The following is a 54,904-nucleotide window of genomic DNA, read 5'->3' as shown; positions in this document are numbered from 1 at the left end:
GTGAGCGCGGCGGCGGGTTTGATTGCCGGCACCGTGCCGACGATCGGTACTGCAAGCACATCGCGGACCATGCCCAGCGCGATGGTGGAGGCGGTGTTGCAGGCGATGCAGATCAGGCGCGGGCGATAGCGCTCGCTCATCCGCCCCAGCAGCCCGCAGACCCGCGCTGCCACCTCGGCCTCGCTTTTGGGGCCATAGGGCAGACCGCCGTTGTCTGCGGCATAGATCACCGGCGCTGCGGGCAGGGCCGCGCGCAGTGCGGCCAGCACCGACAGCCCGCCAACGCCGGAATCGAACAGCAGCAGCGGTGCCGATGCGTCCATTTGCGTGCCAATCCCCCACTAGGCGCTTGTTTTGCCGGCCCCCTTGTAGCTACGGTTGCGGGCGAAAGGGAAGGTGGCACGGATGGAAAGCTTTTATGCGCTGGCCTTGGGGTATCTGCTGGGCTCGATTCCGTTTGGGCTAATCCTGACCAACCTGTTCGGCGAAGGCAACCTGCGCCAGATCGGCTCGGGCAATATCGGCGCCACCAACGTACTGCGCACGGGCAACAAGGGGCTGGCGGCGGCGACGCTGCTGCTCGATGCGGGCAAAGGTTTCCTGGCGGTCCTGATTGTCCGGGGGTTCGTCGATGGTTGCCGGATCCAGGACTTTCTGGCCTGCTGGATTGGCAACCAGCTCTATTCCGCGCTGCCAAATTCCGTTCTGCACAGCTTGCAGCATGGGCCGACGTCCTTTTACGTTCCCTTGGCGATCATTGGGGTTCCGCTGGGACACTGCTTTCCCGTCTGGCTTAAATTTCGCGGTGGTAAGGGCGTCGCGACCATGCTTGGTGTTGGGTTCGGTCTGGATTGGCGCATCGGGCTGATTCAGGTGGCGGTCTGGCTCATCGCAGCGCGGATCACCCGCGTCTCCTCAGTCGGCGGAATGGCCAGCGCGTTTTCCGCTCCTGTTGCGGCAGCGGTACTGCTGTCAACCATGGGTGACGGATTGGACGTGATGATCTGGCTGCTGCTCTACATCCCGGCGCTACTGACCGCAGCGTTGTTGGTGGTTTGGCAGCATCGCGAAAACCTCGCCCGGCTGCGCGCCGGGACTGAGCCTAGGATCGGCCAGAAAAGCAAATGACCGCGCTGTCGCAGGAGGAAGCCTTTGCGCGGATCCGCCTGCTGCGCTCGCCCAATGTCGGGCCGGTCAGTTACCGGCAGCTGTTGCGGCGGTTTGGCACGGCACAGGCCGCGCTGGTTGCCTTGCCTGATCTGGCAGGGCGCAGCGGCGCCTACCGCGTGGCCGACGAAGGCCGCGTTGCCAACGAGGTTGCTGCTGTGCGCGGCGCAGGCGCACGCTATCTGTTCCATGATGCCGCCGAATACCCTGTGCTGCTGGCCGAACTGGACAGCGCCCCGCCGATCCTGACCTGCCGCGGCGATACCACTCTTGCGGCAAAGCCCTGTGTGGCGATTGTTGGTGCGCGCAATGCCTCGGCTGCGGCGGTCAAGCTGGCACGGCAGTTCGCCGGTGATCTCGCCGATGCCGGGTTCGTGGTGGTTTCGGGGTTGGCACGCGGGATCGATGGCGCGGCGCATCAGGCCAGCTTGAACGGCGGGACCATCGGCGTGATCGCCAGCGGGATCGACATCGCCTACCCACCCGAACATGCCGACCTGCAGGAACAAGTCGCCAGTCAGGGCCTGCTGCTGGCCGAACAACCCCCCGGGACCGAACCGCTGGCGCGCCATTTTCCCTCGCGCAACCGGATCATCGCTGGCCTTGCGGCGGGCACCGTGGTGGTTGAAGCGGCGCCCAAATCAGGCTCGCTGATCACCGCGCGGCTGGCGGGCGAGGCCGGGCGTGAGGTGATGGCGGTGCCCGGTTCCCCGCTCGATGCCCGCGCGCAGGGCTGCAACCAGCTGATCCGCGATGGCGCGATACTGGTGCAGTCAGCTGACGATGTGATCGAACTGATCAGCGCGTTCAGCGGCGCGCCGCGTTCCACCTTCCGCGAAAGCGTGGCCAGCTTCGATTACGGCAGCGATGAACTGGCCGATACCCCCGCCGACGTCGCGGGCCTGCTCACCGTGGCACCGATCGGAGTGGACGAATTGATCCGCCAATCGGGCGAATCTGCGGCGGCGGTGCAATTGGCGTTGCTCGAACTGGAACTATCGGGCCGGTTGGTGCGCCACGCGGCGGGGCGTGTCAGCTTGACGCTATGATATAGTATTACATTCATCGCGCATTCACCTCGCGCGGCGCAGCGTTCCCGCAGTCATTGACAAAGGGGAAAGCGATGCGCCGGGGTGTTTCATTGATCGCAGTTCTGGCCGTGCTGGTGCAGGGGCCGGCGGTCGCTTCCAAATCGGTGCAAGGCTCGCAGAACGGGCAGGTCGGCCGAACGGGCCTGTGCCGCCAGCCCGATGCCTTGCCCCAGCTAGCGGCAGAACGTTGGAACCAGCAGCAGCCCCCGCGCCCGGTGCCGATGGCTGCGCCGACAAGCCGATCGGACGAAGGCCTGTCAGCCATCGACGTTGCCGCGCCCATTGCGCCGCCGCCACCTCCACCAAGTGCAACCGGCAAAGCCGAAAGCGCCGACATGGTGGTCACCGGCTCGGAATCGCGCCGCGCGTCGATGGATGCTGCAAGCCCCATCAGCGTGGCGGGCAGTGAAGATGGCGGTGCCAGCAGCATCCGCCCGATGCCCGAGCCGCCCCGGCCCGACTTGTCCGTCCCGCCGCCGCGCCCGCGCTATGTGCCCCAAGCCGGGATCCTCACCGCGGGCGAGCATGACGATCTGCTCAATCCCGAACTCTACGCGCTCTACCAGCGCCGTTCGAACCTGGGGCAGGAGGTGCAGGGGCTGCCCGCGCTCGATACCGCCCGCGTGCTGACGGTTACCGTCAAGGACGGCAAGGGCCGCCCGGTCCCGTTCGCGCCGGTCGAGGTGGCCTGCAGCGATGGCGGCAGCTTGCGGCTTGCCACCACCGCCGACGGCACCGTCAGTCTGTTCCCCGATGTCGATCGGCTGGGCAAGAAAGTCCGCCTGCGCGCTGCCGGGGCCGCTTGGCGCGAAGTCTCCATCGCCCGCGATGCCGGCGGCCAGCGGATCGATTTCACCGCACGCGGTGAAGCCGGCCGGGCGAACAAGCTCGATCTGATGCTGGTGATCGATACCACCGGATCGATGGGCGATGAAATCCGCTACCTTCAGGCCGAACTGGGCTCGATCCTGACCGGACTGCGCGCGCGCCACCCCGGCGTCGATATCCGCGTCGGGTTCGTTTTCTACCGCGATCTGGGCGATGACTATGTCACCCAGACCGTGCCGCTGACGCGCGACTTTGCCGCCGCGCAGGGCGCATTGGCCCAGCAAGGCGCGAACGGCGGGGGCGACTATCCCGAGGCGATGGAGCAAGCGCTGATCCGCGCCGCCGGGCAGGATTGGCGCGATGATGCGGTCAAGACCATGCTGCTGGTCGCCGATGCTCCGCCGCACGATGACAAGTTCGGCCTTGCCTGGCAGGCCAGCGAAGTGCTGCGGCACCGGCGCGTCCAGATCGTCCCGGTCGCCGCCTCGGGCGTGGCCGACAAGGCCGAATACGCGATGCGGGCGATGGCCGCACTCACGCAGAGCCGCTACACCTTCCTCACCGACGATAGCGGCGTCGGCAACGCGCATGCTGCCCCGGCGATCGATTGCTACCTCGTCACCCGGCTGGGTGCCTTGCTGGCGCGCGTGATCGACAGCCAGCTTTCGGGCCGCCGGATCGAACCGGGCGAGCAGGAGGTCATCCGCACGGTGGGCCAGTACGATCACGGCAAATGCTTGATCCCGTCCGGGGGCTTGCTGCAGCAATAGCATTGTTGCAACCTGGTCCTCTTCGTTCGATGCAGGGGATCAGGCATGGACAAATTCCCGTCGCGCATGTTCCGCTGGGCCGCGATCTATGGCGGACTTGTGCTGCTGCCGCTCTACTTCACCCCGTTGCCGGTGCTCGGTGCAGAAGTGTTCCTCGGCTTCACCGGCCTCGCGCTGGTGTTCCAGGGGGTATTCTGGACGATCGGCGGCGATCCGGCGAAGTACCGCGCGCTGATGCCATTCGCGGTGCTGGAAAAGCTGGTGTTCGGGGTGCCGGCGGTTTCGCTCTACTTGCAAGGCTATCCGGTGCCGCCGCCGGTCGCGCTGTTTGCCGCGATTGATCTGGTGCTGGGACTGGGCTTCTTTATCGCCTGGCGCAGGACGCCCTTGACGGGGCCTTGAAACACCCCCCACCCTCGCGCGTGTACACATACGCGTAGAGGGCGACCCAAAACACCATGCAACTTGTCATCGTTGAATCCCCCGCCAAAGCCAAAACCAACGAAAAGTATCTGGGCAAGGACTACAAGGTTCTGGCGAGCTACGGCCACGTTCGCGATCTGCCGCCCAAGGACGGATCGGTGCGGCCCGATGAAGAGTTCGCGATGGACTGGGAGCTCTATGGCGACAAGGCGCGGCAGGTGAAGGCGATCACCGATGCCGCCAAGCTGGCTGACCGCCTGATCCTGGCGACTGACCCTGACCGCGAGGGCGAGGCGATCAGCTGGCACGTGCGCGAACTGCTGGCCAAGAAGAAGGCGCTGCCACGCGAGGTTGAGCGGGTGACCTTCAACGCGATTACCAAGGACGTGATCCTGGCCGCGATGAAGGCGCCGCGCGAACTCGATCAGGATCTGATCGATGCCTACCTCGCCCGCCGCGCGCTCGATTACCTGTTCGGCTTCACGCTTTCGCCGGTGCTGTGGCGCAAGTTGCCCGGCGCGAAAAGTGCAGGCCGCGTGCAATCGGTGGCGCTGCGCCTGATCTGCGAGCGCGAGCATGAGATCGAGATTTTCAAACCGGTGGAATACTGGTCGGTGCTGGCCCGGCTCGAACATCTCGGCACCGAATTCCCCGCCCGGCTGGTCAAGTTCGAAGGTGCCAAGCTCGACCGGTTGAGCCTTGGGGATGCGGGCAGCGCAGCCCGCGCCAAGGCAGCGGTGGAGAGCGGTGCGTTCCGTGTGGCGGAGGTCGAGACCAAGCCGACCCGCCGCAATCCGTGGCCGCCGTTCACCACCTCGTCGTTGCAGATGGAGGCCGCCCGCAAATTGGGCTTTGCCGCCGCGCACACCATGCGAGTCGCGCAGAACCTCTATGAGGCCGGCGCGATCACCTACATGCGCACCGACGGGGTGCAAATGGATTCAAGCGCCATCTCGGCCGCGCGCGTGGCGATCAGCAACCGTTACAACAACGGCCACTATTTACCTGACAAGCCGCGCATTTATGAATCGAAAGCCAAGAACGCGCAGGAAGCCCACGAAGCGATCCGGCCGACCGATTTCGGTCAGGATCGCTATGGCACCAGCGGTGATGAAGCGCGGCTTTACGAGCTGATCTGGAAGCGTGCGATCGCCAGCCAGATGGCTTCGGCCCAGATCGAGCGCACCACCGTGACGCTGCGCGATGGCACCGGGCAAAACGAGCTGCGCGCCAATGGCCAGGTGGTGAAATTCCCCGGCTTCCTGGCAGTCTATGACGAAACGCTCGACGTGAAGCCGGGCGAGGATGAGGACGAAAGCGCGATGCTGCCGGTGCTGGTGGCGGGCGATACCCCGGCCAAGAAGGCGGTTGAATCGACCCAGCACTTCACCCAGCCGCCGCCGCGCTTTTCGGAAGCGACTTTGGTCAAGCGGCTGGAAGAATTGGGCATCGGCCGCCCTTCGACCTATGCCGCGACGATCCAGGTGATCAAGGACCGCAACTACGTTCGCACAGAAAAGAACCGCTTCTTCGCGGAGGAAAGCGGCCGCCTGCTGACCGCCTTCCTCGAACGCTTTTTCCCGCGTTATGTCGGCTATGATTTCACCGCGGGCATGGAAGAAGAGCTCGACGACGTTTCGGGTGGGCGCGAAAACTGGAAGGATCTGCTCGCCAAATTCTGGAAGGATTTCAAACCCAAGAGCGACGAGGTGATGGAGCGCAAGCCTTCGGAAGTGACCGAGGCCTTGGACGAATTCCTGTCCGACTACCTGTTCCCGCCGCGCGAGGATGGCGAAGATCCGCGGCTGTGCCCGCTGTGCGAAACCGAAGGCCGCAGCGGCGGCCGCCTCGCACTGCGCGGCGGCCGGTTTGGCGCGTTCGTCGCCTGCGCCAACTATCCCGAATGCAAGTTCACCCGCAAGTTCGCGCAACCCGGCGGCGCGGCGGCGGGCGAGGAAGGCGAGATCGGCAAGCATCCCGAAACCGGCGAACCGATCACCCGCAAGGTCGGCCGGTTCGGCCCCTACATCGAAATGGGCAGCGGCAAGGAAGCGGCGCGCAGTTCGATCCCGAAGGACATCCCCGAGCTGGATCTCGACTGGGCGGTCAAGCTGCTCAGCCTGCCAAGAACGATCGGCAAGCACCCCGAAAGCGGCGAGGAAATTACTGCGAGCATCGGACGTTACGGGCCATATCTGGCGCATAATGGCAAGTACGCCAAGCTGCGCTCGACCGCCGAAGTGTTCGAAACCGGCATGAACTCTGCGGTCGACAAATTGGCCGAAGCCGCCAACGGCGGGGGCCGGGGTGCCCGCACCGCCGCCGAACCGCTGGGCACTTTCGGCCCGCACCCGGAAAGCGGCGGCGAGATGAAGCTGATGGCGGGGCGTTATGGGCCATATGTGACCGACGGCACCACCAACGCGACCCTGCCGCGCGACAAGAAGCCCGAGGATCTGACGCTTGAGGAAGCTGTGGTGCTGATCACCGAAAAGGCCGCCAAGGGCCCGGCCAAGAAGGGCGGACGCAAGGCTGCTCCGAAGAAGAAAGCGGCGGTGAAGAAGGCTCCTGCGAAGAAGAAGTAAGCGAAAGACCCCTCCGCCCCTGCGGGGCACCTCCCCATCGCAAGTCGATGGGGAGACTCTGACGCAAATTGGGTGTGAATCTCCCCATCGACTTGCGATGGGGAGGTGGCGCGCGCGAAGCGCGTGACGGAGGGGTCCTTCTGCGCTACCTCCACCCCATGGCCGAACAATTCACCAAACACCGCCAGCCCTGGAAAGCCGACGAAGTCGCCAAGCTGCGCACGCTGGCGGGCAAGGGCAAAGGCCTCAAGGAAATCTCCAAGGCGCTCAGCCGCAGCGAGGAATCGACCAAGGAACGCGCCAAGATCGACGGGATCGGGATTGCGAAGTTGCGGTGAGTCGCTAGCTGATCTTCCGGAATGCAAACATCTCGGCGATTTGAGTGGTCGAACCTGGATGAAACCCCGCCTGTTCCTGCCATTCCTTGGGGTTGCGGAATGTCCCGAACATGACGTCGAATATGGGCAAATCGCCATAGTTGAACGCGTGAAGCCCGCGTTGATGATGTATTGAGTGGCTTTCCGGTCGCTGGACGATGTAGCCAAGCCACTGCGGTGTCCTGATGTTGACGTGCTGGAAGATCGCCGGGAAAGTTGCGATTGCGCTGACGATCAGAGCGGCCTCTGCCGAAATGCCCATGATCCCGACAAGGGTGAGCGAACCCAGCAACGCCCAGCAGAACGAATCGAAGGGATGGAACCAGAACGCCCCCCAGATGTCCACACGTTCGGCGCTGTGATGCATCTGGTGCGTGTGCCGCCAGAGCCAGTCGCTTGAATGCATCGTGCGGTGCCACCAGTAAACGCCCAGCTCGTAGACGAACACGCCGCCGATAACCTGAGCCCAGAACGGATATGTGTCCGCCGGGATCAGGCGGTATTGGCCAAGCAGGCTGTCCCACAGCAACGGCGCGTAGGTGATAATAGCGAAGTAACTGAGCATGGAAAGCGTGCCGAGCACGCGCCAGCGGGGTACAGCGTCAAGCTCGTGTCCGCGGCCGAAATGGTCCAGCAGCGCCAACAGGACGAACATGCTCAAGGCGATATAGTGGTAGGTGCTCATCCAGCTCTCCCCCGAGAGGTGCGACCCAATCATGCAAAGCTATGCCATTTCCACCATTGTTGCAAACAGGTTGTTACAGCCTCACTTCACCCACTCCAGCCCCAGCTCCTCATAGATCTCCTTGTCGTCGCCCCACTTCTCGTCGACCTTCACATGCAGGAACAGGTGGACGTTGACCCCCAGCAGCCCGGCCAGTTCCTTGCGTGCGGCTTCGCCGATCGACTTCAGTTTTGAGCCGCCTTTGCCCAGCACGATGCCCTTCTGGCTATCGCGGGCGATCACAATTTGCTGGTGGATCTCGACCGAGCCGTCCTTGCGCGGGGTGTAGCTTTCGGGGCGCACGGTGCTGTCATAGGGCAGTTCGTCATGCAGCTGGCGGTAAAGCTGTTCACGGGTGATTTCGCAGGCGAGCAGGCGCTCGCTGGCGTCGGAGACCTGGTCTTCGGGGTAATGCCACGCACTTTCCGGCATCAATTCCGCCAGCCGCGTTTTGAGTTCCGCAACGCCGTCGCCGGTCAGCGCAGAGATGAAGAACACTTCGTCAAACTGGCCTTCACCGGCCAGCGCTTGCGCGGCGATCAGCATCGGCTCCTTGGCCACTTCATCGACCTTGTTGAGCACCAGGATCTTGCGCTCCTTGCGCCCTTGCAGATTGGCGAGGATCGGTTCCAGATAGTCGAGCTTCTTCTTGCGGCCATCGACCACCAGCAGGATCGCATCGGCCTCGGCTGCGCCTTCCCACACCGCGTGGACCATCGCCCGGTCAAGCCGGCGCTTAGGTTCGAACAGGCCGGGGGTATCGGCGAGGATGATCTGCGCGGGGCCTTCGAGCGCGATCCCCATCAGCCGCGCGCGGGTGGTCTGCGCCTTGGCGCTGACGATTGCGACTTTCTGGCCGACGAGGGCATTGACCAGTGTGCTCTTGCCGGCATTGGGTGCGCCGATCACGGCAACGAGGCCGCAATGGGTATTCGCAGGCGGCGGCTGATCAGTTGGCATGATTTTTAGTGACTCACGCAAAGGCGCAAAGGCGCCAAGAAGTTTGGTTGGCCGACAGGCCAAGGGATTGGCAGGCGCGTAGCACAGATGCCTGCGGCGCGGCACGGCATCTTTGCGCCTTCGCGCCTTTGCGTGAGCAAATCTTATTCTACCCAAACCGGGCCATAAACGCCTCAGCCGCGGCCGTTTCGGCATCGCGCATCGAGCTGCCTTCGGCCTCGGCCTCGCCCACGCCTTTGATCCCGACCGCGACTTTGAACCGCGCGGCGTGATCGGGGCCGAAGCGTTCGACCAGGCGGTATTCGGGCATCTTGCGGCGGTTGCCCGCGGCCCATTCCTGCAGCGCCGATTTGGGATGCTTGGCCTTGCCGGCCTTGCCCGCAACCAGATCGGCCCACAGCCGGCGGATCATCAGCGCAGTATCGTCGAAGCCTTGCGTCACGAAACTCGCGCCGATCAGTGCTTCCATCACATCGCCCAGGATATTGTCGCTGTCCTGCCCGCCATCGTCGCGCGCCTGCTTGCCCAGCCGGATATGTTCGCCAAGCCCGACCGAACGCGCCACCGCTGCGCAACTGGTGCGGCTGACCAGCGCGTTGAGCCGCTGCGAGAGGCTGCCTTCATCGGCATGGTCGATCCCGAACAGCCACTGCGCAATGGCCAGCCCCAGCACCCGGTCTCCCAGAAATTCGAGCCGTTGGTAATCGCGTTCGTGGCCAGTCGAACCATGCGTCAGCGCTTCGAGCCACAACGGCTCGTCGGCTGGCGCCCGGCCTGCCAGCGCGGTCAGGAAGGCATGGGTTTCCTGGCCCAGCACAGGCAGCCTCAGAAGGTTCCGCCCAGCCGGTTCCAGCGCGCGGCGCTGAACCAGGTCCACGGCTTGAGCCATTCGGCGCTGCCATCGGTAGACCACATCATCACCGTGGCGCGGCCCAGCAGGTTGTCGATCGGCACCAGCCCAATGCCGCCCGCAGGATCGGCGGGAAAGCGGCTGTCTTCGGAATTGTCGCGGTTATCGCCCATCAGGAACACATGGTCCTGGGGGACGATGAACGGATCGGTATCGTCCTTAGGGTAATTGCTGATCAGATCGAGCACTTCATAGCTGCGCCCGCCCGGCAGCGTCTCGGTAAAGCGGGGATAGCGGCACACTTCGGCGCCATCGGCGCGCTTGGCGGTAAAGCGGGCGGCATAGCAGCTGGTATTGGGGCTGACCGCCACTTCGAAATCGGCGATCTTGACCTTGGGCACGGCGACGTTGTTGAGCCACAGCTGCCCGCCCTTCATCTGGATGGTATCGCCGGGCAGGCCGATCACGCGCTTGATCCAGTCCTGCTCGAAATGCGCCGGGGCCTTGAACACCACGACATCACCGCGCGCGGGGTTGGACGCCAGCACGCGCTTTTCGGGCAGCAGCGGCGCGCCAAACGGCAGCGAACGGCTGGAATAGCCATAAGGCCATTTGGCCAGCAGCAGATAGTCCCCGTTGACCAGCCGCGGCAGCATCGATTCGCTGGGGATGTAGAACGGCGCGAAAATGAAGCTGCGGAACACCAGCACCGCCAAGGCCAGCTTGAGCAGGAAAACAGGGAAGGAATCTTCCTTCTTCGCCGGTTTCTGCACCGGATCGGAGGCGTAATTCGAAGTGTCCACGGGGGACGTGTCGGTCATATCGGTCATCAGGCTCGTCCATCTAGGCGCGAAAGGGCTGCGTCAAGGGCCAAGGTGTATGGCAATTGCAACACACCTTCCCCGGCTGCATAGCTATTCCACGCTTGGCCCCGCCGCAATGCGCGGTAATAGGCCCATTCGACAAGGTGCAGGAGTGTGACGATGAGCGACGCGATTTCAGCCGCATGGCAAGAGCTGGAACTCTTGCCCAAGCCCACTTTGAAAGCGCTGTTCGCCGATCCCGCACGGCTCGAAGCCTGGTCGGCGCGGCTTGATCTGCCGGGCGGGACGGTGCGGTTCGACTGGTCGAAGACCCACCTCGATGCGGCTCACGCCGCGGCGTTCCTGAAACTGGCCGATGCGGCAGGCTTTGCCGCTCGGCGCGGGGCGATGTTCGCCGGCGAGCATATCAATACCACCGAGGACCGTGCGGTCGAACACACAGCGCTGCGCGGCGTGGGGCGCGAAACCAGCGTGGAAGAAGCCCAGGCGCTGCACCTGCGCATGCAAAGCCTGGTCGAGGCGATCCACGAAGGCGCGCTGGGCGAGACCCGGCACCTGATCCATATCGGTATCGGCGGATCGGCGCTGGGCCCGGCGCTGGCGATCGATGCACTGGCGCGGGACGAGGCGAAAATGCAGGTCCACGTGGTCTCGAATATCGATGGCTGCGCGCTGGAAGCCGCGTTCAAGGCCTGCGATCCAGCCACCACGCTGATCGCGGTCGCCTCCAAAACCTTCACCACCACCGAAACCATGACCAACGCCATGTCGGCGCTGGATTGGCTGCGGCAGAACGGGGTTGAGGATGCCTATGGCCGGGTGGTGGCGCTGACCGCCTATCCCGACAAGGCGGTTGAATGGGGGGTGGATGAAACGCGCGTGCTGCCATTCTCGGAAAGCGTCGGCGGGCGCTATTCGCTGTGGTCGTCGATCGGGTTCCCGATTGCGTTGGCGCTGGGGTGGGACGATTTCGCCGAATTTCTCGACGGTGCGGCGGCGATGGACCGGCATTTCCTCGAAACGAATGGCTTTGCCAACCTGCCGCTGCGCGCGGCCTGCGCCGATCTCTATTACACGCGGCTGCGCGGCGCCCAGACCCGGGCCTGCTTCGCCTATGACGAGCGGCTGCGGCTGTTTCCAAGCTATCTCCAGCAGCTCGAAATGGAGAGCAACGGCAAGTCGGTGAAGCTCGATGGCAGCCCGGTAGATGGACCCACCGCGCCGATCACCTGGGGCGGGGTGGGCACCGATGCGCAGCACGCGGTGTTCCAGTTGCTGCATCAGGGGACCAATCTGGTGCCGGTCGATTTCATCGCCGCGATCATTCCGGGCGACAGCCTCGATCCGGCGCATCACCGGAACCTGCTGGCCAATTGCTTTGCGCAAGGCGCCGCGCTGATGGCGGGCAAAGCGGCCAAGGACCCGGCGCGCGCCTATCCCGGCGACCGGCCCAGCGCGGCGATCCTGGTGGAGGACCTGAACCCGGCCACGCTGGGCGCGCTGATCGCGTTCCACGAACACCGCACGTTCTGCGCCGGGGTGCTGATGCAGATCAACAGCTTCGACCAGTTCGGGGTGGAACTGGGCAAGGACATCGCCCGCGCGATCGTTGGCGGCGCGGCGGTGTTCGACGCCAGCACCGAGGCACTGCTGGCCGAGGCGGGGATCAAGTAACTCGTTTGGCTAAGATTTAGCGCCGCGCATCGATAGGCGGAATAATTAGTCCGAGGTCGTCAGCAACTGCGGGAGCGATTTTGACGCGATTTATGAGCCATTCTCTGACGCCGGCGAAGTGAACGCCATCATCGGTGGTCAGGGCCTCGATCCGGTCAAGGGCGAAAGTCCGACGATCAGAAATTTCGCGGCAATATCCATCCAGATACCAATTTCCTTCGTTTGCCAAAATTGCTTCGATCTGCATGTGCAAGGTTTGCCCGCCATGATCGACGTATAGTGTCATACCGTTCACGTGGATTGGGACCATGCTTAGCGTCGATCTCCAAATCCGCCAGTATCGCTCTTCTTCTTTGATTTCGTCCTTCGTTTTCCACACACCCCGACTGGTTTCGCGCATGCCAGAGTGCAGTGATTGTTGGATAGACTTTTCCGAAATTGGCGCTGCCATTAGAGCAGCAAACTTTTCTGTATCGATATCTTCAAACTCCTCCGAAGAGGTTGCAGGCGGTTTTGATTTCGCTTCCCTTCCTGCGTTGCGCGCAATGACGAAAAAGGCCAACAAAGCCATGCCAGCGATACAAAGGACGGCAAAACCTAAGGTCATTTGATAGTGAAGTCCTGCATCAATGCATTTGTCAATGTCAGCTGTGGGTTCAAAGTCCTTCTATCACCCCAATCACCAAAACCGCTTGGCAAACCCGCACCGCCCACCCCATATCCCCGCCCATGACAGACAATGACTATGACCAGTTCGTGATCGGTGGCGGTTCGGGCGGGGTGCGCGCCAGCCGGATTGCCGCGTCGCACGGCGCGCGCGTGGCGGTGGCCGAGGAATTCCGCATCGGCGGCACCTGCGTGATCCGCGGCTGCGTGCCCAAGAAGCTGCTGGTTTACGGCTCGCACTTTGCCGAGGAGCTGCATGATGCCTCGCACTACGGCTGGTCGGTTACGGGCATGACCTTCGACTGGAACGTGCTGCGCGATACCGTGCTGCGCGATGTCGACCGGTTGGAGGCGGCTTACACCGTCACGCTCGACAACAACAAGGTCGATCATTTCAAGGAACGCGCAGAGGTTGCCGGGCCCAACACGGTGACGCTGGCTTCGGGGCGCGACATCACCGCGAAATACATCCTGATCGCGACCGGCGGCTGGCCGGTGATGCCCCACTTTGAAGGCAACGAGCACTGCATCACCTCGAACGAGGTGTTCCACCTGCCCAGCCTGCCCAAGCGCGTGGTGGTGCAGGGTGCGGGTTATATCGCGATGGAGTTTGCCGGGATATTCAACGCGCTTGGCTGCCATGTCATCGTGGTCAATCGCAGCGAGACGCTGCTGCGCGGCTATGACGAGGCACTGCGTGACCGGCTGCTGCAGATCACCATGGCAAGAGGCATCGAATACAAGTTCAATTGCCCGATCAAGCGCGTCGAAAAGCTGGCAGACGACAGCTTGATGGTCACCGTTGGCGATCAGGATCCGTTTCCCGCCGATGTCGTGCTGGTCGCAACCGGGCGTCGCCCCAAGACCGATGGACTGGGGCTGGAAAGCGCCGGAATTGCGCTGGGCAAGAACGGCGAAGTGCCGGTCGATGACTTCAGCAAGACCAGCTGTGATAGCATCTATGCAGTGGGCGACGTGACTGACCGGGTGCAATTGACCCCGATCGCGATCCGTGAAGGCCATGCCGTTGCCGATACGCTGTTCGGCGGCAATCCGCGTTCGACTGCGTACGATTGCATCCCCAGCGCGGTCTTTTCGCAGCCGCCGCTGGCCTCGGTCGGCCTGACCGAAGGCCAGGCGCGCAACGCCCACGGCAACATCAAGGTTTTCACCTCGGACTTCCGGCCGATGAAAAACGTCTTCGCCAGCCGCCAGGAACGCGGGCTTTACAAGCTGGTGGTCGATGCCGGGACCGACCGCATCCTGGGGATCCACATGATCGGCCCCGACGCGCCCGAAATCCTCCAGGCGGCAGCGATCGCGGTGCAGGCCAAGCTGACCAAGGCCGATTTTGATGCCACCGTCGCGCTGCATCCCTCCATGGCCGAGGAACTGGTGTTGATGCGCTAATCTCCCCCTCCCGCAGGCGGGAGGGGGACTGGTTGCATTCCGCAACCGATCAGCTAGTCTGCCTTTCCAACGACATGGGGAGAATTGCAATGCGCCTTGACGGCAAGACCGTGCTGGTTACCGGCGGGACCGACGGGATCGGCGCGCAACTGATCCGGCAATTGCGTGCCAAGGGCGCGGTGGTGATTGCATCGGGGCGCAATGCCGAGCGGATTGCCGCAACCCGCGCCGATGGTTTTGAAGTGATCGCTGCTGATCTGTCCACGCCCGCCGGGGTTGATGCTTTGGTGGCCGGATTGGGGGATCGCCCGATCGACATTCTGGTCAACAATGCCGGGGTTGGCACCAACTATGATTTTCGCAGCGGTGAGGTTGATCTGGCCGGGGCCGAAGCTACCTATTACCTCAACCTCCACGCCCCCACGCTGCTGATCGCGCGGCTGCTGCCGGTGCTGAAAGCGCGGCCTGAGGCGATGATCGTCAACGTCACGTCGGGGCTGGCGCTCGCGCCCAATGCCGGATCGCCGGTCTATTGCGCCAGCAAGGCGGGGCTGCGGTCCTATACACTGGCGATCCGGGCGCAGCTCAAAGGCACCGGGATTACCGTGGTGGAAGCGCTGCCGCCGATGGTCGATACGCAAATGACCGCCGGGCGCGGATCGAACAAGTTGAGCGCGCCCGAATGCGCTCGGCAGATTGTGCAGGGCATGGAACGCGGCTCTGAGACGATCAACGTCGGCATGGTCAAGGTTTTGCAGCTGGTTCACTCGATCTCGCCCGCCCTGGCGCGGTCGATCATGATCCGGTTCTGAAAGGGAGAAGGACAATGGCAGGCACGGTCTTCGTTTCGGGCGGCAGCGGCTACATCGCCGGGGAAACCATCCGCCAGCTGCTCGTCAATGGCTGGAGCGTTCACACCTCGGTGCGCAGCCTGACGCGCGAGGCCGAGCTGCGCGCGCAGCTGGGCGGCACGCCGCAGACGCTGAAGTTCTTCGCCGCCGATCTGACCAGCGATGCCGGCTGGGCCGAGGCGATGGCCGGGTGCCAAGCGGTGTGCCACATGGCCTCGCCGTTTCCGGCGGCCGTGCCCAAAGACGAGAACGAGCTGATCGTGCCGGCCCGCGATGGCGCGCTGCGGGCATTGCGCTTTGCCAAGGCGGCAGGAATCAAGCGGTTCGTGATGACCAGTTCGGCCGCCGCGATCGCCTATGGCCACCCGCCGGGCAAAAGCGATTATGACGAAAACGACTGGACCAATGTCGATGCCCCCGGGGTCCAGCCCTATATCAAATCCAAGACCATCGCCGAGCGCGCCGCGCGCGATTGGGTGGCGGCCGAGGGCGGTGACATGGACTATTGCGCGGTCTGCCCGGTCATGGTGCTGGGGCCGGTGCAGGGGGGCGATTTTGCGGCGTCGGTTGAACCGGTGCTCAGGCTGCTCAACGGATCGATCCCGGCCTTGCCCGATGTTGGGTTCAGCATTGTCGACTTGCGCGATATTGCCGCGCTGCACGTGCTCGCGCTTGAGGCGCCGGCCGCCAAGATCAGAGATGGACGGTTCCTGGGCAGCTCGGGCCGCTTCTTCAAATTCGCCGATATGGCAGCGGTGCTACGCGAACGGCTTGGCCCGCAGGCGCGCAAGGTCCCGGTCCGCAAGATGCCGGGCTGGGCGGTGCACGTGCTCGCACTGTTCATGCCGCCCGCGCGGCAGCTCTTGGGCGAGATCGGGCGGACCCGCGCAACCAGCTCGGCGCGGGCGCAAAGCGTGCTCGGCTGGAAGCCGCGCCCGCCCGAAGATAGCATCATCGATTGCGCGAACAGCCTGATCGAAAAGGGCGTTGTGAAGGTTTGATATCACCAGACATGTGCCTTGATTGCGAGGAGATTTGAGATGCAATTGCCCGTTACTTCGCTGGTCGCCGCAGGCTGCGCGACCCTGCTCCTGATCCTGGCAATCGACACGATCCGGCACCGCCTTAGGGCCAAGGTGGCGTTTGGCGATGGCGGCGATGCCCGTCTGACCAGTGCCAGCCGGGCCCACGGCAACCTCGCCGAACACGCGCCGATCGTGCTGATCATGCTCGGCCTGCTGGAATACAATCAGGCCGATCACGCAATGCTGTTGTTGATCGGGAAGGTGTTCCTGCTGGGGCGGATTTCCCACGCGATCGGGCTTTACGCGCCGTCTGCTCCGGGCAAGGCACCGATCCCGCGGCAGATCGGGGTGGTCATAACCTTCGGGACGATCGCCGTGCTGGCGGCCATGCTGCTGGTCCGGCTGGTTTAGCCGATCAGCGCCACGGCGCGGATCCAGCCGGCGCTGGCGCCCTCGATCTTGACCGGAAAGCAGCTGAGCGTGAAGCCGTTGGCGGGCAGCGCGGCCAGGTTCATCAGCTTTTCGATCTGCCAGTATGGCCGCACCCGGCCAGCCTTGTGGCCTTCCCAGATGATCGCGGGATCGCGGGTTTCGGCCCAGCGCTTTGCGGTGTGGCTGAACGGCGCGTCCCACGACCAGGCATCGGTGCCGACCACTTCGACCCCGCGCGCCGTCAGCCACAGTGTGGCCTCTGCGCCCACGCCTACGCCCTGATCGGTGAAGCTGTCGGTGCCATAGATCGCGCCCGACTGGATCAGCACGATGTCGAGCGGCTGGAGATCGTGCCCGATCCGCCCCAGTTCCGCCTCGACCTGCGCCGCGCTGACTACGGTACCGTGTGGCAGGTGTGAAAAGTCCAGCTTCACGCCAGGGCGGAAGAACCGGTCAAGCGGGGCTTCATCGATCGTCGCCGCGCGTTCCTTGCCGTCAAATGTCGTCGAATGGTAATGCCACGGCGCATCCATGTGCGTGCCGTTGTGAGTCGATAGCGTCAGTGTCTCAACCGCCCAGCCCTGGCCATCGGGCAGGTCTTCCTTGGTCAACCCGGGGAAGAACAGCGCGATCTGTGCCCAGGTTTCGCTGTGATCGGTATAGTGGATCTGCGGCAGCATCACGGGCGGATCTGACACCACTTTGGTGGTGATCGGGATCGACAGATCGATGAATTTGGTCATGATCCGAATGTTGACCTGCTTTCCGTTTACGTCAATGGAAAGGCGATGAGCTTTCCTCAAGTGCTGGCCGCCGCGCGGCCGATCGAAGGCGGATTTGCCGCCGTTGTCCCCGTTGACTGGATGCAGGGCCGCACCGCCTATGGCGGCCTTTCGGCGGCGCTGGCGCTGGCCGCGGCGCAGCGGCTGGCCGATGATCTGCCGCCGCTGCGCTCGGCCACGATCAACTTTGTCGGGCCGCTGGCGGGCGCGGTGGAAGTGCGCGCGCGGCTGCTGCGGCGCGGACGCAATGCCACCTGGATCGAGACGCAAGTGACCAGCGAGGCCGGGATCGGCCTGACCGCGACCTTCGTGTTCATGGGTGCGGTGGAGGCGAGCACGCTGCATCTTCACGATGTGCCGATGCCCGCCGTTGTCCCGCTCGATCAGGCGGTGCCCTTGCCGCCAACCGCCGGACCCGGCTTTGCCCCCAATTTCGAACGCCGCTTTGCCCAACATCGCAGCGCGGAAAAGCGCCCCGAAATCATCTGGTGGGAACGGCTGCGCGATAGCCAGGGGCTTGATCCGATGGTCGCGATGGTGCTGCTGGGCGATGCCTTGCCGCCCGGCGTCATGCCGCTGACCGGCCCCATGCCGATCAGTTCGATGACCTGGCTTATCAACATGTTGACCCCGCTGCCCGAAACCGACGACGGCTGGTTTTTGTTGCGCGCGGCGGCAAACTATGCGGAAAAGGGCTGTTCGAGCCAGGACATGGCAATCTGGAACAGCCGCGGCGAAGCGGTTGCGGTGGGGATGCAGTCGTACGCGATCTTCGGCTAGACTTTGGACCCGGTTGGGGAGGGGTGCGCGACGATGAAACGACTTGTCTGGGGTGCGGCCTCGCTGGCCTGTTCCGCCGCGGCGCTGGCGGCACCGCCCGCTGCTGAACGCAAGGCACCTTCGCCGCCGCGGGTTGCCGCTGTCCCGCTGTCGCTGCCCGATCCTGACCGCGAATGTGCCAGCGCCGAATCGGTGCTGTTGCCGCGTTACGGCGTGCGGATCTGCCTGGTTGAGCAACGCGGCTGGTTGATGCTGCGCGCCGAGGACGTCAGCACCGGGCGGCGCTATCCCGACATGGTGGCGGAATATGACAACGTGTTCGGGATACTCGCATCGACCAAGGCTGCGCCGCTGTGGCCCAGGTTGATGGCGTTTGTTGGCGAAGATGGCGAAGGCTGGCGCCGCGCGCTGCGCAAGCGCGCCGATGACTTGTTGACCACCGGGGTTCCGCGCCCGCGCGAAGGGTCACCGCTGGAGAATTTCGTTGGCGGCTCAGTGCTGATCACGCTGCAGGCGGCCGAACTTTACTGGCAAGCCGGTGATGCAGCGCTGGCGATCAAGCTCTTGAAAGATAAGCGGCTTGAACTGGAAAGCCTAGGCGCATTGACGAACCCGAACCTGCAGTTTTCATGGATTTCGCTGCTGCTGCGTCAGGCCAAGCTGGAGATCAACAGCGGCGATCTTGAGGGCGGGCTTTATCTTTACCGGCTGATCGCTGGGCAAAAGCAGTTAGACGGCGGCTTTCGCGCCAACGGACTGGTCAACCACGCTGCCGTGCTTGCCGAATACGACCGGCCGCGCGAAGCCATCGTGATGCTCGATGCGGCGGAAAAGGCTGCAGGTCCGCGCGGCGGCTGGGTTCCGGGAAGCGAGCGCCAGTTCGCCTGGATCAGGGCCTGTGCGCTTAACCAGTTGGGCGATGCGAAAGGCGCAAAAAAGGCGATGGCGGTGATCACCAAGGCATCGCCGACCCTGCGCCGGGCCAGCGGCGGGATTGCGTCTACCGAATCGATCGAATTGCGGATGGCCTATTGCATGAACGACGATGCCGCGATCGCGGCAATGCTGCACAGCGACGATAGCTATCTATATGAACCGGCGTGGTTCGCAATGCAGGACGGGGCGATCTCGCTCCAGCCCGGCAAGGATGCGGTGCGGCTGCGGGCACGCCAGCGGTTGATCGGCAGCACCACGGTGCCCGCGGTGCGGCAGTTGCCCGCTGCGCTGCACCCAGCGCTCAATTTCTGGGTCTCCCGCCCGGCTGAAACGCGCGCCGTTCCGGTGCCGGGGGTGGTGGGAACGAAGGGCTGGCGTTAGTGAAGCGGGCTATTGTTGGGCAGTAGCTAGACCCTCAGCGCGCCAGTTCGCCATCCAGAAACGCTGCAACCTCATCCAGCGCTACATCCGTGGCCAGGAACGCGTGACCAATCCCGTGCATCAGCACGAACGGCAGCACGCCGGCGTCCATCTTCTTGTCGTGGCGCATATGTGCGACCAGCGCTGCGCCATCGCAATTGAGGCCGAGCGCGGCCACTTCGCTGGCCATCCCGACCTCAGCGAAATGCCGGGCGACATGTTCGGCGCTGGCCCGCGGCATCAGCCCGCGCGCAGCCGAAAACCGTGCGGCGAGGACCATGCCGAGCGCCACCCCTTCGCCGTGCAGCAGCCGGTCGGAAAAGCCGGTCTGCGCCTCAAGTGCATGGCCGAAGGTGTGGCCAAGGTTGAGCAGTGCGCGCAGGCCCGTGGTCTCGCGCTCATCCGCCGCAACGATCCGCGCTTTGGCAGCAACCGAGTGCGCGATGGCATATTCGCGCGCACCTGCATCGCCGGCCAGCAGGGCCGCACCATTGGCATCGCACCAGGCGAAGAAGGTGCCATCGCCAAGCAGGCCATATTTGACCACTTCGGCATAGCCCGCCCTCAGCTCGCGCGGAGGCAGGGTATCGAGCGCGGCCAGATCGGCCAGCACCAGCGCGGGCTGATGGAACGCGCCGACCAGGTTCTTGCCGGCCGGCGTATTGATCGCAGTCTTGCCGCCGACGCTCGAATCAACCTGCGCCAGCAGCGTTGTCGGCAGCTGGATGAACTGGCACCCGCGCTTGAGGATTGCCGCAGCAAACCCGGTCAGATCGCCGATCACGCCGCCGCCCAGCGCCAGCACATGATCGCCGCGCTCAACCTCTTGCGCCAACAGCCAGTCGGTGGTGGCGGCCAGCTGGTCCCAGCTCTTGCTCGCCTCGCCAGCCGGAAGGATCCGCCACGCCGCTTCGTGGCCGCCCTGGTGCAGCGCATGGTCGATGGCCGCTCCCCAGGCGGCGTAGACATTGGTATCGGTCACCACCGGCACGCGGGCCTTGCGCAAACGCCCGCGGCATTCGCTCACCAGATTGGCTAGCAGCCCGGTGCCGATCCGCACTTCATAGGGCCGGCCGGCCACGTCAACGGGGATCACAGCCATTGTTCGATGCCCTTCAGGATCACCTCCACCGTGCGGTGGTGCGGCACGTTGCCGCTTGTCACATGGATCGGCGCTTCAGCATAGGCGCTTTGCCGTTCAGCCTTGAGCCGGGTCAGGATTTCGCGCGGGTTTCCGCCTTGCAGCAAGGGGCGGCTGTTCTTGCGGCCAACCCGTTCGACAAGCACTTCGACATCGCTGTCGAGCCAGACCGCGATCGCTTGCTTGAGGATCAGCGCGCGGGTCTCGGGATTGATGAAAGCGCCGCCGCCGGTGGCGATCACCCGGCACGGCCCCTGGATCAGCCGGGCGATCACGCGGCGCTCCCCATCGCGGAAATAGCTCTCGCCAAATTGCGCGAAAATCTCTGCGATCGACATCTGCGCGGCACGCTCGATCTCTTCATCGGCATCGATAAAGGGCAGGTGCAGGGCATTGGCCAGCCGCCTGCCCACGCTGGTCTTGCCCACGCCCATCATACCCACCAGCACCAGCGGACGGTCAATCCGCCGCGCCAGCGCCTCGATTTCGGCAGGGGAAAGCGCATGCTCCATTGCGGCCACGGCTATAGATAGGCTAACCGGCAGCGCAAGCATTGGCAACGGAAGGCCGCGAGTGGCACAGCGAATGGGCAAGGGTGCATGGATTGGCGGCGGCGTGGTGCTGGCCGTTGCCGGGGTGCTGGGCTGGGCCTGGCACGATGGCGGGCTGCGCCCGCTGACCGAGCTTGAAGCACCGGCTGTGCTGCCCAGGATCGCATCGTGAAGCGCTGGCTGATGGGCACGGCTGGCCTCGCACTGGCGCTCTCGTCGCTGGCGGTTGCCCAGGATTCGCCCGAATCGCTGCTGCCCCCGGGCTTTGACAAGCCCAAGCCCGCCGCCCGGCCGCCGGCCACGCCTGGCGATGGCTCGACCCCGGTGGTCCAGCCGCTGCCTGGCGGAAGCAGCGGCGGTTCAGCCGGCGGAAGCACGTCAGCGGTCCGGCCTGCAACGCTGCCGTCGGGCGCGAGGGTCCCCTCGCTCAAAGAACTCGAATCGATGAGCCCGGACGAGCTGGACCAACTTCTAGGCCTCAAGCCCAAATTCGATATGCCTTCTGCGCTGCGCCGCTCCATGAAGCAGGTCGGGATTCTGGCCGAGGATGAAGGCGGGATGCCGCCGGGATCGCTGGGCCGGCAGAATGCGGCGCTGGTGGGCGCTCTGTTGGGTGGCAACAAGGGGCGGCTGGTCTCGCGCTGGGGCCACATCCTGTTGCGGCGCGTGCTGGCCTCGCGGTTGGATGCGCCCGCGGGCATGAACCCGGCCGATTTTGCCGGCGCGCGCGCGGCGCTGCTGGTGCGGATGGGTGAAGGCGATGCGGCGCGGCAGATGGTGCAGGATGTCGATGCCGGCAACTATACCCCGGCGCTGACTCAGGCCGCGATCGATGCCTACCAGTTCACCGGCGATATCACCGGGATCTGCCCGGTGGTCAGCGTGATCGGCGGCGGGCGCAAGGATGCCGATTGGCGAGTGCTGCAGGCGATCTGCTCCTCGTTCGAAGGCAGCGGCGCTTCGGCCTTGGCGCAGCTTGACCGGCTGGTGGGACAAGGCGGCTGGCAGCAGCTCGATGTGTTGCTGGCCAAGCGTTATGCCGGCGCAGCGGGCAAAGCGCGCCAGACTGTGAAAATCGAATGGGAAGGGGTCCAGGAAATGACCCCGTGGCGCTATGCACTGAGCATGGCGGTGGGCGCTGCGCCGCCCGCAGCGCTGCTCAATGATTTGCCGGTGCGCTATGACTATGTTGCGGCCACCGCGCCGATGGCTCCGCTGGTGGCGCGCGCCAAAGGCGCCGACCGTGCGGGGGCGGCGGGCATCCTGTCATCGGCGGCGATGGTCGATCTTTACAGCCAGATCTACAGCCAGGACGATATCAACGGCCCCTTTGCCGAAAGCGCCGACACGCTGCGCATTGCCTATGTCGGCGAAACACCCGAGGCGCGGATGCAGGCGATCCGCGCGCTGTGGGATGGCGGCACCGATGCCGAAGCGCGCTATTCGCGCCAGGTGCTGACCGCCTTTGCCGCCGCGCGGGTAACCCCTTCGGGCGATCATGACGCGGTGTTGCCCGATCTGATCGCCGCGATGCTCAGCGCCGGGCTGGATCAGAACGCGCTGCGCTGGGCGCCGCATGCCGATCTGGGCACGGTCGGCTGGGGCCAGCTGGTGCTGGCCGCACCCAATCGCACCGCGCCGGTCGAAGGCGGCGCGCTTGACAGTTTTTACGATGGCGATGCCAGCGAAGGACACCGCAAATCGCGCTTTTTGCTGGCCGGACTGGCTGCGCTGGGCCGGGTGAAAGCCAATACCGCAGGCGGGTTCGCCGATAAGCTGGGGATCGATCTGGGCCGCCAGACCCGCTGGACCCGGCTGATCGATCAGGCCGCAGATGTGAACAACCGCGCGCTGGTGGTGCTGCTGGCCGGGATCGGGATGCAAGGTGATAGCTGGGCCAAGATGACCAGCGTCAACCTGTACCACATCATTTCCGCTCTGGACCGCGTCGGGCTTTCCGCCGAAGCGCGGATGATCGCCGCTGAAGCGGTGGCGCGGAGCTAAGCGGGTATGGCGTGACCGCCATCGAATCTTTCCTTGCGATGCTCGCCGCCGAACGCGGCGCGGCGGCCAATACGCTGGCGGCCTATCGCCGCGATCTGGAAGGTGCCGAAGAAGCGATCGGCGATCTGGTCAGCGCGGACCGCGATGCTTTTGCCTCGCTGGGCGGGGCCTGGGCGGCGCTTGCTCCGGCCAGCCTGGCGCGCAAATGCTCGGCCTTGCGGCAGTTCTGCGGCTTCATGGTGGATGAAGGCTGGCGCGGCGATGATCCGTCGCCCGCGTTGCCGCGCCCGCGCAGCCGCCGCCCGCTGCCGCGGTTGCTCAGCCACGCCGAAGTAAAGGCGCTGTTCGTCCGCGCCGAGGAAGAAGCGGCAGGCGAACGGCGCGAGGCGGTGCGGCTGCTGACGCTGCTTGAACTGCTCTATGGTTCGGGCTTGCGCGCGACCGAGCTGGTTTCGTTGCCGCTCAGCGCGGTGCCGCGCGATGCGCCGTTGCTGACCGTCACCGGCAAAGGCGGGCAGCAGCGCATGGTGCCGGTCAGCGGCGCGGCGCTTGCGGCGTTGTCGCGCTGGACGGCGCTGCGCGGGGACGGGGGCAAGCTGCTGTTTCCATCGACCGGCAAGAGCGGGCATCTGACCCGGATCCGGCTGTTCCAGCTGCTCCGTGCGCTGGCGGCGCGGGCCGGGATCGACGCCGAGAAAGTCAGCCCGCATGTGCTGCGCCACGCCTTTGCCACGCATCTGCTCGAAGGCGGGGCGGACCTGCGGGTGTTGCAGACGCTGCTGGGCCATGCCGATATCGCCACCACCCAGATCTACACCCATGTCGATGCAGCGCGGCTGGTGGCACTGGTCAATGCCCGGCATCCCCTGGCAACCCGCGAGCCCTTGCCCAGCGCGGCACATGAGGCTAGCGCGGAGCCATGATTTCCTACCTCGAGTTTGAAAAGCCCGTCGCGGCGCTGGAAGCACGGATTGCCGATCTGCGCCAGACCGCCAAGGACGGCGATGTCGATATCGCCAGCGAAATGCGGCGGCTCGAAATGAAAAGCGCCGATCTGCTTGCCAGCACTTATGCCGCGCTGACCCCGTGGCAGAAGACGCAAGTCGCCCGGCACCCGATGCGCCCGCACTTCACCGATTACGTGGCCTCGATCTTTACCGATTTCATGCCGCTCGGCGGGGATCGCTATTTTGGCGATGATCAGGCGATTATCGGCGGTTTTGCGCGGCTGGGAGAGCGCCGCGTGGTGCTGATTGGCCACGAAAAAGGCAATGACACGCAAAGCCGGATCAAGCACAATTTCGGCATGGGCAAGCCCGAAGGCTACCGCAAGGCGATCCGCCTGATGGACCTGGCCGGGCGGTTCGGGCTGCCGGTGGTGACCTTGGTCGATACCTCGGGCGCGTTCCCGGGGGTTGAGGCGGAAGAGCGCGGTCAGGCCGAAGCGATCGCCCGCTCGACTCAGGCTTGCCTGGCGTTGCCGGTGCCGATGGTCGCGGTGATCGTGGGCGAGGGCGGTTCGGGCGGCGCGGTCGCACTGGCCAGCGCCGAGCGCGTGCTGATGCTCGAACATGCGGTCTATGCGGTGATCAGCCCCGAAGGCTGTGCCTCGATCCTGTGGCGGACGTCGGACAAGGCGGCCGAAGCGGCTGAAGCGATGAAGATAACCGCGCAGGACCTGCTGGGGCTGGGCGTGATCGACCGGATCGTCAAGGAACCGGTCGGCGGCGCCCACCGCGATCCCGCGCTGGCGGCCGAGGCGCTGTCCAAGGCGCTGGTGGAAGAGCTTGATTCGCTTGCCGCGCTTTCACCGGATCAGCTGCGGGCCAAACGCGAAGAACGCTTCCTGCGCATTGGCGAGGGCTGAACGGCCTGTTCAGCCTGGCGGAACCTTCGAGATTGCAATGCGTTGGCAAGGCATTACCCTGCACGCAGTCGCAGTATCGAGGAGTCTGAAATGTCCCGCATTCTTGGCCGCAAGGCCCTGGTTATCACCCTTGCGCCCGCGCTTGCCATCGGTGGCATGACCGCTGCGGCACCCATCGGCGCGCAGACCGGATCTGCCACAGCGGTGGCGTCGATCAGCGCCAAGGACAAGGCCGAAGGGGCCAAGGTCCACCCGCAACTGGTTGCCGAATTTGGCGGCGCGATGACCGGACCGCAGGCCACTTACGTCAGCGCGGTGGGCAAGAAGATCTCGCTGCAATCCGGACTGTCCAATTCGGCCAGCGATTTCACTGTCACGCTGCTCAACAGTTCGGTCGACAATGCCTTCGCGATTCCGGGAGGCTACGTTTACACCACGCGCCAGCTCGTCTCGCTGATGAACAACGAGGCCGAACTGGCCGGCGTGCTGGGCCATGAGGTCGGCCACGTTGCCGCCCGCCACAGCGCCAAGCGGCAAAGCGCGGCCACCAAGAACACGATTTTCGGCGTGGTCGGTGCGGTGCTTTCGGGCGTACTGCTGGGCAACAGCCAGATCGGCCAGTACCTGCAGCAGGGCTTCCTGCAAGGTTCGCAGCTATTGACGCTCAAGTACTCGCGGGGTCAGGAGAACGAGGCTGACGCGCTGGGGATCCGCTATCTGACCAAGGCCGGCTATGATCCGCGCGCGATGTCAAGCGTGTTGCAGAGCCTGGCCAACCAGAACGCGCTCGATGCGCGACTGATGGGGACGAGCGCGCAGGTGCCGGAATGGTCATCGACTCACCCCGATCCGCAATCGCGCGTGCGCACCACGCTCAACCTGGCGGGCACCCGCGGCGGGGTGACCAACCGCGATACCTTCCTGACCCGCATTGCCGGGCTGACCTATGGCGATGCGCCCGAACAGGGCTATATCGAAGGCCGCAGCTTCAAGCATGTGCCCTACAAGATGGCGTTCGAAGCCCCGACCGGGTTCTACCTGATCAATGGCTCCAACGCGGTGGCGATCGGCGGGCAGGCTGGGAAAGGCCAGTTCACCTCGGCCCCGTTCAGCGGCGATCTTGATGCCTATGTTCGTGGTGTGTTCAGCGCCTTTGCGCAGGCCAACAAGGCACAGCTCAATCCCGCGGCGGTGCAGCGCACCACGGTCAACGGCGTGGCGGCGGCCTATTCGGTTGCGCGGGTCGCCTCGGGCAACGGCGAGGTCGATGTGACGGTTTTCGCCTACCAGTGGGATGCGACCACCGCCTATCACTTCATGACGATCACCCAGGCCGGTGCAAACGTGTTCGATACGATGTTCCGCTCGATGCGGCGGCTCACCAATGCCGAGGCAACGGCGCTGAAGCCGCGCAAGCTGTCGGTGGTGACGGTGCGATCGGGCGATACCGTGCAGACCCTGTCCCGGCGCATGGCCTATGCCGACGCGCCGCTCGACCGCTTCCTGGTGCTCAACGGGCTGACCGCCACGTCGAAACTGGCGGTCGGCCAGAAGATCAAGCTGGTGGTCTATTGAGGCGCAGCACGCGCAGGAAAAGGGGCGGCGCACCACGGTGCACCGCCCCTTTTTTTGTGCGAACCCGCTCTTATTAGGCGGCGTTACCGCCCGACATCGCCGAAGAGGCGCTGTTGAACGTCGATTTGAGCTGGTTGCCCATGCCCTGCAGCGCGGCAATCGCGGCAACCGCGATCAGCGCGGCGATCAGGCCGTATTCGATGGCAGTGGCCCCGCGCTCGTCCTGAAAAAGCTTGCCGAGAAGCGTCATAACCAATCTCCTGTGGGCTGGCTGGCCGATGTGCCTGCTTCGTCAACCCGGTGTGTTGTGGCGCGAATGTGCGCTGTCTGTTCTTGCGATTGGACTAAAAAGTATTTTGTCATCCGGTCCGCTTGGCCGCAGACAGGCCAGGGCCGATGACCCTGGCCCGGCGCGCAATGATCAGGCGGCGTTGGCCCCCGACATGGCGGAAGAGGTGCTGTTGAACGTGCTCTTCAGCTCGTTGCCCAGGCCCTGCATCGCGGCAATGGCGGCAACGGCGATAAGCGCAGCGATCAGGCCGTATTCGATAGCGGTGGCGCCGACTTCGTCGCGCGAAAGTTTGGTAATGAAAGTCATGGCATCTGGTCCCCTTAGAAGGCTGGTGTACCCATTTCCCCAAATGTCACCCTGCTTCGAGAACTCCGAAATTGCGCCCGAATCCTTTATTTCGAGTTAATGCCCGCGAACCCGTGAGGCCCGGCAGCCAGTTCCCAGTTTTGCAGAACGCCTTGGCGCGGCGCACAAACGAAGGGGGCGGCAGGTCTCCCTGCCGCCCCCCGGTCTTGGTTCGTCGTACCAGGCTTAGGCGGCGTTGGCGCCCGACATAGCCGACGAAGTGGTGTTGAAGGTGCTCTTGAGCTGGTTGCCCAGGCCCTGCATCGCGGCGATCGCGGCAACGGCGATGAGCGCGGCGATCAGGCCGTATTCAATCGCGGTGGCGCCAGCTTCGTCACGGATCAGCTTGTTGAAAAAGGTCATATCTAGTCTCCTGTTGCAGTCTTCAATTACCCGGCTCGTTCCATCTCCGGAGTGAGCATGATTCGAATTAGAGGCAATTCCTTGCCAAACCTTTAAGCGGCCGTGGCCCCTGCGATGGCTTCGCCGCTTTTTGACGAAACGGTGTTCCAGGTCTCTTTGGTCTGGTTGGCGACCCCTTGCAGCGCGGTCAGCATGGCCAGCACGATGAGTGCGCAAATCAGGCCCATCTCGACAGCAGAGGTGCCGCGTTGGTCGCGAACCAGTCTTTGCAGGATAGCCTTCATTGTTCCCCAACTCCGCTGATTGTGGCAGCTAGCCATGCAGGTAGTGGGGACATCCCTAATTAATGGTTTAAGGCGGACCGCGATTTGCAAAAAAATCCGACAGTGATCGAAGTGGTCGCCGCTGCATTGATCAATCTGCAGGGCCAGGTGCTGATGCAGCGCCGCCGCGCAAACCGCGCCCATGGCGGGCTGTGGGAATTCCCGGGGGGCAAGGTAGAGCCGCGCGAAACCGACCTTGAGGCCCTGCAGCGCGAGATCGCCGAAGAGCTTGGCATTGCGCTTGATCGAGATGCGATTGTCTATCTGGCCGAGGCCGCCGATGCCGATGGCGGTATTGTCATCAGGCTTTACAGCTGCCGCCGCTGGCACGGTGAAGCGGCCGCACTGGATGCTGATGCCTTGCAATGGTACGATCCCGGCAGCCTTGGCCTGCTCGCCATGCCGCCGCTCGACGTGCCGCTTGCCGCGGCTGTGAAAGAGATGCTCGAAGGGGCAAAATAGCCGCTTGCCAAGCCCGCTGCGCCCCCCTATGTGCGCCGTTCCAACGCGCCCGTAGCTCAGCTGGATAGAGCATCAGACTACGAATCTGAGGGTCGGACGTTCGAATCGTTCCGGGCGCACCACTACCAAACCGGGCTCGCTTGCAGGTGGGCCTTTTTTGTATCCGCGGGTCACGGGACGTCTGGAACTTCGGCGCCGGAGCGCGCCCGGCCCGGCCAGTCAGGCGGCGGTGGCCTGCTTCGTTTCACAATCTTCGGCATTGGCCAGCGCGATCCGGTTTCGTCCGTCCTGCTTGGCCCGGTAAAGCGCGGCATCGGCGGCGCGCAAGGCGCTGCGCGGATCGCTGCAGGTAAAGACATCGGCAATCCCGGCAGAGAAGGTGACCTGACCGAACGGACGGTCGTTGGCCCGGTTGACCAGCCGCCGTTCGGCCAGTCCGGCGCGCAGCGCTTCGAGCCTGACAGAGGCTTCTTCAACCGAGGTGCCGCGCAGCAGCACGACGAATTCTTCGCCGCCGTGCCGGGCAACATGGCACTTGTCGTCCGACAGGCGCGCCAGGCAGTCGGCCACCAGTTTGAGCACCCGGTCACCGGCATCGTGACCATGCTCGTCGTTGATCCGTTTGAAATGGTCGATATCGCAGAAGGCCACGCACAGCTGGTCGGCGGCGGCGCGGGCATCGCGGTATTCTTCGGCAAAGCGCGCTTCGAAAGCGCGGCGATTGGGCAGGCCGGTCAGGTGGTCTTCCTCGGCGCTGCGCCGTGCCTCATCGAGCCGACGCCGCAGCGCGCGGGTCTGGGCTTCGCTGCGCAGCATCTGCTTTTCGATCTCGCGGGTGCGCTTGAGCATGACTTTGGCGATATTGGCGAGATCTGAAATCACCTCGCCCGCGCGGGTCACCTGCTCAAGTTCGCCAACGTGGCCTTCCAGTGCGGTGTGATAATCGCTGGTGGCGCGGTGCGCGTCGTGGCTGGTCTTGCCAAATTCGTCGATGCTGGCTTCCAGCCGCCGCATCAGATCGGCAAGGGTTGCCAGGTCCTGATCAGAATCGCGCGTGCCAAGCTGCTCTTCGAGCCACGCCTGGGTAAGCGGTTCGCGCGCACGGATGCGGCGATCGATCGCTCGCACCAGATCACGGTTGGCCCCGGCAAGATAGCTCCAGCCAGCGGCCAGGCTGGCAGCATTCACTTCCAGCTGATGCGCGGCAAGGAACCGGGCGACGTCCTCAAGCTGCTGCAAGCGCAGGCTGCCGCGCAGTTCGGGACGGGCTTCGGCAGTGGGCGCAGAGCCGTCGGCTCGATCGCCCTTGCCAAAGCCAAGCCAGCCGAGCAGGCCGCCGGGCTTGCGGTGGAGCGAAGGGTCATGCGCTGTCATGCCATGGTTAACGGCAGGGCAAGCACAAGATTAAGGCGTGGCACCAAAGATGGTGCCCGGATCAGTAGGAGTAGCCGCTTTCCCAGGCCGGATCGAAATCAGCCAGCCGCTTGCGGATTTGCGCCTTGTCGCGCTCAAGCGATTCCGGCTTCTGGCCAGACGTAAATGGCAGCGCATCGACCGGCTTGCCCATCCGCGCCATGGTAAAGCGCCATTCATCGGCTTCCTGCGAGAGGTTGGCGAGCGGATTGCGGGGGCGGGCGAACAGCTCCTCGATCCGCGGCAGGGCGCTAGCCGCGCCGGGACCCAGCCGGGCCAGCCCGCGGCGAACCGCACGGATGACCGGGCGCTGGATGGCCCATTGGGTGCCGCTTGCGATCTCGTTCTCAAGGATCTGCATCAGCATCGCCAATCCCGGCTGGCTCTGATCGGCAAGGCGTTCGATGAACGGTGCGGCCTGGCGGCGCAGCACCGGATCGGCCAGAATCCGCGCCTCATCGCCAGTGGGCTGCGCGAACGTTCCTTCGGGCAGTTTTGACAGCAGCTTGCCATATGCGCTGCGTTCTTGCGGATCGCTGGCGGGATTGAGGATCCGCGCCACCAGCGGCGCACGCAGTTCTGGCGGGATCGCTTTCTGGTAGAACCGGTTCACTTGGGTACGAATGCCGGTGATCCGCTGATCGGCGATGACGCGATGCACCAGCGCCAGATCTTCGGGCGCGGGCTTGTATTCAAGACTGTCCATCCAGCCCTTGGCGAGGTTCAGTTGAGCCTGACTGGCGGACGGTTTGTCCAGCGCAGCGATCACGGCGCTGCGCAGCGCGCCCGATTGCGCAACGTCGGGGATCGCCTGCGCCAGCGAGGTGTGGCGCAGCAGTTCGAGCAGCGGATCGAAATCGGGATAGATCGGCGCACTGGTCAGCATCGAATAGCCGATCACGAAGTGGGCATTCTCGATCATGCCCTCGAACCCGAAGTGGAACGGTGCGGCCAGCGCGCGCTGGCGTACCAGGCTGCGGCGCAGCAGCGGTGGCTGACCGGTACGCGCAACCTCGAGCCGGTCGACGTTGGGATTCCAGTGCGCGCGGTTGTTGGCGGTGATCGTGATGGTGAAATCGGCTGCAGGCGCGGTTTGGGTTTCGCTCAGCCCGGCGCTGGTGGCGAGCCGGATCGTCCAGTCGCTGATCACAGCTTGTCGCAAAGCCTGCTGGCGGTCCGATCGCGCGGGCAGCGGTTCGCCCTTCTTGTGCGGTTCGCGCAGTTCGGGGAGGTGCCCGACGATATCTTCGGGCTTGTTCGGTCCGGCACTGCCCCCGGCCTTACCCGGATCGAGCCGGAAATGCTTCTGGCGCGGATCGTCGGCATCGGCGGCTTCGTTGCGGATGGTGACACCGGTGACCCCAGGGGACGCCAGCAGGGCTGCGCAAAGCGCATCGCATGCGGGGCCGCCCAAGGCGCCATCGTGCGAGGGCTTCTTGTTGATCACCAGCACTTCGCCCGCCAGCCTGACTGGGTCGCCGGGCACAATCTCGGGCTGCATCGCGCTGTCGTATTGGGCCTTGTGGATCAGGCGCAGCGGTTGGGGCAGGATGAAGCCCAGCGCCACGACAATTGCAAGCGCTGCGGCCGTGGCCGGCCAGCTTTGCAACGGCAGCACCGCCCGGATCAGCAGCGTCGCCAGCAGATAGACGAACACCGTGGGCATGATCATCAGGATCAGCCCGGGAACAACCAGCAGGAACAGCCCGATCGTGACCAGCGACGGCGCCATCCAGACGACCGCGCTGATGATGCCGGTGATCAGAACTAGGGTCTTGAGACCGTATCCCCCCATGACCCCGGCTCAGCGCCTTAGCGCACCCGCGGGCCGCCAAACGGCAGCGGCGGGGGCGGGCGGCGATGGCCGCGTGGCAGCTGCGCCTGATAGGCACGCCCGCAATGTGGGACGCAATAGGGGAAGCCGGGGTTCACCTTTTCGCCGCAGAAGTGGAAATCGGGTTCGCCGGGGTGGCCCATCGGCCAGCGGCAGATCCGGTCATTCAGATCGAGCAGGCTGGTCTTTTCGGCCATGTCCGGGCTGGGCTTGGCCGGAACCAGGCGGCGCGGCGGGGCGGGCGGGATCGGCGCTTGCTGATCGCCCGGGCCCTGACGCAGAAATCCGCCGGGGCCGACCGAGACGATTCGCGGGGAACTGGGCTTGGGCGCGGGCTGGGCACCATCACCGGCCGGCACATCTGCGGGTGCAGCGCCGCGCGGCGCAGCGGGCGCGGCGGGACGCGGGGCCGGGGCCGGCCGTGGCGCGGCGGCCTTGGCGGCCTTTGGCGCGGGCGCGGCGGCTTCCCTTTCGTTGGGCTTGACCGGGCTGGGGCGGGCTTTCAGGCCAAGCCGGTGCGCCTTGCCGATCACGGCATTGCGGCTGACCCCGCCCAGTTCATCAGCGATCTGGCTGGCGGTAGAGCCGCCTTCCCACATCTTGGTCAGCTTTTCGATCCGTTCGTCGGTCCAGCTCATCGTGCCCGTTTCTCTTTCTACTGCGGCTGTGCACCGCGCTATTGCATGGTGGCCGCGGCGGCGATAGTCGCACCGGCATGGCCAATCAACCCAATCCCGCACCCGAAATCGCCGCCGCCGCAACGCGCGCCGCAGCTCCCGGATTTCCAGAACGGGGAGTGCCCATTTTCAGCACGTTCAACCGGCTGGGGCTGTGGACGCTCTATATGAAGGAAGTGCGCCGATTTTTCAAGGTCCAGACCCAGACGATCTGGGCCCCGGCGATGACCACGCTGTTGTATCTGATGATCTTCACCGTCGCGATGGGGCGCGGCGGGCGTGAAGTGCTGGGGGTAAACTTCGCCAGCTTTATAGCGCCGGGGCTGATCGTGATGGGGATGATGGGCAATGCCTTTGCCAATACCAGCTTCAATTTCCTGGCCGGCAAGATCCAGGGCACGATTGTCGACTACCTGATGCCGCCGATTTCCAACGGCGAGCTGATCATTGCCCTGATCGGCGCGGCGGTGACCCGCGCGGTGCTGGTGGGGCTGGCGATCACCCTGGCGATGCTGCTGTGGCCGGGCGTGCAGCTGCAGATCGCGCATCCCTGGGCGGTGGTGTGGTTCGGGCTGATGGGTTCGGTGCTGCTGGCGGTGATCGGCCTGATCACTTCGGTCTGGGCCGACAAGTTCGATCACGCCGCGATGATCAGCAATTTCGTGATCACCCCGCTGACCATGCTGTCAGGCACCTTCTATGTGATCAGCAACCTCCAGCCCGCGTTCCAGGCGGTCAGCCGGGTCAACCCGTTCTTCTACGTGATTTCGGGCTTCCGCTTCGGCTTTCTGGGCCAAAGCGATATCGGCGCCACCAACATGGCAGTGCTCAACGGCGCGCTGTATGTGGGGGCGCTCAACGTGCTGCTGCTGGGCGCGCTGTATGGGTTGCTGAAGAGCGGTTGGAAGCTGAAAAGCTGATCAGAAATCCGGAGAATGCCATGTCTCTCGTTTCCAAATTCGAACGCTATCCGCTGACCTTCGGCCCGACCCCGATCGAGCACTTGCCGCGCCTATCGGCTGAACTGGGCGGCAAGGTGGAGATCTGGGCCAAGCGTGATGATTGCAATTCGGGCCTCGCGTTTGGCGGCAACAAGTTGCGCAAGCTGGAATATATCGTCCCCGATGCCATCGCCAGCGGGGCCGATACGCTGGTTTCGATCGGCGGGGTGCAATCGAACCACACCCGGATGGTCGCCGCCACCGCCGCCAAGATCGGCATGAAATGTGTGGTGGTGCAGGAAAAATGGGTGCCGCATCATGACGCGGTCTATGACCGGGTCGGCAATATCCTGCTGACCCGCCTGATGGGGGCAGACAGCCGCCTGGTCGATGATGGCTTCGATATCGGCATCCGGCAAAGCTGGGAGGATGCGATCCAGTCGGTGATCGATGCGGGCGGCAAGCCCTATCCAATCCCCGCAGGGGCCTCGGTGCACAAGTTCGGCGCATTGGGCTATGTCGGGTTTGCCGAGGAAGTGGCGGCGCAGGAAGCTGATCTGGGCTTCAAATTCGATTACATCGTGGTTTGCGTGGTCACCGGATCGACGCAGGGCGGAATGATCGTCGGATTTGCCGCGCAGGACCGTGCGGACCGGGTTATCGGCATCGATGCCTCGGGCACGCTGGAGCAAACCCGCGCGCAGGTGCGCTCCATCGTCGACAACACTGCCGAGCTGGTTGGCCTTGGCCGCAAGGTCCGCGAGGACGAAATCGTCATCAACCCCGACTATGCCTATCCGGCTTACGGCGTGCCAAGCGACGAAACCAACGCCGCGATCCGGCTGGCTGCACGGACCGAGGCGATGATCACTGACCCGGTCTATGAAGGCAAATCGCTGCAGGGGATGATCGATCTGACCCGCAAGGGCTTTTTCCCCGATGGGTCGCGCGTGCTCTACGCGCATCTGGGCGGGGCCCCGGCGATCAACGGCTATTCGTATTACTACAAGGACGGCTAGCTAATTCGGGGACACCGCTAATTCGGGGACACAATACGAATTACCAACCAGGCTGGTTGACGGAGGTCACCGTTAAGGAGCTAATTCGTATTGTGTCCCCGAATTAGAAGCTACCTTAGCGATTGCCAAATTTAACCGAACGGTTAAACGAGTCGCCAAACAACACTTGGCGATGGGAGAGGCCGGCAATGGCAATCAGGACGCGGATTACTGAAATGCTGGGGATCGAACACCCGGTGGTGCAGGGCGGGATGCAATGGGTCGGGGTGGCCGAGATGGCCAGCGCGGTCTCAAACGCTGGCGGGCTTGGCATCCTGACCGGACTGACCCAGCCCAATGCTGCGGCGCTCAGTGCCGAAATCGAACGCTGCCGGGGCATGACCGACAAACCGTTCGGCGTGAACCTGACCGTGTTCCCGACAATCAACCCGCCCGATTACAAGGGCTATGCCCAGGCGATCATCGATTCGGGCGTCAAGATCGTCGAAACCGCCGGAACGCCCGCGGTCCGCGAATTGTGGGAAATGATGAAGCCCCACGGGATTCTGATTTTGCACAAGTGCACTGCGGTGCGTCATGCGCTTTCGTCCGAGCGGGCCGGGGTCGATGTGATCTCGATCGATGGGTTCGAATGCGCCGGGCACCCGGGCGAAGATGATATCCCGGGTCTGATCCTGATCCCGGCTGCGGCCGATCAGGTCAAGATCCCGATACTTGCCTCGGGCGGGTTTGGCGATGGCCGCGGCCTTGCTGCTGCCCTCGCGCTGGGGGCCGACGGGATCAACATGGGCACCCGCTTTACCGCCACGGTCGAAGCACCGATCCACCAGGCGTTCAAGGATGCGATGGTGGCAGGGGACGAACGCGCGACCGACCTGATCTTCCGCACCTTCCGCAATACCGCGCGGGTGGCGAAGAACGAGATTTCGCGGGCCGTGGTCGCGGCCGAGGCCGAGGGTAAGGACTTCGCCGCCGTGGCCGATCTGGTCAAAGGCGTGCGCGGCCGCGAAGGGCTGCAAACCGGCGATACCAACCACGGCATCTGGTCGGCGGGCATGATCCAGGGCCTGATCCACGATATCCCGACCTGCGAAGTGCTGGTTAGCCGGATCGTGGCTGACGCCGAAAGCATCATCCGCCAGCGCCTTGTCGGCATGCTGGCTTAAGAGGAGAAAACCAATGGCCGAAGCCTATATCATCGATGCCGTCCGCACCCCGCGCGGGGTGGGCAAGCCGGGCAAGGGCGCGCTTTCGCACCTTCACCCGCAGCACCTCGCTGTCACCGTGCTGAAGGCGATCAAGGACCGCAACCACCTTGATACCAAGACCGTCGACGACATCGTCTGGTCAACCTCGAGCCAGAACGGCAAGCAGGGCGGGGATCTCGGCCGGATGTCGGCGCTGGCCGCAGGCTATGATATTTCCGCTTCGGGCACCACGCTCGACCGGTTCTGCGGCGGCGGGATCACCTCGGTCAACCTCGCGGCGGCATCGGTGATGTCGGGGATGGAAGACTGCGTGATCGCAGGCGGTACCGAAATGATGAGCTACACCAGCGCTTTCGCGGCCGAACAGGCCAACGCCGGGATCGCGCCCCGGCTGATGGGATCGGGCAACGAAGCGCTCGATGTGCTGCACCCGCAAAGCCATCAGGGCATCTGCGGCGATGCAATCGCCAGCATGGAAGGGATCAGCCGCGAGGCGCTCGACAGCCTGGCGCTGACCAGCCAGCAGCGCGCCGATGTGGCGATCAAGGAAGGCCGCTTCGCCAGATCGGTGGTGCCGGTGCTCAACGAAGACGGCAGCATTGCGCTTGACCGCGAGGAATTTCCCCGCCCCGAAACCACCGCCGAAGGGCTGGCCTCGCTCAAGCCGGCGTTTTCGCAGATTGCCGATTTCGACATTGGCGGCACCACTTTCCGCAAGCAGATCAACCGCCGCTATCCGGATCTCGAAATCCAGCACTTCCACCATGCCGGCAATTCTTCGGGCGTGGTCGATGGCGCGGCGGCGATCCTGATCACCAGCAAGGAATACGCCGACAGTCACGGGCTCAAGCCGCGCGCGCGCGTGGTGGCCTATGCCAACCAGGGCGATGATCCCACGCTGATGCTCAACGCGCCGGTCCCGGCGGCGAAGAAAGTGCTGGCCAAGGCCGGGCTGACCAAGGACGATATCGACGTCTGGGAAATCAACGAGGCTTTTGCGGTGGTCGCCGAAAAGTTCATCCGCGATCTCGATCTCGACCGGGCCAAGGTCAACCCAAACGGCGGCGCGATGGCGCTGGGCCACCCGATCGGCGCCACCGGTTCGATCCTGATCGGCACCGCGCTCGATGAACTGGAACGCACCGGCGGCCGCTATGGTCTGATCACGATGTGCGCTGCAGGCGGGATGGCCCCGGCGATCATCATCGAGCGGCTGGATAGCTAAGCAGCTAACCCCTCCCCGGTGGGGAGGGGCAGCAAGACTTGGCGGCTTGCCGCCTAGTCGCAGCGGGGTGGGCCACTACGCCAGCGTCGAACCCCAACCCCTCCCCGGTGGGGAGGGGCTATTGCTGGGGCGCAAGGTTGGAGCTAGCCTGAACTCATGACCCAGCTTCTCGATCAAATCGCCCAGATCGTCGGCCCGCAAGGACTGATTGCCGGCGCCGATGTGCACGAGCGCGCGGCCGATTTCATGGGCTTCACCCGCTGCCAGGCCAGGGCGATCGTGCGCCCGGCCTCCACCGCCGAACTGAGCGCGGTGATGAAGCTGTGCCACGCCGCCGGGCAAACGGTGGTGGCGGCCGGCGGCAACACCGGGCTTGTTCAAGGCACGGTTTGCACCCCTGATGATGTGCAAGTCTCGCTCGAGCGGATGCGCGGCGTGGGCGCGATCGATCCGGTTGGCCGGACCATGGTGGTCGAAGCCGGCTGCATGGTGCAGACCGCGCAGGATGCCGCCGAAGAACACGGGCTCAAGTTCGCGGTTGATTGGGGGGCGCGCGGCAGTGCCACAATTGGCGGCGGGATTTCCACCAACGCCGGCGGCAATTCGGTGGTGCGCTATGGCATGATGCGCGATAACGTGCTCGGGCTCGAAGCGGTGCTGGCCGATGGCACGATCATTTCGAGCATGAACGTGCTGCTCAAGAACAACGCCGCCTATGATCTGAAGCAGCTATTCATCGGCAGCGAGGGGACGCTGGGGATCGTTACCCGCGCGGTGCTCAAACTGCATCCTGCCCCGCTCACCACCCAGACCGCGATGCTGGCCTGTGCCGATTTCGCCGCGGTGCAGCGCCTGTTTGTGGAAGTCGGACGTCAGCTTGGCCCGGGCCTCACCGCGTTCGAGGTGATGTGGGCCAGCTTTTATGAGCCGATGGTGGCCTCGGGCCGGCATACCGCGCCGCTGCCCGCCGGGCACGGCTGCTACGTCATCACCGAAATGAGCGGGACCGATCCCGAGGCCGATCCGGCGCGGTTCGAAGCGGTGCTGGGCGGCCTGATCGAAAGCGGCGTGGTGGCCGATGCGGTGGTCGCCAGCAGCCAGGCCCAGGCCGACCAGATCTGGGCGATCCGCGACGACATTCCCGGGCTGATGATGTTCACCATGCCCAGCGTAACCTTCGATATCAGCCTGCCGATCCGCGATATGGACCGCTATGTTGCGGACCTGACCACGGCGGCAGAGGCGGAATTTGGCGAGACGTTGAAACTGGTGGTGTTCGGCCATATCGGTGATGGCAACTTGCACATTCTGATGGGTGCACAGCCATTTACGCCTGATACCAAGCACCGGATCGAGGAACTGGTCTATACCCCGCTTGCCGCGCTGGGCGGATCGGTTTCGGCCGAACATGGCATCGGTATCGAAAAGCGCGGTTGGCTGGCGATCAGCCGCTCGGCGCAGGAGATCGTTTTGATGAAGACCCTCAAAGCGGCGCTGGACCCCAAGAACATTCTCAATCCCGGAAAGGTGCTGCCATGAGCGACATGACCTATGACGTGGCCGACGATGTTGCCACGATCACGCTTAACCGGCCCGAGCGGATGAACACGATTTCGTCCGCCATGCTGGACGAGCTGACCCGCACGCTGGTCCGCGCCAATGAAGACCGCGACGTGCGGGTGGTGGTGCTGACCGGAACGGGGCGCGCGTTCTGCGCCGGGCTCGATCTCAACGAAGCGGTCAGCGGCGGCGGCATCGGCGGGAAGGATCGCCGTCCGCCCGAAACGATCGATTTGCGCAATACGCCGCCCACGGTGCTGTTCGCGATGGACAAGCCGGTGATCTGTGCCCTGAATGGTTCGGCTGCGGGCTATGGCATGGACCTGGCTTTGGGCTGCGATATCCGGATCATGGCGGATAATGCCAAGCTGGCCGCCGCCTTCGTTAAGCGCGGGGTGGTGCCCGAGAGCGGCGGAACCTGGTTCCTGCCGCGCATGCTGGGCTGGGCCAAGGCGGCGGAAATCATCTTCACCGGGCGCACGCTGAGCGCGGCGGAATGCCTGGCCGAGCGGCTGGTCAATCAGGTCGTGCCCGCCGAAACGGTGGCGGCAACGGCGCAGGCGATGGCCCGTGAAATCGCCGCCAACGCCCCGATGGCGGTGCGCGCCAGCAAGCGGCTAATGCGGATGGGGCTGGAGGAGACGTTCGAGACGCACGTCCAGCATGTCTACCTGCAACTGCTGCCGCTGTTCGCCAGCGACGATTTCAAGGAGGGGGTGACCTCGTTCCTCGAAAAGCGCCCGGCGGCGTTTACGGGGCGTTAGGGCCGCAGCAACACCCCGCGCCCCACGTCCTTGGCATTGATCGCGCCCGACAGCCCCAGCGCGGTGCGCATGTCCTGCTTCATCAGGCCAAGGTAGCGGGTCAGCGCCGCCTCGCCGCCAGCGGCCAGCGCCAGCACCCACGGCCGGCCGATCAGCGCGGCTTTGGCCCCCAACGCCAACGCGCGGACCAGATCCTGCCCGCTGCGGATCCCGCCATCGACCAGCAGCGTGGTCTGATCGCCCACCGCATCGGCGATATGGGGTAGCATGCAGGCGGTTGAGGAAACGCCGTCAAGCTGGCGCCCGCCATGGTTGCTCACGATCATCCCGTCCGCGCCGATCGCCACCGATTGCTTGGCGTCGTCGACATCGAGCACGCCTTTCAGCACCAGATTGCCTTGCCACACGGCGCGCAGCCATTCGATGTCTTTCCAGGTCACCGAACTGTCAAACTGGCTGCCGGTCCAGTTGAGGTAATCGCGCGGGTTCTTGGATTGCTTGACGTACATCGCGATGTTGCCGAATCCGTGCGGCCCGCCTTTCACGCCCACGTCCCACGCCCAGCGCGGATGCAGCGCATAATCGAGCGCGCCGGAGCGGAACTTGCCCCACGGACCCAGCCCGCCGGCCATGCCGTTGCGGATATCGCGGTAACGGGTGCCGAGCACGGCAAGGTCGATCGTGAAGGCCAACGTGCGCACGCCCGAAGCCCACGCCCGCGCCAGGATTTCCTCCACGATACCGCGGTCCTTCAGCATGTAGAGCTGGAACCACGCGGGGCGATCCGAGACCGCGCCAACCTCCTCCAGCGTGCAGATCCCCACGGTCGAGAGGCAGAACGGAATCCCCGCCTTGTCCGCCGCGCGCTTGGCCTGCACTTCGCCGCGCCGTGCGGTCATGCCGCCCATGCCAACCGGCGCGAGCACCAGCGGCATGGCCAGCTTCTCGCCAAACAACTCGACCGTGCAGTCCATTTTCGAAGCATCGCGCAGCACCTTCTGGGTAAGCTGCACAGATTCCCAATCGGCGGTGTTGCGCCGCAGGGTGACCTCCGCGACCGATCCACCATCGATGTAATCGAACAGGAAGCGCGGCAGACGTTTTTCCGCCGCGCGGCGAAAATCGCCGTAGCTGGCGGGCAGCAGGTTGAGACTGTCACCCATTCGCTTCAAACCTTGCAAAAGCCCTTCCCCAGTGGGGAAGGGTTGGGATGGGGGTTGGGCGCTGGCGTGGGAACCCCACCCCAACCCCTCCCCGCCGGGGAGGGGCTAAAGTCACAGCATCGCCTCGATCAGCCGCGGTCCCTTGGCCGCCAGGGCATCCTTCAGCGCGGCGTCGAACTCTTCCGCGGTCTCGCAGCGCACTGCGGGCACGCCCATGCCTTCGGAAATCTGGGTCCAGTTGATCCCGGGATTGGTCAGATCGAGCATCGACAGCGCCTTGGGCCCGGGGTTCTGCACGCCGACCCGCATCAGTTCGATGTTGAGGATCGCGTAAGAGCCGTTGTTGAGGATGATGGTGGTCACATCGAGCTGCTCGCGCGCCATGGTCCACAGCGCCTGGCAGGTATACATCGCCCCGCCATCACCGTGAAGCGCGATCACCTTGCGGTCCGGGCAGGCGACCGCCGCGCCCACTGCAAGCGGCAGGCCCTGGCCGATCGCGCCGCCGGTCAGCTGCAACCAATCGTGCGCCTTCGCGCCCGCGCACATCAGCATTGAAGCGCCGCCTTGGGTGGCGCCTTCATCCGAAACGATGGCGTTCTCGGGCAGTTGCGCCGCCAGAATTGCGCCGATGCTGGACGAGCTGAGCTTGCCCGGGGTCGGTTCAAAGCTGGTCGGCGCCTGCACCAGTGCGGGCTCGTCGGGCGCGTTCAGCGCCTTGGCAAGCCCGGCCAGCGCGTGATCGGCATCCTCGCGCAGGCTCGCCAGCCGCACCAGCGTCGCACCTTCGGGCGCAAGCCAGCTGGGCTTGCCGGGATAAGCGAAGAACGAGACCGGCGGTTCGGTGCCGACGAACACGATGGTCTTGAATTCGGCGAGGAAGGCTTGCGCCTGTTCGCCGAAATAGGGCAGCTTTTCCACCGCGACCCGGCCCGCACCGCGCTGATGGCGGGTGGCAAAGGTTTCGGCGATCAGGCGGCAACCGGTGGCAGCGGCGATCCGGCCGGCTTCGATCAAAGCCCCTTCACGCAGCGCGCGGCCACCAAGGAACAGGCACTTGGGGCCTTCACCGTCTTTCAGCGCGGCAGCGGCAGCGGCAATCGCTTCGGCAGTGGTCCGGGGCGGGGCAGCCACTGGCAAGGGGGGCACGGCCGACGAGCCTTCGGTCCAGGCGTGGTTGGCCGGGACGATGACCGTGGCAACCTTGCCCGGATAGCTCTGCGCGATGGCAAAGGCTTCGGCGCCTGCATGGGCCAGATCACGTTCCGAGGAGGAGGTGCGCACCCAATCCGACATCGGCCGAGCTACCCCTTCGGTGTCCGACGTCAGCGGGGCGTTGAAATGCTTGTGATAGGTGGCGTGTTCGCCGACCATGTTGACGATCGGGCTGCCAGCCTTGCGGGCATTGTGGAGGTTGGCCAGCCCATTGCCCAGACCCGGCCCAAGGTGGAGCAACGTTACCGCCGGTTTGTCGGCCATCCGGCCATAGCCATCGGCCGCGCCGGTCACCACGCCTTCGAACAGCCCCAGCACCGCGCGCATCCCGTGCTGCCGATCAACCGCCGCGACCAGCTGCATCTCCGACGTGCCGGGATTGGCAAAGCATACCTCCACGCCCGCAGCCGCCAGGGTTTCAACAAACGCTTCCGCACCGTTCATAGATTTGGGTCCTCTCCTGCAACTTGTGGTAACGCGGCCTCCCGCTGGCGCAACAGGATTGTGCGGGCTTGGCCCTGCGCTATGGCGAAATGCCGGGACAGGAGCGAATCGAAGCGATGCAAACCCTTGAGCAATACGATGTCGTGATTGTCGGCGCGGGGCAGGGCGGTGCCTATGCCGCGATCCAATTGCGCCAACACGGCTTCGAAGGCAGCATCGCGCTGATCGGGCGCGAGGCCGAGCCGCCCTATGAACGCCCGCCGCTGTCCAAGGAATATATGCTGGGCGACAAGGCGTGGGAACGCCTGCTGATCCGCCCGGCGGATTTCTGGGCCGGCAAAGGCATCGAACTGCTGCTGAATGCCGAAGTCGTCTCGGTCGATCCGGCAGGCCGTGCAGTGCAGCTGCAAGATGGCCGCGCGATCGGCTTTGGCGAGCTGATCTGGGCGACTGGCGGCGATCCGCGGCCGCTGTCGTGCCCGGGCAGCGAACTGGCCGGGGTCCACGCGGTGCGCACGCGCGCTGATGCCGATGCGATCCTCGCCGAACTGGGTGATGTGAGCCGCGTGGCCATCGTCGGTGGTGGCTACATCGGGCTTGAGGCGGCGGCGGTGCTGCGCAAGCTGGGCAAGGAGGTGATCCTGCTCGAAGTGTTGCCGCGGGTGCTGGCGCGGGTCGCCGGGCCGCAGCTGTCGGAATTCTTCGAAAAGGAACACCGGATGCACGGTGTCGATCTGCGCACCGGGATTGGCGTGGTCGCGATCGAGGGCGAGGGCCAGGTTTCGGGCGTGCGGCTGACCGACGAGACGCTGATCGAATGCCAGATGGTGATCGTCGGCATCGGCATCATCGCGGCGGTCGGGCCGTTGCTGGCGGCGGGCGCGCCGGGCGGCAACGGGGTCGATGTCGATCAATACTGCCGCACGATCCTGCCCCACATCTGGGCGATCGGTGATTGCGCGGCCCATTCCAGCAAGTTTGCCAATGGCCAGGTGATCCGGCTGGAATCGGTCCAGAACGCCAACGATATGGCCAGCTGTGTGGCCAAGGCGATCACCGGCGATCCGGTGGCCTATGGCGCAACGCCGTGGTTCTGGTCGAACCAGTATGACCTCAAGCTGCAGACCGTGGGGCTGTCTGCCGGGCACGATACCGCCGTGCTGCGCGGCGATCCGGCCACGCGCAGCTTTTCGGTGCTGTATCTGCGCGGCGGCAAGCTGATCGCGTGCGATGCGGTCAACATGGTCAAGGATTATGTCCAGGCGCGCAAGCTGGTCGAAGAAGATGCAGTGATCGCGCCAGAGGATCTGGCCGATAACAGCCGGCCGTTGAAGGAACTGGATCGGCTTTAACTGTCTGCCCGGTAACTCGGCAGCGCCAACCCGCGCGCAATCGCCAGCCCGCGCAGGGCGAACCCGGCCAGCGCCGCCCCGGTCCAGGCAATCTCGCGCGGCAGGCCCAGCCAGCTGCCCGCCGCGCACAGCGCCGATGCCAGCGCGGCGGCAGTGACGTAGATTTCGGGCCGCATGATGATCGAGGGCCGGCCCGCCAGCACATCGCGGATCACCCCGCCGATGCAGCCAGTGATCACCCCCATCAGCACTGCGGGCACCGGGGCGAGTCCGAAGGCCAACGCCTTGGCGGTGCCGAGCACGGCATAGGCGGCAAGGCCTGCGGCATCGGCCCAATCGAGCAGCTCGCCCTCCCACCATTTGCGCGGGGTGAACCAGGCGACCAGCGCCGTGGCCAGACAGACCGGCGCAACCCACGGATCGCGCACCCAGAACACCGGCGCCCCGATTAGCAGATCGCGCACCGATCCGCCGCCGACCCCGGTGATCAGCGCGAAGAACGCCATGGTCACAAAGGTCTGCCGCAGCCGCGCGGCGAGCAGCGCCCCGGTCAGCGCGAAGACCGCGGTTCCGGCGAGATCAAGCACCGCCGGGATCTGGGGCAGGGCCGCGCTCATCGTTTAGCCTTGCGGCGGCGAAACAGCAGCGTGGTGCCAAACAGGCTGGTGACCACGCCGATCCCGCCGAACAACCACAGCAGCCAGTGGCTGGTGTTCTCGCGGCCCACCGGGTCCATGATGTGCAGCCCCCACATCAGGTCATAGGCGCGCCACCAGCCCGTGCGCAGCGCCAGCACTTCGCCGGTTTCGGCATCGATGTAGAGGTGGGTGCCATCCGCGAAGCTGGCCTGCCACGCCGGGCGCGGGCGGCGCAAATCGAGCGGGGCGGCATCGGCAGCGAAGCGGCGGATCGATGCGAGTTTGGCGGGGCCAGCGAAAGCGGCTTCGGCCAAGGCGCGCGCTTCCATGACTTCAACCGGCCCCAGCGCCGCGCCACTGTCGGCTGAATAGCGCGCCTGGCGCTTGTCGGCCGCAGTTGTCACCCAGACCGCGCGTTGGCCCTCCTGCACCAGCGCCAGCCGGGTCACCGGCGCAGTCAGTTGCGGCGGCACCAGCACTTGGCTGGCGAAGGCGGCGGGCGGTCGTCGCAGTTCCTCTCCGCGCACCGTATCAATCGGGCGCAGCGCCATGAACACGCCGCTGACCGTCCACAGGATCATCGGAATCGCCGCAGCCCAACCCAGCCAGATGTGCCAGCGGGCAAATTTCTGCATGATGGTGGGGCGGGGCATGGGACAACTTACTGCGTTCTCAGCGCGGAAATTGCCAGCCCGAATCCCAGTATCGGGGCTGCGCCATAGCCGATCAGGATCGAAGGATAGGCTCCGGCGAAGGCCATCAACCCCGCCACGATTAGGAATGCTGCCAAAGGCCGCGCCGTGCGCTGGCCATCGCGCAGCAACAGCAAAGGTGCGAAAGTTGCCAGCATAAGCGCGATCCCGATCAGCGGCTGTGCGTGCCAGGTATCGATCTGCACCGTTTCGACGAAACGAACAGGCTGGAGCGGATCGACCTGACCGAGCGCGACTGCCGCGCCAACAAATGCAGCGACCAGAGCGCCGACAAAAGGCAATACCGGCCGGTTAAGGGTGATCATGGCAGTGGCGGCCGCAAGGCCAAAGCTTGTGGCTCGGTCCGGCTGAAGTGCGCAGGCCAGCACCGCACCAAGCAGCAGGGCGGAGGCAGGCTTTGCCGGCAACCGATCAGCCAGCGTTACCAGCAGCGGCAGAACCAGGTAGCCGATGTGCAGGCGCAGCGGCCCCAACTGAAGCCAGCGGCGTACTCCGTCAGCTTCGATCCCCGCCAGTACAGTCATGGTCAGCAAGGCGGTCGACACCAGCGCCAGCGCCAGTTGGCCCCCGTTGTGGCGGGGCAATGGCAGCCACAGCGCCGCCGCAATCGCCAGAGCCAAGGCCCCTGCATTGACTGCCAGCCAAAGCGCAGGTGCCTCGGCAAGACTCATCCACGCCAAGCCCGCCAACACCGGAACGGCAAGCGAAGCCAGATGAAACCGGAGCCGCCCCATCGAGGTCAAATATGGATCGGCTTCCCGGTCACGCCCATCGCCGCTTCCTTCATCGCTTCGGAATGCGTCGGGTGGGCGTGGCAGGTGTAAGCGATGTCTTCGCTCGTCGCGCCGAATTCCATCGCCAGCGCGGCTTCGGCGATCATCGTGCCCGCAACCGAGGCGATCGCCCACACGCCCAGCACCTTGTCGGTCTTGGCATCGGCGATCACCTTCACGAAGCCGTCAGGCTCGTGATTGGTCTTGGCGCGGCTGTTGGCCATCATCGGGAACTTGCCGACCTTGATCTCGCCGCGTTCCTTCGCCTGCTCTTCGGTCAGGCCGACGCCGGCGAATTCGGGGTTGGTGTAGACCACGCCGGGGATCACGTCGTGATTGACGATCCCGGTCAGGCCCGCGATGTTTTCGGCCACCGCGATGCCCTCATCCTCGGCCTTGTGCGCCAGCATCGGGCCGGGCACGCAATCGCCGATCGCCCAGACGCCATCGACCTTGGTGCGGAAATCATGATCGATTTCGATCTGCCCGCGCGCGTTGAGCGCCAGTCCGATTGTGTCGAGGCCGAGCCCTTCGGTGTGCGGACGCCGTCCGATCGCGACCAGCACGCAATCCGCCTCGAGCGTCTCTGCCGCGCCGCCCTTGGCGGGCTCGAGCGTCAGCGTGGCCTTCTTGCCCTTGACGCTCGCGCCGGTCACTTTGGTGCCAAGCCTGATCTCCATGCCCTGCTTCTTGAAGATCTTCGCGGCTTCCTTGCGGACATCCATGTCCATGCCGGGCAGCAATTGATCGAGGAATTCGACCACGGTGACCTTGGCCCCGAGCCGCCGCCAGACCGAACCCATTTCCAGCCCGATCACCCCGCCGCCGATCACGACCATGTGTGCGGGAACCTTGGCCAGCGCCAAGGCGCCGGTCGAATCGACAATCACGCCCTTGTCGTTATCAACCGCAACCCCGGGCAGCGGTGTGACGCTCGATCCGGTGGCGATCACTACGTTCTTGGCGGTGTAGGCCTTGCCGGCCACTTCAATCGTGTGGGCGTCCTTGAAAGTGCCGCAGCCCTTGAGCCAATCGACCTTGTTCTTCTTGAACAGGAATTCGATCCCGCCGGTCAGGCCTTTGACCGCATCGGCCTTGTCCGCTTGCAGCACGCCCAGATCGAGCTCGACCTTGCCCAGCTTGACGCCGTAGCGCGCCAAAGCGCCGCTGGCAGCCTCGGCAAACTTTTCCGAACCGTGCAGCAGCGCCTTGGAAGGAATGCAGCCAACGTTGAGGCAAGTCCCGCCCAGCGTCTCGCGGCTTTCCACGCAAGCGGTCTTCAGCCCCAGCTGTGCCGCGCGGATCGCACCGACATAGCCGCCGGGTCCGGCCCCGATGATGATGAGATCGTAGTCGTATTCAGCCATTTATTCCTCCGTCATCCCGGGCTTGACCCGGGATCGCTGGCCGCTGGCTCCGCGCTTGGACGCCAGCGGTCCCGGAACAAGTCCGGGACGACGTCTAACTCACAAATCAATCAGCAACCGTGTCGGATCCTCGATCGCTTCCTTGATCGTCTTCAAAGCCGTAACCGCCTCGCGCCCGTCGATCAGGCGGTGATCGTATGACAGCGCCAGATACATCATCGGCCGGATCACGATCTGGCCGTCGCGCACGACCGGGCGGTCCTCGATCCGGTGGAGGCCCAGCACTGCGCTCTGCGGCGGGTTGATGATCGGGGTGGACATCAGCCCGCCGAACACACCGCCGTTGGAGATGGTGAAGGTACCGCCGGCCATGTCTGCCAGGGTCAAGGTGCCGTCCTTGGCCTTTTTGCCCAATGCGGCGATTGCCTTTTCGATATCGGCAAAGCCCATCGCCTGGACATCGCGGACCACCGGGACGACCAGGCCGTTCGGAGCGCTGACCGCAACCGAGAGATCGATATAGGGGTGATAGACAATCTCGTCGCCTTCGATCCGCGCGTTGACCGCGGGGAAATCCTTGAGCGCGAGGCACGCGGCCTTGGCAAAAAAGCTCATGAAGCCGAGCCGCACGCCGTGCTTCTTTTCGAAGCTTTCGCGGAAAGTATCGCGCGCCTTCATCACCGCGCTCATGTCGCAATCGTTGAAGGTGGTGAGCAGGGCGGCGGTGTTCTGCGCTTCCTTCAATCGCCGCGCGACGGTCTGGCGCAGGCGGGTCATCTTGACGCGCTCTTCGCCGCGATCACCAGCGCCAGCGGCAACGGCGGGTGCAGCCGCAGCCGCGATCGGGGCCGGTGCAGCGCTTTTGGCGGCAGCGGCGGTCACCACGTCTTCCTTGGTGATCCGGCCATCCTTGCCGGTGCCCTTGACCACGGCTGGATCGATGCCGTGTTCCAGCACCGCGCGGCGCACGGCGGGGGAGAGTGTCGAGGTTTCGGCGGCAACGGGGGCAGCAGGCGTGGGGGCGATCGTGTCGGACGCTGGCGCCACCGGCGCTTCGGTGCGTTCGGCCACAGGCTCTGCCCCGGCGGGCGGCACGCCGTCTTCCACCGTGGCGATCACCGCGCCGACGGCGACGGTATCGCCCAGCTTGGCGATGTGCTGGCCCATCACGCCTGCCACCGGCGCAGTCACCTCGATCGCGACCTTGTCGGTTTCGAGGCTGGCAATCGGCTCGTCCAGCCCGACCGCTTCGCCGGGCTGCTTGAGCCATTCGCCGATGGTCGCTTCGGCAACCGATTCACCCAGAACGGGAACTTTGACTTCAGTAGACATCTGCTTGCTTCCTCACGCCTTTTTGCGGCGACGAATTTCGTTGCGAACCGAGGTCCCCAGTGCGTGCCCGATCAGTGCGCCCTGCTCGCTGGCATGGCGGCTGGCGAGCCCGGTGGCCGGCGATGCGCTGGCGACGCGGCCGGCATAGCGCGGCCGGGTGACCTTGCATTTGGCGGCGATCAGGGCTTCCTCGATATAGGGCTCGACGAACGACCAGGCCCCGTTGTTGCGCGGTTCTTCCTGGCACCAGACCACGTCTTCAAGCCCCGGCATCCGCGACAGGCGCAGCGCCAGCGGCTCACCCGGGAACGGATAGAGCTGCTCCAGCCGGATGATCTGGGTGTCGTTCATCCCAGCGGCATCGCGCGCTTCCATCAGGTCATAGGCAACCTTGCCCGAACACAGGATCACGCGGCGGGTCGCCTCGTCGCTCGCGCCGTCGCGGTCTGACAGGATCCGCTTGAAGTGGGCCGCACCGATGAACTCGCTCGCTTCGCTTTTCGCCATCGGGTGGCGCAGCAGCGATTTGGGGGTCATGATCACCAGCGGTTTGCGGAAGCCGCGGTGCATCTGGCGGCGCAGCACGTGGAAGTAATTTGCCGGGCTGGTGATGTTGCAGACCTGGATATTGTCCTGTGCGCACAGCTGCAGGAAGCGTTCCAGCCGGGCCGAGGAGTGTTCCGGCCCCTGGCCTTCGTAGCCATGCGGGAGCAGCAGCACGAGGCCGTTGGCGCGCAACCACTTCGATTCAGACGATGCGATATACTGATCGATCACGATCTGCGCGCCGTTGGCGAAATCGCCGAACTGCGCTTCCCACAGCACCAGCGATTTGGGATCGGCGCTGGCATAGCCGTATTCAAAGCCCAGCACGCCGTATTCGCTGAGCGTGCTGTCATGCACTTCGAACCGGCCGTGGGGCAGGGTCGCGAGCGGAATGTACTTGTGTTCGTCGGTCTGATCGACCCACACCGCGTGGCGCTGGCTGAAGGTGCCGCGGCCCGAATCCTGGCCCGAGAGGCGCACGTTGAAGCCTTCGGTGACCAGACTGCCATAGGCCAGCGCTTCGCCGGTGGCCCAATCGAAGCCCGCGCCGCTGGTGAACATTTCGCGCTTGGCGTCGATCACGCGGGCCAGCGTCTTGTGGATCGTCAGCCCTTCGGGAACGGTGGTCAGCGTGCGGCCGAGGCTGTCAAACAGCTTGGCCTCGATGCCCGTAGGCACGTTGCGCCGTGCGGATTCGGGATCGGCCGGGGCGTGCAGCCCCTGCCAGCGCCCGCCGAACCAGTCCGCCTGGTTGGGCTTGTAGCTTTTGGAGGCGTCGAATTCCTGCTCGAGCGCGGCGACAAAACGCATCTCGTCTTCGGCGGCCCAGTCCTTGTCGATCACGCCCTGACTGACCAGCCGGTCTGCATAGATCTTGCTGACTGGTGGGTGCGCGCGGATCTTCTGGTACATCAGCGGCTGGGTAAAGCTGGGCTCATCGCCCTCGTTGTGGCCAAAGCGGCGATAGCACCACATGTCGACCACCACATCGCGGCCAAAGGTCTGGCGGTAATCGGTGGCCAGCTTGCAGGCGAACGTCACCGCTTCGGGATCATCGCCGTTGACGTGGATGATCGGCGCCTGGACCCCCTTGGCGACGTCCGAGGGATAGGGCGAGCCGCGCGAGAATTGCGGGCTGGTGGTAAAGCCGATCTGGTTGTTGATGATGAAGTGGATGCAGCCGCCGGTGTTATACCCGCGCACCCCCGAAAAGCCGAAGCATTCCCACACGATCCCCTGCCCGGCAAAGGCCGCATCGCCATGGATCAGCACCGGGAGCACCTGTTTGTGCTTGCCCGGGCCGATATCGTCGCGGAACGCCTGATAGGCGCGAACCTTGCCCAGCACCACCGGGTCCACCGTTTCAAGGTGGCTGGGGTTGGGCATCAGGCTCATGTGGACCTTGGTGCCATCGAATTCGCGGTCAGTCGACGAGCCGAGGTGATACTTCACATCGCCCGATCCGCCGACATCTTCGGGGTTGGCGGTGCCGCCCGAAAATTCGTGGAAGATCACCCGATATGGCTTGGCCATGACGTTGGCGAGTACGTTGAGCCGGCCGCGATGGGCCATGCCATAAACGATTTCCTTGATCCCGCGGCTGCCGCCGTACTTGATCACCGCTTCCAGCGCCGGGATCATCGCTTCGCCGCCGTCGAGCCCGAACCGCTTGGTGCCGACATATTTGCGCCCCAGAAACTTTTCGTACTGTTCGCCGCGGATCACGGCGGACAGGATCGCCTTCTTGCCTTCAGGGGTGAAGTCGATCGACTTGTCGCCGCCTTCGATCCGGTCCTGCAGAAACCGGCGCTCCTCCACATCCGAAATGTGCATGTATTCAAGGCCGACTTTGCCGCAGTAATTGCGCTTCAGAATATCGACCAGTTCGCGCACCGTGGCCCATTCCAGCCCCAGCGTTCCGCCAAGGTAAACCTTGCGGTCCAGCGCCGCGCCGGTGAAGCCGTGGTAAGCGGGATCAAGATCGGCCGGCAGGTTCTGGTGCGACAGGCCCAGCGGATCAAGATCGGCACCCAGGTGCCCGCGCACGCGGTAAGTGCGCACCAGCATCATCGCCCGGATCGAATCCCCGGCAGCTTCCTCGATCGCTTTGGCATCAAGCACCGCGCCAGCCTTGGCCGCCGCCGCCTTGACCGCGGCCTGCATCTGCGTGGGATCAAGCGCTGCCGTCAGATCATCGCTGGCACTGCGCCAATCACCGCGCGCCCAGCTGGGGCCGGGTTGCGGATCATCAGGGAGGAATTCGTGGCTCTCGCTGCCCATAAGGGTCTTCCTTCAAATCTCCCCTCCCCAGCGGGGAGGGGCTGGGGGTGGGGGAGCAAGACCGCCAGGACTTGCGTCCATGCTGGCGTCGAACCCCCACCCCAACCCCTCCCCTACGGGTAGCGGCTTAGGGTTTGCTCAACAGGCAATTACGCAAGTTCCTTCAGCACCGCATCCAGCGTCACGCCCAGTTCGCTGGGCGAGGGCGAGACCCGGATGCCGGCCGCTTCCATCGCCGCGATCTTGTCTTCGGCGCCGCCCTGGCCGCCCGAAACGATCGCGCCGGCGTGGCCCATGCGGCGGCCCGGAGGCGCGGTCAGCCCGGCAATGAACCCGACCATCGGTTTCTTGCGCCCGCGCTTCGCCTCGTCGGCAATGAATTGCGCGGCTTCTTCTTCGGCACTGCCGCCAATTTCGCCGATCATGATCATCGATTTGGTCGCATCGTCAGCCAGGAACAGTTCGAGCATGTCGATGAAGTTGGTTCCGTTGACCGGATCACCGCCGATCCCGACCGCAGTGGTCTGGCCAAGCCCGATCTGGGTGGTCTGGAACACCGCTTCGTAAGTCAGCGTGCCCGAACGCGAAACCACGCCGACCGAGCCCTGCTTGAAGATACTGCCGGGCATGATCCCGATCTTGCATTCGTTCGGCGTCAGCACGCCGGGGCAGTTGGGGCCGATCAGACGGCTGCCCGAGCCGGTCAGCGCGCGCTTGACGCGGACCATGTCGAGCACCGGGATGCCCTCGGTGATGCACACGATCAGCTCGATCCCGGCATCGATCGCTTCCAGAATGGCATCGGCAGCGCCCGGCGGCGGGACGTAGATGCACGATGCGGTGGCGCCGGTCAGCGCCTTGGCTTCGGCCACGCTATCGAACTGCGGCAGCCCGATGTGGACGGTGCCGCCCTTGCCCGGGGTGACCCCCGCAACCATCTGCGTGCCATAAGCCAGCGCCTGCTCGGTGTGGAAAGTGCCGGTCGCGCCAGTCATCCCCTGGGTGATGACCTTGGTATTCTTGTTGATCAGGATCGACATTGCATCGCTTTCAAATTGTTGAAATGGAGTGATTTTCCGGAACGAGACTTACTTCCACGTCAGCCCATAGCTGACCACGGTCATCGGATTGCCGTCGTTGGGGAAAATCTTGGTCTGGTACATGATCATGTAATCGCGGCCATCGATCGACGGGGTCCAGTAATATCCGCCTTTCTCCTCCTCGAGATCGGCCGGGCGCGGGCCAAGCACCGCCACCGTGGCGCTGCGCGCCTGCGCGTCGGTCAGCCCGGGATCGCCAGCGGTGGTGACCGCACAGATCTTGAGCCCGCTGTCGGTGGTGCTGAGCGAAAGCTGCCACGGGAAGTTGTCATAATAAGCGCGCTTGTCGTTCGAATCCTTGGCTTTCTTCATGTTCCACGGCGCCGCAGTGGCGGCCTTGGCCTGGGCCATGTGATCGCCGGCGTGGTCCATGCAGATCGCCTTGAAAGCCTCGGCAGCTTCTTCGGGCGAGGGGATGACATCTTGCGCGGAAGCGGGGGCGGCGAAGGCGAGGCTGGCCGAAACCGCCAGGGTCATCGCGATCTGGTCAAATGTGCTCATGGGATCCATCTCCGTAGCTGCGCTGCAATGCGCTTTAATTCAAGCCCGCTGCGTATGCGGCGAGCATCTGGTCACCCTCACGCTCGAGCAAGAAGCCGTACATGGTCAGATCCCCGGAAGCGGACTTGCTGTACCACAGCACGAATTCCTGATCGGCGGACATGGGTTCGCCCAGCAGCGGGCGCGCCAGCTTGATCCCTTCGCCGATCCGGGTCTTCGGATCGACCACCGCGGTCACCATGCAGAACTTCTTCTCGGGATCGTCGAGGATCGCGATCGAAAACCGGTCGGTGTTCCAGGTCACCGTGCCATCGTCGGCGCTGCGGACCTTTTCGGCTTCGTACGGCGCGGCAGTGACCACGGCAGTTTGCGCAGCGGGATCGCCCAGATGGTCAAAGCAGATCGCCTTGGCCGCGGCCAACACATCGGCCAGCGGTTCGGGCGGGACCTTGGCCTGCGCCGGGGCGGCGGACAGCGCGGCAAGCAGCGCGACCGGGACCAGTGCAACCCGACGAAGCGCGCTCATGCTAGGCTCGGCTCGATTGTCTTGCAGGCGACCAGCAGTTCCTTGACCGCATCGACCGAGACCTGCAGCCCGGCCTTGTCGGTATCGTCCAACGCGATCTCGATGATCTTTTCCACGCCGCCTGCACCGATTTGCACCGGAACACCGACGTATAGCCCGTCGAGCCCGTACTGGCCGCTGACATGCGCGGCGCAGGGCAGGATGCGCTTCTGGTCGTTCAGGAAGGCTTCGGCCATGGCGATACCGCTGGCTGCGGGTGCATAGAACGCCGATCCGGTGCCGAGCAGTGCGACAATTTCGCCGCCGCCGCCGCGCGTGCGCTTGACGATGGCGTCGATCTTGTCCTGGCTCGACAGGCCCATTTTTACCAGGTCAGGCACCGGAATGCCGTTGACCGTTGAATAGCGCACCACCGGGACCATCGTATCGCCGTGGCCGCCGAGCACGAAGGTGTTCACGTCGCGCACCGAAACCTTGAACTCATCGGCGATAAAGTGGCTGAACCGGGCGCTATCCAGCACTCCTGCCATGCCGACCACCATGTGGTGCGGCAGGCCCGAAAACTCGCGCAGCGCCCAGACCATCGCGTCGAGCGGGTTGGTGATGCAGATCACGAATGCGCCGGGGGCGTTGTTCTTGATCCCTTCGCCGACCGCCTTCATCACCTTGAGGTTGATGCCCAGCAGATCGTCGCGGCTCATCCCCGGCTTGCGGGCGACGCCGGCCGTGACGATGATCACGTCGGCCCCGGCGATATCCTTGTAATCGTTCGAACCGGTGATCTTGGCGTCGAAACCTTCAACCGGGCCGCACTGTGACAGATCGAGCGCCTTGCCCTGCGGCACGCCTTCAACCACATCGAACAGGACGATATCGCCCAGTTCCTTTTGCGCGGCGAGGTGGGCGAGCGTGCCGCCGATGTTACCAGCGCCGATAAGGGCGATCTTCTTGCGTCCGGTAGTACTGGCCATAAAGCGTCGATGTCCTTTGCCTGGGTAAAGCGGGATCAATCGTTGGCTGCGGGTAGTGGCCCTTTTCATCCCGCACGGAAGCGGGGCCGCCCAGTGTACCCGACCGGCCCTAAGCGTCTCTTTTCGCGATTGCAAGGCGGTAAAAGGCCCTAGCGGCAACTATTTGCTGATAATAGTTCGCAATTGCAATAAGGGTATCTCCCGACCCCATCGGGGTGGGGCTGGGGGTGGGGGATCGACGTTGGCGTTGTCCCCCCACCCCAACCCCTCCCCACCGGGGAGGGGTTTTTTGGTCCGATTTGATGGTGAATAGCGAGACCGCCCCGCGCCTCAGCGCGGCAGGTGTGCCAGCTTGCGGTGCAATGCCGCAGCACGGCGCGGGTCGAGCGCGGCGCAGATCTGCAGCCAGTGGCGCAATTCTGCCCGATCACCGCGGCGATGGGCGGCGGCCGCGCGGTTGCCGGCTTCTTCGGCAGCAAACAGACCATGCGCCGCGAAATGGCGCAGTGCATCACGCACCACCTGATCCTGGCGGGCCAGATCGGCGTTATCGTTGGCGGCGCGCGCCGCGATCCGCCCCAGCGCGCCGCGGGTCAGGTGGACCGGGGTTGCAAGCGGGCGGGCGGTGGCAGTGCGGATAGTCATATGTGGTTGCGGCCCTTGCATTCTCGTAGGACCGCAGCTCTAGCGCGCTGACGCTAAGTGTTGGTGATGCTCTATGGTTGCCGCGTCCTTAAGGATGATGCGTGAACCCTTCAAACGCGCGCCGCACTTATGCCAAATCCCGATTGGCTCGTCTCATTTCCCCTTCCCCGGCGGGGAAGGGTTGGGGATGGGGGAGCGA

At 64.6% G+C, this 54,904-nt stretch carries 55 protein-coding genes and 1 tRNA gene (1 of these 56 cut by a window edge); 27 read left to right on the top strand and 29 right to left on the bottom strand.

Annotated features, from left to right (window positions below; genetic code table 11):
• Positions 1 to 323, bottom strand: partial view of a glutamate racemase gene (murI, locus tag RMN99_RS07465; protein WP_309622674.1) — the beginning only. The gene continues 472 nt to the left of window position 1, outside the view; only the first 323 of its 795 coding nucleotides appear in the window; it begins with the start codon at positions 321 to 323; the stop codon falls past the left edge of the window.
• Between the two features lie 82 nt (positions 324 to 405).
• Between murI and plsY the strand changes: the two genes are divergently transcribed.
• From plsY to RMN99_RS07435, 6 genes are all read left to right on the top strand, one after another.
• Positions 406 to 1,128 carry a glycerol-3-phosphate 1-O-acyltransferase PlsY gene (plsY, locus tag RMN99_RS07460; protein WP_309622673.1) on the top strand — a complete coding sequence of 241 codons (723 nt, stop codon included), beginning with the start codon at positions 406 to 408 and terminating at the stop codon, positions 1,126 to 1,128.
• A complete protein-coding gene (dprA, locus tag RMN99_RS07455; RefSeq protein WP_309622672.1) occupies positions 1,125 to 2,216 on the top strand; it encodes a DNA-processing protein DprA in 1,092 nt (363 codons plus the stop codon). The genes plsY and dprA overlap by 4 nt, the downstream gene beginning before the upstream one ends.
• Before the next feature lie 92 nt (positions 2,217 to 2,308).
• A complete protein-coding gene (locus RMN99_RS07450) occupies positions 2,309 to 3,856 on the top strand; it encodes a VWA domain-containing protein (protein WP_309622671.1) in 1,548 nt (515 codons plus the stop codon).
• Positions 3,857 to 3,901: 45 nt separating this feature from the next.
• Positions 3,902 to 4,258, top strand: coding sequence for a hypothetical protein (locus tag RMN99_RS07445; protein ID WP_309622670.1), 357 nt, complete (start codon positions 3,902 to 3,904; stop codon positions 4,256 to 4,258).
• A gap of 56 nt (positions 4,259 to 4,314) precedes the next feature.
• Positions 4,315 to 6,864, top strand: coding sequence for a type I DNA topoisomerase (topA, locus tag RMN99_RS07440; RefSeq protein WP_309622669.1), 2,550 nt, complete (start codon positions 4,315 to 4,317; stop codon positions 6,862 to 6,864).
• Positions 6,865 to 7,022: 158 nt separating this feature from the next.
• Positions 7,023 to 7,202 (top strand): hypothetical protein, encoded by a 180-nt coding sequence (locus RMN99_RS07435; RefSeq protein ID WP_309622668.1) that lies wholly within the window; start codon positions 7,023 to 7,025, stop codon positions 7,200 to 7,202.
• A gap of 4 nt (positions 7,203 to 7,206) precedes the next feature.
• Here RMN99_RS07435 and RMN99_RS07430 read toward each other — a convergent pair whose 3' ends face one another.
• The 4 genes from RMN99_RS07430 to lepB all read right to left on the bottom strand — a co-directional run bounded on the left by RMN99_RS07430 (position 7,207) and on the right by lepB (position 10,596).
• Positions 7,207 to 7,926, bottom strand: coding sequence for a sterol desaturase family protein (locus RMN99_RS07430; protein WP_309622667.1), 720 nt, complete (start codon positions 7,924 to 7,926; stop codon positions 7,207 to 7,209).
• An 81-nt stretch (positions 7,927 to 8,007) separates the two neighbouring features.
• Entirely contained in the window at positions 8,008 to 8,925 is a 918-nt protein-coding gene (era, locus tag RMN99_RS07425; RefSeq protein WP_309622666.1) for a GTPase Era, read from the bottom strand.
• A 148-nt stretch (positions 8,926 to 9,073) separates the two neighbouring features.
• Positions 9,074 to 9,742 (bottom strand): ribonuclease III, encoded by a 669-nt coding sequence (gene rnc, locus RMN99_RS07420; RefSeq protein WP_309622665.1) that lies wholly within the window; start codon positions 9,740 to 9,742, stop codon positions 9,074 to 9,076.
• Positions 9,743 to 9,750: 8 nt separating this feature from the next.
• Positions 9,751 to 10,596 (bottom strand): signal peptidase I, encoded by an 846-nt coding sequence (gene lepB / locus RMN99_RS07415; protein ID WP_309622737.1) that lies wholly within the window; start codon positions 10,594 to 10,596, stop codon positions 9,751 to 9,753.
• 162 nt (positions 10,597 to 10,758) lie between these two features.
• Here lepB and pgi point away from each other — a divergent pair, with 162 nt between their 5' ends.
• Positions 10,759 to 12,273, top strand: a complete 1,515-nt coding sequence (pgi, locus tag RMN99_RS07410; RefSeq protein ID WP_309622664.1) for a glucose-6-phosphate isomerase — start codon at positions 10,759 to 10,761, stop codon at positions 12,271 to 12,273.
• A 16-nt stretch (positions 12,274 to 12,289) separates the two neighbouring features.
• On the opposite strand, the gene RMN99_RS07405 is transcribed toward pgi, so the two are convergent.
• Positions 12,290 to 12,880: a WYL domain-containing protein gene (locus RMN99_RS07405; protein ID WP_309622663.1), complete on the bottom strand. Its 591-nt coding sequence runs from the start codon at positions 12,878 to 12,880 to the stop codon at positions 12,290 to 12,292.
• Between the two features lie 122 nt (positions 12,881 to 13,002).
• Here RMN99_RS07405 and gorA point away from each other — a divergent pair, with 122 nt between their 5' ends.
• The 4 genes from gorA to RMN99_RS07385 all read left to right on the top strand — a co-directional run bounded on the left by gorA (position 13,003) and on the right by RMN99_RS07385 (position 16,636).
• Entirely contained in the window at positions 13,003 to 14,349 is a 1,347-nt protein-coding gene (gene gorA / locus RMN99_RS07400; protein WP_309622662.1) for a glutathione-disulfide reductase, read from the top strand.
• 89 nt (positions 14,350 to 14,438) lie between these two features.
• Positions 14,439 to 15,161 carry an SDR family NAD(P)-dependent oxidoreductase gene (locus RMN99_RS07395; RefSeq protein ID WP_309622661.1) on the top strand — a complete coding sequence of 241 codons (723 nt, stop codon included), beginning with the start codon at positions 14,439 to 14,441 and terminating at the stop codon, positions 15,159 to 15,161.
• Between the two features lie 14 nt (positions 15,162 to 15,175).
• Positions 15,176 to 16,201, top strand: a complete 1,026-nt coding sequence (locus RMN99_RS07390; RefSeq protein ID WP_309622660.1) for an NAD-dependent epimerase/dehydratase family protein — start codon at positions 15,176 to 15,178, stop codon at positions 16,199 to 16,201.
• 39 nt (positions 16,202 to 16,240) lie between these two features.
• Positions 16,241 to 16,636, top strand: a complete 396-nt coding sequence (locus tag RMN99_RS07385; RefSeq protein ID WP_309622659.1) for an MAPEG family protein — start codon at positions 16,241 to 16,243, stop codon at positions 16,634 to 16,636.
• On the opposite strand, the gene RMN99_RS07380 is transcribed toward RMN99_RS07385, so the two are convergent.
• Complete coding sequence (locus RMN99_RS07380; RefSeq protein ID WP_309622658.1) at positions 16,633 to 17,400, bottom strand: cyclase family protein; 768 nt, start codon at positions 17,398 to 17,400, stop codon at positions 16,633 to 16,635. The two genes, RMN99_RS07385 and RMN99_RS07380, sit on opposite strands and share 4 nt — an antisense overlap.
• Positions 17,401 to 17,445: 45 nt before the next feature.
• On the opposite strand from RMN99_RS07380, the gene RMN99_RS07375 reads away from it, so the two are divergent.
• On the top strand, positions 17,446 to 18,219 hold the full coding sequence (locus RMN99_RS07375) for a thioesterase family protein (RefSeq protein ID WP_309622657.1): 774 nt from the start codon (positions 17,446 to 17,448) through the stop codon (positions 18,217 to 18,219).
• Positions 18,220 to 18,252: 33 nt separating this feature from the next.
• The gene (locus tag RMN99_RS07370) at positions 18,253 to 19,536 is read left to right on the top strand and encodes a hypothetical protein (RefSeq protein WP_309622656.1); all 1,284 of its coding nucleotides are present in this window, start codon (positions 18,253 to 18,255) and stop codon (positions 19,534 to 19,536) included.
• 34 nt (positions 19,537 to 19,570) lie between these two features.
• On the opposite strand, the gene aroB is transcribed toward RMN99_RS07370, so the two are convergent.
• Together aroB and RMN99_RS07360 are read right to left on the bottom strand one after the other, a co-directional pair.
• Complete coding sequence (gene aroB, locus RMN99_RS07365) at positions 19,571 to 20,677, bottom strand: 3-dehydroquinate synthase (RefSeq protein ID WP_309622655.1); 1,107 nt, start codon at positions 20,675 to 20,677, stop codon at positions 19,571 to 19,573.
• Positions 20,668 to 21,228: a shikimate kinase gene (locus tag RMN99_RS07360; RefSeq protein WP_309622736.1), complete on the bottom strand. Its 561-nt coding sequence runs from the start codon at positions 21,226 to 21,228 to the stop codon at positions 20,668 to 20,670. The genes aroB and RMN99_RS07360 overlap by 10 nt, the downstream gene beginning before the upstream one ends.
• A gap of 61 nt (positions 21,229 to 21,289) precedes the next feature.
• Here RMN99_RS07360 and RMN99_RS07355 point away from each other — a divergent pair, with 61 nt between their 5' ends.
• The 5 genes from RMN99_RS07355 to RMN99_RS07335 all read left to right on the top strand — a co-directional run bounded on the left by RMN99_RS07355 (position 21,290) and on the right by RMN99_RS07335 (position 26,713).
• A complete protein-coding gene (locus RMN99_RS07355) occupies positions 21,290 to 21,439 on the top strand; it encodes a hypothetical protein (protein ID WP_309622654.1) in 150 nt (49 codons plus the stop codon).
• The gene (locus RMN99_RS07350) at positions 21,436 to 23,271 is read left to right on the top strand and encodes a hypothetical protein (protein ID WP_309622653.1); all 1,836 of its coding nucleotides are present in this window, start codon (positions 21,436 to 21,438) and stop codon (positions 23,269 to 23,271) included. Before RMN99_RS07355 ends, RMN99_RS07350 begins: the two co-directional genes overlap by 4 nt.
• Before the next feature lie 11 nt (positions 23,272 to 23,282).
• Positions 23,283 to 24,194 carry a tyrosine recombinase gene (locus tag RMN99_RS07345; RefSeq protein ID WP_309622652.1) on the top strand — a complete coding sequence of 304 codons (912 nt, stop codon included), beginning with the start codon at positions 23,283 to 23,285 and terminating at the stop codon, positions 24,192 to 24,194.
• Positions 24,191 to 25,138 (top strand): acetyl-CoA carboxylase carboxyltransferase subunit alpha, encoded by a 948-nt coding sequence (locus tag RMN99_RS07340; RefSeq protein WP_309622651.1) that lies wholly within the window; start codon positions 24,191 to 24,193, stop codon positions 25,136 to 25,138. The genes RMN99_RS07345 and RMN99_RS07340 overlap by 4 nt, the downstream gene beginning before the upstream one ends.
• 90 nt (positions 25,139 to 25,228) lie before the next feature.
• Complete coding sequence (locus RMN99_RS07335) at positions 25,229 to 26,713, top strand: M48 family metalloprotease (RefSeq protein WP_309622650.1); 1,485 nt, start codon at positions 25,229 to 25,231, stop codon at positions 26,711 to 26,713.
• Positions 26,714 to 26,786: 73 nt separating this feature from the next.
• On the opposite strand, the gene RMN99_RS07330 is transcribed toward RMN99_RS07335, so the two are convergent.
• The 4 genes from RMN99_RS07330 to RMN99_RS07315 all read right to left on the bottom strand — a co-directional run bounded on the left by RMN99_RS07330 (position 26,787) and on the right by RMN99_RS07315 (position 27,997).
• Positions 26,787 to 26,963, bottom strand: coding sequence for a Flp family type IVb pilin (locus tag RMN99_RS07330; RefSeq protein ID WP_309622649.1), 177 nt, complete (start codon positions 26,961 to 26,963; stop codon positions 26,787 to 26,789).
• A gap of 171 nt (positions 26,964 to 27,134) precedes the next feature.
• On the bottom strand, positions 27,135 to 27,311 hold the full coding sequence (locus RMN99_RS07325) for a Flp family type IVb pilin (protein WP_309622648.1): 177 nt from the start codon (positions 27,309 to 27,311) through the stop codon (positions 27,135 to 27,137).
• 225 nt (positions 27,312 to 27,536) lie between these two features.
• Positions 27,537 to 27,713: a Flp family type IVb pilin gene (locus tag RMN99_RS07320; protein WP_309622647.1), complete on the bottom strand. Its 177-nt coding sequence runs from the start codon at positions 27,711 to 27,713 to the stop codon at positions 27,537 to 27,539.
• Positions 27,714 to 27,805: 92 nt separating this feature from the next.
• Complete coding sequence (locus RMN99_RS07315; RefSeq protein ID WP_309622646.1) at positions 27,806 to 27,997, bottom strand: Flp family type IVb pilin; 192 nt, start codon at positions 27,995 to 27,997, stop codon at positions 27,806 to 27,808.
• Between the two features lie 102 nt (positions 27,998 to 28,099).
• Between RMN99_RS07315 and RMN99_RS07310 the strand changes: the two genes are divergently transcribed.
• Both RMN99_RS07310 and RMN99_RS07305 read left to right on the top strand, forming a co-directional pair.
• A complete protein-coding gene (locus RMN99_RS07310) occupies positions 28,100 to 28,498 on the top strand; it encodes a (deoxy)nucleoside triphosphate pyrophosphohydrolase (protein ID WP_309622645.1) in 399 nt (132 codons plus the stop codon).
• Positions 28,499 to 28,543: 45 nt separating this feature from the next.
• Positions 28,544 to 28,620: transfer RNA gene (locus RMN99_RS07305), tRNA-Arg, on the top strand.
• Positions 28,621 to 28,717: 97 nt separating this feature from the next.
• Here RMN99_RS07305 and RMN99_RS07300 read toward each other — a convergent pair.
• The 3 genes from RMN99_RS07300 to RMN99_RS07290 all read right to left on the bottom strand — a co-directional run bounded on the left by RMN99_RS07300 (position 28,718) and on the right by RMN99_RS07290 (position 32,383).
• The gene (locus RMN99_RS07300; RefSeq protein WP_309622644.1) at positions 28,718 to 29,872 is read right to left on the bottom strand and encodes a diguanylate cyclase; all 1,155 of its coding nucleotides are present in this window, start codon (positions 29,870 to 29,872) and stop codon (positions 28,718 to 28,720) included.
• Positions 29,873 to 29,933: 61 nt separating this feature from the next.
• Positions 29,934 to 31,706 carry a hypothetical protein gene (locus RMN99_RS07295; protein WP_309622643.1) on the bottom strand — a complete coding sequence of 591 codons (1,773 nt, stop codon included), beginning with the start codon at positions 31,704 to 31,706 and terminating at the stop codon, positions 29,934 to 29,936.
• Positions 31,707 to 31,723: 17 nt separating this feature from the next.
• Positions 31,724 to 32,383 (bottom strand): GcrA family cell cycle regulator, encoded by a 660-nt coding sequence (locus tag RMN99_RS07290; protein WP_309622642.1) that lies wholly within the window; start codon positions 32,381 to 32,383, stop codon positions 31,724 to 31,726.
• A 77-nt stretch (positions 32,384 to 32,460) separates the two neighbouring features.
• Between RMN99_RS07290 and RMN99_RS07285 the strand changes: the two genes are divergently transcribed.
• From RMN99_RS07285 to RMN99_RS07260, 6 genes are all read left to right on the top strand, one after another.
• A complete protein-coding gene (locus RMN99_RS07285) occupies positions 32,461 to 33,342 on the top strand; it encodes an ABC transporter permease (protein ID WP_309622641.1) in 882 nt (293 codons plus the stop codon).
• A gap of 20 nt (positions 33,343 to 33,362) precedes the next feature.
• On the top strand, positions 33,363 to 34,382 hold the full coding sequence (locus RMN99_RS07280) for a 1-aminocyclopropane-1-carboxylate deaminase (protein WP_309622640.1): 1,020 nt from the start codon (positions 33,363 to 33,365) through the stop codon (positions 34,380 to 34,382).
• Positions 34,383 to 34,570: 188 nt separating this feature from the next.
• The gene (locus RMN99_RS07275; protein ID WP_309622639.1) at positions 34,571 to 35,548 is read left to right on the top strand and encodes a nitronate monooxygenase family protein; all 978 of its coding nucleotides are present in this window, start codon (positions 34,571 to 34,573) and stop codon (positions 35,546 to 35,548) included.
• A gap of 13 nt (positions 35,549 to 35,561) precedes the next feature.
• On the top strand, positions 35,562 to 36,815 hold the full coding sequence (locus RMN99_RS07270) for an acetyl-CoA C-acetyltransferase (protein ID WP_309622638.1): 1,254 nt from the start codon (positions 35,562 to 35,564) through the stop codon (positions 36,813 to 36,815).
• Between the two features lie 156 nt (positions 36,816 to 36,971).
• The gene (locus RMN99_RS07265; RefSeq protein WP_309622637.1) at positions 36,972 to 38,354 is read left to right on the top strand and encodes an FAD-binding oxidoreductase; all 1,383 of its coding nucleotides are present in this window, start codon (positions 36,972 to 36,974) and stop codon (positions 38,352 to 38,354) included.
• On the top strand, positions 38,351 to 39,139 hold the full coding sequence (locus RMN99_RS07260; RefSeq protein WP_309622636.1) for an enoyl-CoA hydratase-related protein: 789 nt from the start codon (positions 38,351 to 38,353) through the stop codon (positions 39,137 to 39,139). The genes RMN99_RS07265 and RMN99_RS07260 overlap by 4 nt, the downstream gene beginning before the upstream one ends.
• Here RMN99_RS07260 and RMN99_RS07255 read toward each other — a convergent pair.
• Complete coding sequence (locus tag RMN99_RS07255) at positions 39,136 to 40,302, bottom strand: L-lactate dehydrogenase (protein WP_309622635.1); 1,167 nt, start codon at positions 40,300 to 40,302, stop codon at positions 39,136 to 39,138. The genes RMN99_RS07260 and RMN99_RS07255 overlap by 4 nt on opposite strands.
• Positions 40,303 to 40,413: 111 nt before the next feature.
• Complete coding sequence (locus tag RMN99_RS07250; protein WP_309622634.1) at positions 40,414 to 41,961, bottom strand: acetolactate synthase large subunit; 1,548 nt, start codon at positions 41,959 to 41,961, stop codon at positions 40,414 to 40,416.
• Positions 41,962 to 42,077: 116 nt separating this feature from the next.
• Between RMN99_RS07250 and RMN99_RS07245 the strand changes: the two genes are divergently transcribed.
• On the top strand, positions 42,078 to 43,313 hold the full coding sequence (locus RMN99_RS07245) for an FAD-dependent oxidoreductase (RefSeq protein ID WP_309622735.1): 1,236 nt from the start codon (positions 42,078 to 42,080) through the stop codon (positions 43,311 to 43,313).
• Here the strand turns inward: RMN99_RS07245 and RMN99_RS07240 are convergent.
• From RMN99_RS07240 to RMN99_RS07190, 11 genes are all read right to left on the bottom strand, one after another.
• Complete coding sequence (locus tag RMN99_RS07240) at positions 43,310 to 43,930, bottom strand: trimeric intracellular cation channel family protein (RefSeq protein ID WP_309622633.1); 621 nt, start codon at positions 43,928 to 43,930, stop codon at positions 43,310 to 43,312. The genes RMN99_RS07245 and RMN99_RS07240 overlap by 4 nt on opposite strands.
• The gene (locus RMN99_RS07235) at positions 43,927 to 44,604 is read right to left on the bottom strand and encodes a hypothetical protein (protein WP_309622632.1); all 678 of its coding nucleotides are present in this window, start codon (positions 44,602 to 44,604) and stop codon (positions 43,927 to 43,929) included. Before RMN99_RS07235 ends, RMN99_RS07240 begins: the two co-directional genes overlap by 4 nt.
• Before the next feature lie 8 nt (positions 44,605 to 44,612).
• On the bottom strand, positions 44,613 to 45,335 hold the full coding sequence (locus RMN99_RS07230) for a hypothetical protein (protein WP_309622631.1): 723 nt from the start codon (positions 45,333 to 45,335) through the stop codon (positions 44,613 to 44,615).
• A gap of 68 nt (positions 45,336 to 45,403) precedes the next feature.
• Entirely contained in the window at positions 45,404 to 46,804 is a 1,401-nt protein-coding gene (lpdA, locus tag RMN99_RS07225) for a dihydrolipoyl dehydrogenase (RefSeq protein ID WP_309622630.1), read from the bottom strand.
• 99 nt (positions 46,805 to 46,903) lie between these two features.
• On the bottom strand, positions 46,904 to 48,136 hold the full coding sequence (gene odhB / locus RMN99_RS07220; protein ID WP_309622629.1) for a 2-oxoglutarate dehydrogenase complex dihydrolipoyllysine-residue succinyltransferase: 1,233 nt from the start codon (positions 48,134 to 48,136) through the stop codon (positions 46,904 to 46,906).
• 12 nt (positions 48,137 to 48,148) lie between these two features.
• On the bottom strand, positions 48,149 to 50,962 hold the full coding sequence (locus RMN99_RS07215) for a 2-oxoglutarate dehydrogenase E1 component (protein WP_309622628.1): 2,814 nt from the start codon (positions 50,960 to 50,962) through the stop codon (positions 48,149 to 48,151).
• 149 nt (positions 50,963 to 51,111) lie between these two features.
• On the bottom strand, positions 51,112 to 52,002 hold the full coding sequence (gene sucD, locus RMN99_RS07210) for a succinate--CoA ligase subunit alpha (RefSeq protein ID WP_309622627.1): 891 nt from the start codon (positions 52,000 to 52,002) through the stop codon (positions 51,112 to 51,114).
• Positions 52,003 to 52,050: 48 nt separating this feature from the next.
• Positions 52,051 to 52,563: a hypothetical protein gene (locus tag RMN99_RS07205; RefSeq protein WP_309622626.1), complete on the bottom strand. Its 513-nt coding sequence runs from the start codon at positions 52,561 to 52,563 to the stop codon at positions 52,051 to 52,053.
• A 34-nt stretch (positions 52,564 to 52,597) separates the two neighbouring features.
• Positions 52,598 to 53,089 carry a hypothetical protein gene (locus RMN99_RS07200; protein ID WP_309622625.1) on the bottom strand — a complete coding sequence of 164 codons (492 nt, stop codon included), beginning with the start codon at positions 53,087 to 53,089 and terminating at the stop codon, positions 52,598 to 52,600.
• On the bottom strand, positions 53,086 to 54,060 hold the full coding sequence (mdh, locus tag RMN99_RS07195) for a malate dehydrogenase (protein WP_309622624.1): 975 nt from the start codon (positions 54,058 to 54,060) through the stop codon (positions 53,086 to 53,088). Before mdh ends, RMN99_RS07200 begins: the two co-directional genes overlap by 4 nt.
• A 330-nt stretch (positions 54,061 to 54,390) precedes the next feature.
• Positions 54,391 to 54,705: a hypothetical protein gene (locus tag RMN99_RS07190; protein ID WP_309622623.1), complete on the bottom strand. Its 315-nt coding sequence runs from the start codon at positions 54,703 to 54,705 to the stop codon at positions 54,391 to 54,393.
• Positions 54,706 to 54,904: the final 199 nt, after the last annotated feature.

It is taken from the genome of Novosphingobium sp. (assembly GCF_031417815.1).
Taxonomy (GTDB): Bacteria; Pseudomonadota; Alphaproteobacteria; order Sphingomonadales; family Sphingomonadaceae; genus Novosphingobium.
This window is presented reverse-complemented; position numbering and strand designations above follow the sequence as displayed.

What these genes read in the sequence shown, in the direction of transcription:
- plsY (WP_309622673.1), top strand. Translation starts at nt 406, where the DNA reads ATGGAAAGCTTTTATGCGCTGGCCTTGGGGTATCTGCTGGGCTCGATT.
- dprA (WP_309622672.1), top strand. Translation starts at nt 1,125, where the DNA reads ATGACCGCGCTGTCGCAGGAGGAAGCCTTTGCGCGGATCCGCCTGCTG.
- RMN99_RS07445 (WP_309622670.1), top strand. Translation starts at nt 3,902, where the DNA reads ATGGACAAATTCCCGTCGCGCATGTTCCGCTGGGCCGCGATCTATGGC.
- topA (WP_309622669.1), top strand. Translation starts at nt 4,315, where the DNA reads ATGCAACTTGTCATCGTTGAATCCCCCGCCAAAGCCAAAACCAACGAA.
- RMN99_RS07435 (WP_309622668.1), top strand. Translation starts at nt 7,023, where the DNA reads ATGGCCGAACAATTCACCAAACACCGCCAGCCCTGGAAAGCCGACGAA.
- RMN99_RS07430 (WP_309622667.1), bottom strand. Translation starts at nt 7,926, where the DNA reads ATGAGCACCTACCACTATATCGCCTTGAGCATGTTCGTCCTGTTGGCG.
- era (WP_309622666.1), bottom strand. Translation starts at nt 8,925, where the DNA reads ATGCCAACTGATCAGCCGCCGCCTGCGAATACCCATTGCGGCCTCGTT.
- lepB (WP_309622737.1), bottom strand. Translation starts at nt 10,596, where the DNA reads ATGACCGACACGTCCCCCGTGGACACTTCGAATTACGCCTCCGATCCG.
- pgi (WP_309622664.1), top strand. Translation starts at nt 10,759, where the DNA reads ATGAGCGACGCGATTTCAGCCGCATGGCAAGAGCTGGAACTCTTGCCC.
- RMN99_RS07405 (WP_309622663.1), bottom strand. Translation starts at nt 12,880, where the DNA reads ATGACCTTAGGTTTTGCCGTCCTTTGTATCGCTGGCATGGCTTTGTTG.
- gorA (WP_309622662.1), top strand. Translation starts at nt 13,003, where the DNA reads ATGACAGACAATGACTATGACCAGTTCGTGATCGGTGGCGGTTCGGGC.
- RMN99_RS07395 (WP_309622661.1), top strand. Translation starts at nt 14,439, where the DNA reads ATGCGCCTTGACGGCAAGACCGTGCTGGTTACCGGCGGGACCGACGGG.
- RMN99_RS07390 (WP_309622660.1), top strand. Translation starts at nt 15,176, where the DNA reads ATGGCAGGCACGGTCTTCGTTTCGGGCGGCAGCGGCTACATCGCCGGG.
- RMN99_RS07385 (WP_309622659.1), top strand. Translation starts at nt 16,241, where the DNA reads ATGCAATTGCCCGTTACTTCGCTGGTCGCCGCAGGCTGCGCGACCCTG.
- RMN99_RS07380 (WP_309622658.1), bottom strand. Translation starts at nt 17,400, where the DNA reads ATGACCAAATTCATCGATCTGTCGATCCCGATCACCACCAAAGTGGTG.
- RMN99_RS07375 (WP_309622657.1), top strand. Translation starts at nt 17,446, where the DNA reads ATGAGCTTTCCTCAAGTGCTGGCCGCCGCGCGGCCGATCGAAGGCGGA.
- RMN99_RS07370 (WP_309622656.1), top strand. Translation starts at nt 18,253, where the DNA reads ATGAAACGACTTGTCTGGGGTGCGGCCTCGCTGGCCTGTTCCGCCGCG.
- aroB (WP_309622655.1), bottom strand. Translation starts at nt 20,677, where the DNA reads ATGGCTGTGATCCCCGTTGACGTGGCCGGCCGGCCCTATGAAGTGCGG.
- RMN99_RS07360 (WP_309622736.1), bottom strand. Translation starts at nt 21,228, where the DNA reads ATGGAGCATGCGCTTTCCCCTGCCGAAATCGAGGCGCTGGCGCGGCGG.
- RMN99_RS07340 (WP_309622651.1), top strand. Translation starts at nt 24,191, where the DNA reads ATGATTTCCTACCTCGAGTTTGAAAAGCCCGTCGCGGCGCTGGAAGCA.
- RMN99_RS07335 (WP_309622650.1), top strand. Translation starts at nt 25,229, where the DNA reads ATGTCCCGCATTCTTGGCCGCAAGGCCCTGGTTATCACCCTTGCGCCC.
- RMN99_RS07330 (WP_309622649.1), bottom strand. Translation starts at nt 26,963, where the DNA reads ATGACGCTTCTCGGCAAGCTTTTTCAGGACGAGCGCGGGGCCACTGCC.
- RMN99_RS07325 (WP_309622648.1), bottom strand. Translation starts at nt 27,311, where the DNA reads ATGACTTTCATTACCAAACTTTCGCGCGACGAAGTCGGCGCCACCGCT.
- RMN99_RS07320 (WP_309622647.1), bottom strand. Translation starts at nt 27,713, where the DNA reads ATGACCTTTTTCAACAAGCTGATCCGTGACGAAGCTGGCGCCACCGCG.
- RMN99_RS07315 (WP_309622646.1), bottom strand. Translation starts at nt 27,997, where the DNA reads ATGAAGGCTATCCTGCAAAGACTGGTTCGCGACCAACGCGGCACCTCT.
- RMN99_RS07300 (WP_309622644.1), bottom strand. Translation starts at nt 29,872, where the DNA reads ATGACAGCGCATGACCCTTCGCTCCACCGCAAGCCCGGCGGCCTGCTC.
- RMN99_RS07295 (WP_309622643.1), bottom strand. Translation starts at nt 31,706, where the DNA reads ATGGGGGGATACGGTCTCAAGACCCTAGTTCTGATCACCGGCATCATC.
- RMN99_RS07290 (WP_309622642.1), bottom strand. Translation starts at nt 32,383, where the DNA reads ATGAGCTGGACCGACGAACGGATCGAAAAGCTGACCAAGATGTGGGAA.
- RMN99_RS07285 (WP_309622641.1), top strand. Translation starts at nt 32,461, where the DNA reads ATGGCCAATCAACCCAATCCCGCACCCGAAATCGCCGCCGCCGCAACG.
- RMN99_RS07280 (WP_309622640.1), top strand. Translation starts at nt 33,363, where the DNA reads ATGTCTCTCGTTTCCAAATTCGAACGCTATCCGCTGACCTTCGGCCCG.
- RMN99_RS07275 (WP_309622639.1), top strand. Translation starts at nt 34,571, where the DNA reads ATGGCAATCAGGACGCGGATTACTGAAATGCTGGGGATCGAACACCCG.
- RMN99_RS07270 (WP_309622638.1), top strand. Translation starts at nt 35,562, where the DNA reads ATGGCCGAAGCCTATATCATCGATGCCGTCCGCACCCCGCGCGGGGTG.
- RMN99_RS07265 (WP_309622637.1), top strand. Translation starts at nt 36,972, where the DNA reads ATGACCCAGCTTCTCGATCAAATCGCCCAGATCGTCGGCCCGCAAGGA.
- RMN99_RS07260 (WP_309622636.1), top strand. Translation starts at nt 38,351, where the DNA reads ATGAGCGACATGACCTATGACGTGGCCGACGATGTTGCCACGATCACG.
- RMN99_RS07255 (WP_309622635.1), bottom strand. Translation starts at nt 40,302, where the DNA reads ATGGGTGACAGTCTCAACCTGCTGCCCGCCAGCTACGGCGATTTTCGC.
- RMN99_RS07250 (WP_309622634.1), bottom strand. Translation starts at nt 41,961, where the DNA reads ATGAACGGTGCGGAAGCGTTTGTTGAAACCCTGGCGGCTGCGGGCGTG.
- RMN99_RS07245 (WP_309622735.1), top strand. Translation starts at nt 42,078, where the DNA reads ATGCAAACCCTTGAGCAATACGATGTCGTGATTGTCGGCGCGGGGCAG.
- RMN99_RS07240 (WP_309622633.1), bottom strand. Translation starts at nt 43,930, where the DNA reads ATGAGCGCGGCCCTGCCCCAGATCCCGGCGGTGCTTGATCTCGCCGGA.
- RMN99_RS07235 (WP_309622632.1), bottom strand. Translation starts at nt 44,604, where the DNA reads ATGCCCCGCCCCACCATCATGCAGAAATTTGCCCGCTGGCACATCTGG.
- RMN99_RS07230 (WP_309622631.1), bottom strand. Translation starts at nt 45,335, where the DNA reads ATGAGTCTTGCCGAGGCACCTGCGCTTTGGCTGGCAGTCAATGCAGGG.
- lpdA (WP_309622630.1), bottom strand. Translation starts at nt 46,804, where the DNA reads ATGGCTGAATACGACTACGATCTCATCATCATCGGGGCCGGACCCGGC.
- odhB (WP_309622629.1), bottom strand. Translation starts at nt 48,136, where the DNA reads ATGTCTACTGAAGTCAAAGTTCCCGTTCTGGGTGAATCGGTTGCCGAA.
- RMN99_RS07215 (WP_309622628.1), bottom strand. Translation starts at nt 50,962, where the DNA reads ATGGGCAGCGAGAGCCACGAATTCCTCCCTGATGATCCGCAACCCGGC.
- sucD (WP_309622627.1), bottom strand. Translation starts at nt 52,002, where the DNA reads ATGTCGATCCTGATCAACAAGAATACCAAGGTCATCACCCAGGGGATG.
- RMN99_RS07205 (WP_309622626.1), bottom strand. Translation starts at nt 52,563, where the DNA reads ATGAGCACATTTGACCAGATCGCGATGACCCTGGCGGTTTCGGCCAGC.
- RMN99_RS07200 (WP_309622625.1), bottom strand. Translation starts at nt 53,089, where the DNA reads ATGAGCGCGCTTCGTCGGGTTGCACTGGTCCCGGTCGCGCTGCTTGCC.
- mdh (WP_309622624.1), bottom strand. Translation starts at nt 54,060, where the DNA reads ATGGCCAGTACTACCGGACGCAAGAAGATCGCCCTTATCGGCGCTGGT.
- RMN99_RS07190 (WP_309622623.1), bottom strand. Translation starts at nt 54,705, where the DNA reads ATGACTATCCGCACTGCCACCGCCCGCCCGCTTGCAACCCCGGTCCAC.